This is a genomic window from Streptomyces fildesensis, from assembly GCF_016107395.1.
Classification (GTDB): Bacteria; Actinomycetota; Actinomycetes; order Streptomycetales; family Streptomycetaceae; genus Actinacidiphila; species Actinacidiphila fildesensis.
The window spans coordinates 57,672-115,253 of the sequence record NZ_JAAIKO010000024.1; the positions used below are offsets into that span (position 1 = coordinate 57,672).

A 57,582-nucleotide genomic window follows, 5' to 3' on the forward strand; every position below is an offset into this window, starting at 1 on the left:
CCGTGACGGTCGCGCCCGCGGTGAAGTGGCCGCCGGTGACGGCGACCGCGGTGCCCGGGTCGCCCTGGGACGAGCCCAGCGCCAGGGTGCGCGGGTTGGGGGTGGTCGCCGGGCTCGCGGTGACGGTCTCGGAGACCGGCGCGGGGCCGTTGGTGACCGTGCAGACGGTGTCCAGCTCCAGGATGTAGCTGGTGTGGATGGTGTAGTCACCGGGCGACAGGGTGATGGCGCCGGGAGCGGTGACCACGAAGGTGCCGGTCATGACCAGCGGCGGGAAGGAGCCCTTGCCCGGGATCGGCGGGTTGCTCTTGGGGCCGGTCACGGCGACGGCGCCGGTCTGGACACCGCCGAGCACGACGCTGGCGCGGGGCGTGACGACATCGGCGGGCAGCGCGATGTCGGTCGGGTTGCTCGCGGCCGCCTTGGTGAGGGTGTAGGTGACGGTGACCGTGTCACCGACCTTCGGGTTCGCGGGCGCGACCGACACGGTCGCGTTGGACACGCCGTCGATGGGCGGCAGCCCGGCCACGGCGGGCGGAATGCAGTGCGTCTGGAAGTCCACGGCCGTCGCCGCCTGGGCGGGCGCCGCGAGCACCGCGCCGCCCCCCACCATGAGTGCGGCGGCCCCGAGCACGGCGGCCAGTCTCCGTCCGCGCATGACGGATCTTCGCGCGTGAGCGATCATCTTGTCCCCTTGATCACGGTCCGGGCGCAGCGTCCCTTTTCCTCTGCGCCGACGCTGGACATTGAGACGGGACGGCCGAAAGAAGTCAATGGAGCCGGACGACCAGATTTGACTGCCCGTCAGATACAACGTCCTTACTGGTCAGGGCAGTTGCGACAGCGGACATGCCGGGCCGCGGCACCGACGCCCGAGTCGGTGCCACGGGCCCGGATCAGCGGGTGCCGGCAGCCCGGCGGGTGAGCCAGAGCACGCCGGCGACCCCGGCGAGCAGTACCGTGCCGCCGAAGGTGCCCAGTGCCACGGCGCTGTCGGCAGGACCGGTCTGCGGCAGCGTGGTGTCCGGCGGGGCCGTGGCACCGCTGTCGCCGCCACCACCCGCCGCCTTGACGTCCAGCGACAGCGAGGGCTTGGGGCTGTTGGTGGCGTTGCAGGTCGTGACCGTGCCGAGGGCCTTGATGGTGAGCACGCCGGCCGTGAAGGTGACCTTGCCCGACTTCTTGGGCGTGTAGGTGCCCGTCAGGTCATTGATCTTGATGGGGGTGTTGGCGGGGATCGCCGCGTCGTTCGCGGCGCCGACCACCGACACCGAACCGGGGTCCGCACCGCCGACCTTGATCGTCGCGCTCGGGTTCATCGCCCCCTTGCCGAGTTCGATCGGGCTGGAGGAGACACCCTTCTTGAAGCTCATCGTGAGTTTGTAGCCGGAGCCGGACGGGACGCTCGTGATGTCGATGGGCGACACCGCGTCCTTCTTCCCGATCGGCGACTGACAGCTGTAGGCGACGTCCACGGTTTCGGCGTGTGCGGCCGGGGCGACCAACAGCGCCGCACCCGCCGCGGTCGCCGTCGCGAGGGCCAGCACTCCACCGCGGGCGGCCGCTCTGCTGAGGACGCTGTTCATGACGTGTTTCATCGGCTCTTCTCCCTTCCGCCACAAGTTACTGACGGCACATCAGATTCGGCGGCCGACAGTACGCCCGTGATCTTGGAGAGGGAAGGGAGGTGCAGAGGGGGAAATCAGGCGGGAGCTGCGAGTTCGGCCCAGACCGTTTTGCCCGGCTGCCCGGCATGCCGGGCGACGCCCCAGTCCGTGCAGAGCCGCTGCACGATGAACATGCCGTGCCCGCCGGGCCGGCCCGCCCGGTGCGGAACGCGCGGCACCGGCTCACCGGCCCCGCTGTCGGCGACCTCGAGTCGCAGCACCTTGGGACTGTGGATCAGCCGCAGCTCATCGGGGCCGTCCGCGTGCAGACACGCGTTGGTGACCAGTTCCGAGACGACGAGGAGCACATCCTCGGCCGCGGCCCGGCGCTCCGGGGAGGAGGCGGGCAGCCAGCCCCAGGCCTGCAGCGCCTCGCGAGTGAAGTCGCGGGCGCGCGGGACGATGGCACTCTCACCCAGGAGCCGCAGAACCCGCGCGGATCCGGCCTCGGGCACGACAATGTCGCCCGGGTCCGAACCGCGGTCGTCCGCCGCGTGGGGCCGAGTGGTGCTCATCAGCGCCTCACCTCACCGATGTCCGACAGTTTCAGGAGTCTCCTGCCCGACGAATTCCCGGGGACACCTCGGGAGCTCTACCAAACAGGGTGGAGTGGGAGATCGCCACCGGCGATGCTTCCGTCACTCCTGCAATGCCTCGTCCAGGGTTGCGTGGACGGTGAACACGGCTTCGGCACCCGTGATCTCGAACACACGAGCGACCACCGGCAGCATACCCGCCAGATGGACCTTCCCACCGGCCGCCTCCGCCTTCAGCCGGGCGCCCAGCAGGACGTTCAATCCGGTGGAATCACAGAAATCCAGCTGGGAGCAGTCCACCACGAGCTTGGTGCAGCCCGCGGCGACACACGCTTCGAGCGGCTCGCTGAGCAGCTCCGCCGTGTGGTGGTCGAGCTCGCCCGCAGGCGTGACAACGGCGTACGTGCCGTGCTGTCGCACGTCCACGTGCAACCGGTCCCGGCCGGCCGTACCGACCATCCCGCGGTCCATGTGCGCTCCTCTGGAATCTTGGGTCATGCGCACTCCGAACCCTACGCGCATCCCGAATCACGTGGAAGCTACCCCTCAGCTGCCGGTGGACGCCCCTCGGATGCCTCCCGCCTGCCCCCTCCGCGGCCCGCTAATCGCCCGTGAGGACAGTCGGCCGGAAGTTGCGCCACCAGCGTGAAACGGGGTAGGGCTTGAACAACACCTATCGAAACCCGGCCGCCTCGGAGGCGCAGCACACCGTATTAGCGGCATGGCACCGGCAGCCTGATGCCGTAACCGAGGGAGGAGAGCATGACACCCCGGCCTGACGCGATCACCGCGACGACGACCAGCCCGTCCGTTGGCTCTGAGCAGGAAGACCTGGAAGAGCCGGAGGGGCTGGAGGGCCTCCCCGAGATACCCCCGTTCGAGACGGTGGGTCCGGTCGACGCACGCGCCCTGTCCAAGACACTGTTCCTGCGCCTCGAGACGCTGGACGAGGGCACGTACGCATACTCCTACGTGCGCAACACGCTCGTGGAACTCAATCTCGCCCTGGTGAAGTTCGCGGCTTCCCGGTTCCGCACCCGCAGCGAGCCGATGGAGGACATCATCCAGGTCGGCATGATCGGCCTGATCAAGGCGATCGACCGCTTCGAGCTCAGCCGCGGTGTGGAGTTCCCCACCTTCGCGATGCCGACGATCATCGGCGAGATCAAGCGCTTCTTCCGTGACACCAGCTGGTCGGTACGGGTCCCCCGCCGGCTGCAGGAGCTACGGCTCGACCTGGCCAAGGCCGGCGACGAGCTGGCCCAGCAGCTGGACCGCTCGCCGAACGTGGCCGAGCTGGCCGCCCGGCTGCGGATCACCGCGGAAGAGGTCATCGAGGGCATGGCCGCGAGCAACGCGTACACCGCGAGCTCGCTCGACGCCCAGCCCGACGAGGACGACTCCGAGGGCGCGCTGACCGACCGCATCGGCTACGAGGACCACGACCTCGAAGGCATCGAGTACATCGAGTCCCTGAAGCCGCTGATCGCCGAGCTCCCGGCGCGTGACCGCAAGATCCTCTCGCTGCGCTTCACCGGCAACCTCACCCAGTCGGAGATCGGCGAGGAGCTCGGCATCTCACAGATGCACGTCTCGCGCCTGCTCTCCCGGACACTGGCGCGCCTGCGGCGCGGGCTGCTCGTCGAGGAGTGACGGTGAGCGCCGCCCGGCCACGGGTCAGGCGGCGCGGACCCCGCCCTGCCACACCCGGCTGACCAGCGGCACACCGGGCCGGTAGGCCAGATGTACATGGCTGGGGGCGTCGAGCAGCATCAGATCAGCTCGCGCCCCCGCCGTGATCCTTCCGACGTCGTCCCTGCGCAGCGCCCGCGCGCCACCGAGCGTCGCGGCCGCGACCGCCTCGTCGGGCGTCATCCGCATGTCCCGTACGGCGACGGCGATGCAGAACGGCATCGAGCTGGTGAAGCTCGACCCCGGATTGCAGTCCGTGGACAGCGCCACCACCGCGCCCGCGTCGATCAGCCGGCGGGCGTCGGGGTAGGTGGCGCGGGTGGAGAACTCGGCGCCGGGCAGCAGCGTCGCGACGGTCACACCACCGCTGGACGCGAGCGCGTCGACGTCCGCGTCCGTCAGATGCGTGCAGTGGTCGGCGGACGCCGCCCCCAGCTCGACCGCCAGCTGCACGCCGGGCCCGTAGGTCAGCTGGTTCGCGTGCACCCGCGGGATCAGTCCGGCCCGGGCGCCCGCGGTGAGGACCGCCCGCGCCTGGTCGCCGTCGAACGCCCCCTTCTCGCAGAACACGTCCACCCAGCGGGCGTGCGGCGCGCAGGCCTCCAGCATCGGCCCGGTGACCAGGTCGACGTAGCCGGCCGGGTCGTCCGCGTACTCCGGCGCGACGATGTGCGCGCCCAGGTAGGTGGTCTCCGGGGTGTGCGCGGCGGCGATGCGCAGACTGCGGGCCTCGTCCTCCGGGGTCAGCCCGTAGCCGGACTTCGTCTCGATGGTCGTGGTGCCCTGCCGCCGCGCCTCGGCCACATAGCGGGCCACGTTGGCGTCCAGCTCGGCGTCACTGGCGGCGCGGGTCGCGGCGACCGTGGTCCTGATGCCGCCGGCGGTGTACAGCGTGCCGGACATCCGGGCGTTGAACTCCTGGGTGCGGTCACCGCCGAACACCAGATGCGAGTGCGAGTCGACGAATCCGGGCAGCGCCGCCCGGCCCCCCGCGTCGTACACCTCGTCGGCGCCGGGCGCCCGCTCCGCCGGGCCGACCCAGGCGATCAGGCCGTCGGCCATGACCACCGCCGCGTCCGCGACCAGCCCGAGCGGCCCGGTGCCGAGGGACGGGTCGTTGGTGACCAGGCTGCCGATGTTGGTGATGAGGGTCGTGGGCATCGCGCGATCTCCGTGGGTCTGGGGGCACCTCCCAGCGGTAGCTGGGGGAGAAATCAGGAACGGCGCAGACGGGCGACGGCCGCGCCCATCGCGGCCGGCACGTCCGGCACCAGCTGGTGGACACCGTCCCGGACGATGTGCCGCCCGCCCACCACGGTGTGCCGTACGTCCGTGGCCGTCGCGGCGTAAACGGCCGTCTCCGCGGCGAGGCGCGGCAGCGTGCCGGCGGTGCGGACCGAGTCCAGGGCGACGGTGGTGAAGTCGGCGAGCGCGCCCGTCTCCAGCTGACCGGCGTCCGCCCAGCCGAGCGAGGCATGGCCGTCCGCGGTGGCGGCCCGCAGCAGTTGGGCCGCGGTCCAGTGCCCGCGGGTGCGGGTGCGCAGCCGCTCGTCGAGTTCCATGGCGCGGGCTTCTTCGAGCAGGTCGATGACGGCGTGACTGTCGCTGCCGAGCGACAGCGGGCTGCCGGCGAGCTGGACCTCGCGCGCCGGGCCGATGCCGTCGGCGAGGTCGCGTTCGGTGGTGGGGCACATGCAGACGACCGTGCCGCTGTCGCCGAGCAGCCGGATGTCCGCACCGGTGAGGTGCGTGGCGTGCACGGCGGAGGTCCGGGGGCCCAGCGCCCCGTGGTCCGCGAGCAGCCGTGTCGGTGTGCGGCCGTGGGCCTTCAGACAGGCCTCGTTCTCGGCCGGCTGCTCCGACAGATGGACGTGCAGCGGGGCCTGCCGCGCCGCCGCCCACTCCGCCGCCCTGGCGATCCCGGCCGGCGGCACGGCGCGCACCGAGTGGATCGCCGCGCCGATCCGGACGTGGTCGCGGTCCTTGAGGGCGTCGGCGCGCTCCGCCCAGGCGTCGGGGCCCGCGTCGGCGAACCGCACCTGGTGCCGGTCGGGGGGCGCGCCGAATCCGGACGAGAAGTAAGCGGTGTCCAGCAGCGTGATCCGGATGCCCGCCTCGCCCGCGGCGGCGATCAGGGCCTCGCCCATGGCGTTGGGGTCGTCGTACGGTGTGCCGCCGGGACCGTGGTGCAGATAGTGGAACTCACCGACGCAGGTGATGCCGGCCAGCGCCATCTCCGCGTACACCGCCCGCGCGAGCGCGTAGTAGGTGTCGGGGTCGAGCTCCGCCGCGATCGAGTACATGATCTCGCGCCAGGTCCAGAAGGTGCCGGACCCGACCTGGACGGTGCCGCGCAGCGCCCGGTGGAAGGCGTGCGAGTGCGCGTTGGCCAGTCCCGGCAGGGTGAATCCGCGCAGCGCGACGGCACCGGGAGGTGGCGTGTCGACCCCGGTCCTGACGCCGGTGATGCGGCCACCGGCCGTGTCGATCGCCACGCCCGGCTCGACGACCCCGTTGAGCCAGGCGTGTTCCGTCCAGTACGTCAGCTGCACGCGAGACCTTCCAGTACGTCGGCGAGCGCGGTCACCCCGGCGAGGCAGTCGTCCTCGGCGGCGGTCTCGGCGGGTGAGTGCGAGACGCCGGTGGGGTTGCGTACGAACAGCATGGCGGTCGGGGCACTCGCCGACAGGATCCCGGCGTCGTGTCCCGCGCCGGTCGGCAGCACCGGGACGACGCCGCCGAGCAGCTTCGCGACCTCGTCGCGCAGCGCGTGCTCGAACTCGACGACCGAGGTGAACGACTCACGGGTGACGCGGACGTCGATGCCGTCGCGGGCCCCCCGCTCGGCCGCGGCGGCCTCGATCCCGGCCACCACCCGGTCCAGCGTCTCCTGGTCGGCGGCCCGGGAGTCGAGCCAACCGCGCACCAGCGAGGCGATGGCGTTGACGCCGTTGGGCTCGACGCTCACCTTGCCGAAGGTGGCCAGCGCCCCGGCGGCCTGGGCCTCCCGGCGGGCGGCCAGCACCGTGTCGGCGTAGTTGAGCATCGGGTCGCGGCGGTCCTCCAGGCGGGTGGTGCCCGCGTGGTTGGCCTCGCCGTGGAAGTCGAACCGCCAGCGGCCGTGCGGCCAGATCGCGGACGCGATGCCGACGGCGTCACCGCTCAGGTCCAGCGCCCGGCCCTGCTCGACGTGGAGTTCCACGAACGCGCCGATGCGGGCGAGCCGCTCCGGGTCCGGGCCGATGCCGGCCGGGTCGTAACCGGCCTGCTCCATGGCCTGCGGCAGGCTGACGCCGTCCGCGTCGCGCAGTGCGTACGCCTTGTCCTTGGTGAGCTGCCCGGCGGCCAGCCGCGATCCGACGCAGGCGAGCCCGAACCGGGCGCCCTCCTCGTCACCGAAGTTGACGATGGCCAGCGGCTTGCCGAACGCCGCACCGCGCTCGCGCAGTTCGTCGAGCGCCGCGAAGGACGAGACGACGCCCAGCGGCCCGTCGAAGGCGCCGCCGTCCGGTACGGAGTCCAGGTGCGAGCCGGTGACGACGGCGTCACCGGCGGCCGGGTCGCCCAGCCAGGCCCACTGGTTGCCGTTGCGGTCGACCTCGTACGTCAGGCCGCGGCCTTCCGCCTGCGCCCGGAACCACGCCCGGCAGTCCAGGTCGGCGCCGCTCCAGGCGTAGCGGCGGTATCCCCCGGAGACGGAGCTGCGGCCGATCGGCAGCAGCTCCGTCCACATGCTGTGGAAACTCACTCGGAGTCGCCCTCGCGCATCGGGATCCGCACACCGCGCTCGTCGGCGATCTCGTCGGCGCGGTCGTAGCCCGCGTCGACGTGCCGGATGACGCCCATGCCCGGGTCGTTCGTCAGCACCCGGCGGATCTTCTCGCCCGCGAGCTCGGTGCCGTCCGCGACCGTGACCTGTCCCGCGTGCAGGGAACGGCCCATGCCGACGCCGCCACCGTGGTGGATGGAGACCCAGGAGGCGCCGGAGGCGACGTTGACCATGGCGTTGAGGAGCGGCCAGTCGGCGATGGCGTCGGAGCCGTCGAGCATCGCCTCGGTCTCGCGGTACGGCGAGGCCACCGAGCCGCAGTCCAGGTGGTCGCGGCCGATGACGACAGGCGCGGCCAGCTCACCGCTGGCGACCATGTCGTTGAAGCGCTCGCCCGCCTTGTCGCGCTCGCCGTAGCCGAGCCAGCAGATCCGGGCGGGCAGGCCCTGGAAGTGGACCTTGTCCTGCGCCAGCTTGATCCAGCGGTGCAGCGACTCGTTCTCGGGGAACAGCTCGAGGATCGCCTTGTCCGTCTTGTGGATGTCGGACGCCTCGCCGGACAGTGCCGCCCAGCGGAACGGGCCCTTGCCCTCGCAGAACAGCGGCCGGATGTAGGCGGGCACGAACCCGGGGAAGTCGAACGCCCGGTCGTACCCGGCGAGCTGTGCCTCACCGCGGATCGAGTTGCCGTAGTCGAAGACCTCGGCGCCGGCGTCCATGAAGCCGACCATCGCCTCGACGTGCCGGGCCATCGACTCACGGGCCCGCAGCGTGAAGTCGGCGGGCTTCTCGGCCGCGTACGTGGCCATCTCGTCGAACGCGATGCCGACCGGCAGATAGGCCAGCGGGTCGTGCGCGGAGGTCTGGTCGGTGACGATGTCGATGGGCGCGCCCTCGGCGAGCATCTGCGGCAGCAGCTCGGCGGCGTTGCCCAGCAGCCCGATCGACAGCGGCTCGCGCTTGTCGCGGGCCTCGGTGGCGAGCTGCATCGCGTGCGCCAGGGAGTCGGCCCTGACGTCCAGGTAGCGGTGCTCGATACGGCGCGAGATCGCGCGCGGGTCCACGTCGATACAGATCACGACGCCACCGTTCATGGTGACGGCCAGCGGCTGCGCGCCGCCCATGCCGCCGAGCCCGGCGGTCAGCGTGATGGTCCCGGCCAGCGTGCCGCCGAACTTCTTGGCGGCGACCGCGGCGAACGTCTCGTAGGTGCCCTGCAGGATGCCCTGGGTACCGATGTAGATCCACGAGCCGGCCGTCATCTGGCCGTACATGGTCAGGCCCAGCGCCTCCAGGCGGCGGAACTCCTCCCAGTTGGCCCAGTCGCCGACCAGGTTGGAGTTGGCGATGAGCACCCGCGGCGCCCACTCGTGCGTCTGCATCACGCCGACGGGACGGCCGGACTGGACGAGCATCGTCTCGTCCTGCTTCAGCGTCTGCAGGGTGCGGATCATGGCGTCGAACGACCGCCAGTCGCGCGCGGCCTTCCCGGTGCCTCCGTAGACGACCAGCTTCTCGGGGTGCTCGGCGACCTCCGGGTCGAGGTTGTTCTGGAGCATCCGCAGCGCGGCTTCCTGCTGCCAACCCTGAGTGCTCAGTTCCGTACCGCGCGGCGCCCGCACGATCCTCGGTCCCGACATCGGCCCGGCCTCCCTCTGTACATCGATGGATCTATCCATTCACATCCTGTCCTGCTGAATACATCTAGTCAACAGGGTGGGGTGGCATTGCCCCATACCGGGTGATGGGATGGCCGGCATGACGCCGAACGCGACAGCACGACGGGGCCACGCGCTGCGCGCGGCAGTGGATCAGAATCTACTCACTCCGGACAACCCGGTCATCGGGCTCCTCGACGTCACCGGTATCCACGAAGCCGCGGCCGCCCTCCAGGAGGCCTTCGCCACCCCGGGCGTGACCGTCACCCACACCTTCGCCGTCAAGGCCGCCGCGCTCGTCCCGGTCCTGCGGCTGCTCAACGGCCTCGGCCTCGGCGCCGAGGTCGCCAGCCCCGGCGAACTCGCCATCGCCCGCGCCGCGGGCCTCCCGGCCGACCGCATCGTCCTGGACTCCCCCGCCAAGACCGTCGCCGAACTCCGCGAAGCACTCGCCCTCGGCATCGCCGTCAACGCCGACAACCCGCAGGAACTCGGCCGCCTCGACACGCTGGTCACCGCGGCCCCCACCACGTCCCCCATCGGCCTGCGGGTCAATCCGCAGATCGGCGGCGGCAGCATCGGCGCCATGAGCACCGCGACCGCCACCTCGAAGTTCGGCGTCGCGCTGCGCGACACCGGCACCGAGGAGTGGATCCTGCGCGCCTACGCCGACCGCCCCTGGCTCAACCGGCTGCACACCCACACCGGCTCCCAGGGCGTACCGCTCGACCTCATGGCGGCGGGCGTCCGGGCCGCCCACGACCTGGCCGAGCGCATCAACACGGCCGCCGGCCGCCGGCAGATCACCACCCTCGACATCGGCGGCGGCCTCCCCGTCAACTTCACCTCCGACGAGGTCACGCCCACCTTCCACGACTACGCGCGGCTGCTGCGCACCACCGTCCCCGGCCTCTTCGACGGCCGCTACACGATCGTCACCGAGTTCGGGCGCTCACTGCTCGCCAAGGCCGGCACGGTGCTGGCCCGCGTCGAATACGCCAAGTCGGCCGGCGGCCGGCCCATCGCGATCACCCACGCGGGCGCACAGCTCGCCACCCGTACGGTCTTCGTCCCCGACGCGTGGCCGCTGCGCGTCGAGGCCCTCGACGCCAAGGGCCGCCCCAAGGGCGGCGACCCCGTCGTCCAGGACGTGGCCGGCCCCTGCTGCTTCGCCGGCGACCTCCTCGCCCAGGCCCGCCCCCTCCCCCTCCTCGAAGCAGGCGACCTCGTCGCCCTCCTCGACACCGGCGCCTACTACTTCTCCAACCACTTCGCCTACAACTCCCTCCCCCGCCCGGCCATCCACGGCTACCACGCGTCCGCGGACGGCTCAGTGACGTTCGCGCGGGTGCGCGCGGCCCAGACCGTGGAGAGCCTCCTCACGGAGAGCGGCTCGAACGAGAGCGAGGCCCTGACCGGCCTCAGCAGGCCCTGAGCCCACGGGGCACCCCCGGCGCTGTTCCGCCACGCGCCTCCGGCAGGGGTACGGGTACACCAGCGCCGGCGGCACTGTTGCGCCTGCGGCGGGCTTTTCCCCACCCGCCCTTCCCGCCCACCGGCGGGACCCGATCCCACGGGAAGGTGGGCGACGGGGCCCGCGGGGCGGGGACCGAGACGCTGCCGCGATCGGCCGTCAGGTGTTCGGGGGCCGCGGGGGCGGGGGCTCAGGCTGCCACTGCCCGGCGCACTACGGCGCGTAGAAGGGTGGGACGGGGTCCGCAGGGCAGGGGCCCGAGCTGGCGCCGAACCCGCACGGGGCCACGCTCGGAGGGTCGGGTGGGGTTGGGGGGGTCGGGGCCGGAGGGGTGGGGTTGCGAAATGCTGCCGAGCTATGTGTGAGCCTCTGGGGGCACCCCCGGCCGAAGGCTGGGGGACCGTAAACAGTCGATTCCGAAGCCCCGCACCGCAGGACCCGGCCCCCGACCCGGCCCGTGAACTACCGCCCCGCCAAGAACCCCGTCGTCTCGTACGCCGCCGCCGACGACTCCGGCCGCACCCAATACCGCACGTCCCGCGACCGCTCCAGCCGCTCGAACCACAGCGACTTCACCCAGAGTCCCGCCCCGGCCCCCGCCAGCAGCATTCCCCCCGCGGAAGAAGCGACCAGCGTGGACGCCGCGGCAAGAGCGAACGCCGCGAGCAGCCACCACCGGTGGCCGCGGACCCAGATCCGCGCCGTCACCCGGCGGTCCTGCAGGAAGACGGACTTGCCGGCGCGCGTGGCGTCCGCGCCCAGCGCGACGTAGCGCCCGCGCCGTACCGCGAAAGCGAGGACCGCCGCGACGATGAAGAGGGCGGCGCCGCCGAGTATCCCGATCCGGCGGCCGGTCAGGCCGGGGACGAACACGCCTCCCACGGCGGCCAGCGCACCCAGCCAAAACAGCCAGCGCGCAGCGGCCCGCACCAGCACCCCCACCCGAGCCAGCGTGTAAGCCCCGCGTGCCACGACCGTCCTCCTCCGATGCACCGTGTCCAGTTGCACGGGAGGGTAGTCAGCGATCCTCAGAATTTCATGAGGAATGCGGTCGGAGGAACAACGGGACGGTTCGGTCCCGGTTCAGTCGGTGAACAGCCCCCGCGCCGCCGCCCGCGCGTCGAACTCCTCCAGGCTCGCCTGGGCGTCCGGCAGGTGGTCGCACATCGACTCCAGCAGGACGCGTCCGAGCAGCATCGGGGCGCACGCCGTGTCGAAGGCGAGCCCGGTACCCACCGCGGCAGGCAGCAGCAGGTCGGAGCAGGCGGCGACCGGGGCGAAGGCGCTGTCGGCGACCGTGACGACCGTCAGACCGGCGTGGCGCGCGTACGTCAGGGCCTCGACGACCTCGCGGGGATGCCGTGGCAGCGCGAAGCAGAGCAGCGCGCTCGCGCCCGCCCGTACCGCGCCGTCGACGCGGTCGGCGAACATCGTGCCGCCCTCGTCGAGCAGCCGGACGTCGGGGTGGACCTTCGCGGCGAAGTACGCGAAGCCGCGCGCCTGCGCGCCCGCCGCGCGCAGGCCGAGGACGGGCAGCGGCCGGGACGCGGCGAGCACCGCGCCGGCGCGGGCGACGGGCGCGGGGTCGGCGAGGAGGGCGGCGAGGTGCCGGAGGTTCTCGATCTCGGCGTGCACGGCCTGCTGGTACTCGTTGTACGGGGCGGCCTCGGGGCCGGGCCGTACCGGCGCGACCTCGCGCAGGTGGCGGCGGAGCGCCGGGTAGCCGTCGAAGCCGAGCGCGACGGCGAAGCGGGTGACGGACGGCTGGCTGACGCCGGCGAGCTCGGCGACCTCGACGCTGGACAGGAACGGCGCGTCGGCCGACCGGCGCACCAGGCAGTGGGCGATCCGGCGCTGCGTCGGGGTCAGCCGGTGCGACTCGAACAGCTTCAGCAGCCGCGCCGAAGCGCCCTCGGCCGCACCCTCACCGGCACCTGCTCCCAGGCCCGCACCCGGAACCGCGCCCAGGCCCGCACCGACGCCGGCGCCCGCCTCCTCGGCGTCGCCCCCGTCCTCCGTCGTACCCATCAACGTCCTCCTGGCCTATTCAGTCGTCGTTGACTCTGCATGAATCCATGCAGCATTGGCAAGGAGTGTCCACCGGACGCACCGGAACCGGCCGCCTGCGCGGCCACGCATGGCGCCTACACCGGAGGCAGCCGCCCCTTCTGCGGCTTGCCCATCGCGTTCCGCGGCAGCTCGTCCAGGAACCGGACCTTGCGCGGCCGCTTGTGCACCGACAGATGCCCGGCGACGAAGTCCATCAGTTCGGCCTCGGTCACCCCGTCCGCGACGACGAAGGCGACGATCTCCTGGCCCAGGTCCTCGTGCGGTGCGCCCACCACCGCCGCCTCCCGGACCGCGGGGTGGTCGAGCAGCGCGTTCTCCACCTCGCCCGCGCCGATGCGGTAGCCGCCGGACTTGATGAGGTCGGTCGAGGCGCGGCCGACGATCCGGTGCATGCCGTCCGGCTCCGCCATCGCCATGTCACCGGTGCGGAACCAGCCGTCGGCGGTGTACGAGGCGGCGGTGGCCTCCGTACGGCCGAGGTAGCCGTCGAAGAGCGTGCCGGAACGGATCTGCAGCTCGCCGACCGTGGACCCGTCGTACGGGACGGGCCCGCCGTCCTCGTCCACCAGCCGGGTCTCCACTCCCGGCAGCGGCAGCCCGACCGAGCCGGGGCGGCGTTCACCGGCCGCCCGCGTGCTGATCGTGATCAGCGTCTCCGTCATCCCGTACCGCTCCACGGGACGCTGCCCGGTGAGCGTCTCCAGGTCCCGGAAGACGGGCGCGGGGAGCGGGGCGCTGCCCGAGACGAGCAGCCGGGCGCCGGTCAGCGCCCGCGCGGCGGCGGGGTCGCGCACCACCCGCGACCAGACCGTCGGCACGCCGAAGTAGAGGCTGCCGCCGGCCGCCGCGTAGGCCTGCGGTGTCGGCCGTCCGGTGTGCACCAGCCGGCTGCCGGTGCGCAGCGCGCCGAGCACGCCCAGCACCAGGCCGTGCACATGGAACAGCGGCAGGCCGTGCACCAGGGTGTCCCCGGCGGTCCACTCCCAGGCCCCGGCGAGCGCGTCGAGGTCGGTGGCGATCGCGCCGCGCGAGACCACGACGCCCTTCGGCGAGCCCGTCGTTCCCGAGGTGTAGAGGATGAGCGCGGCTTCCTTCGGCCCCGGCTCCGGGCCGCTCCAGCCAGCGCGCTCGTCGAAGTCGACGGGGAGCAGCGCCGCGCCCGAATCCCCCAGGATGTGGTTCTGTTCGGACGGCCCGGAGTCCGGCGGCACCGGGACCACGGGCACTCCGGCCAGCAGCCCGCCCACCACGGCGGCCACCGTCTCCAGCGACGCCGTCGCCCGCACCGCGAACGCCGGCGCCCCCGTCACCCGCGCCGCGACCGCGCCCGCCGCGCCGAGCAGCTCCTCGTACGAGCAGGACCGCCCCGCGACGGTCACGGCATCGGGCCGGTCCGCGCCGTCGGACGCGGTGAGGGCCGTCAGCAAGGAGGGGACGGGTGACAGCGGCACGGGTGTGCTCCTCTGAATGTCTCTATCCGAGAGCCGAGAGCCGAGCCCGGCGGGCTCGACCGGGCTCGTCCGGGCTGGACCGGGCTCGACGGCGCTCGCAGCGCAGTAGCACCGCGACTCTACGCATCGCCCGCTGGGAGGGGGCACCCCCGAAAAGAATCGGGGGTTTCCCCCAGTGCCTGACGCCGCCGGGCTCCGTACGGTGGCGTCATGGACGCCCGCGACCCGGAACTCAAAAAAGAACTCGCCGCCACCCTTCAGGCCCGCAAGGACCTCGGTGCGGAGTACGAGTCGGAACTGGTCGACTCGTTCATGGAGAAAGTGGACCAGCGCCTCGACAGCCATGTCGAGCAGCGGGTCCGCCGCCAACTGGCCGAGCAGCAGACCTCCTTCGCCCGGGCCGGCCGCAGCCCCGGCACGCCGGAGCCCAACGCGCGCTTCGCCCGTTACGGCTTCGCCGGCTTCACGATGATCGCCGCGATCCCGCTCTCCGCGATCGGTGTGGTCAACGCGGGGACCGCCGGACTGTTCATCACCTGGGCCGGCATCGTGGGCGTGAACGTCGCCCAGTCCCTCGGCCACATCTTCACGGGCGAACGCGGCGAGCGCCGCCGGAAGTCCGACGGCGACTGGGAGTAATCGCCGGCCCGCGCCGGAAAGCCGGGCGGCAGGGCAGACGCGCAAACGGGAAGCCGGGCGGACGGCGCAGGGAACCCGGGAACCCGCGGAAGAAATGGGAGCGGGGACCGCCGCACCCCCGGTCACCCGGGGGGCGGGACGACGGCGGTCCCCGCATCGGACGTGGGCCGGGTCAGGACCAGACATCACGTCCAGGGAGGGTCACCTCAGAGGTCCGGGAGCCGCTCCGGAGTTCCTGGGTGCCACATCCTGTGTCGCCGGGCTTCTCTTCCCGGCGAACACCAATGTGCCCGACCCGTGTTAAGCGCGTGCTGCGGCCGCGTGACGCCGGTGTAGCACTTTCGAATCCCTGGATGAACAGCCGGAACGGCCCCCCTGCCCGGTCCGGGCAGGGGGGCCGCATCATGCCGGGCCGGACGGGCGCCGGGGCTCCGTCGGTTACTTGGCCAGGAAGGCGAGCAGGTCCTGGCGGCTCACGACGCCGGTCGGCTTACCCTCGACGAGGACGATCGCCGCGTCGGACTTGGTGCCCAGGACCTTCATCAGGTCGGAGACCGGCTCGCCGGAGCCGACCTGCGGCAGCGGGCCGCTCATGTGCTTCTCCAGCGGGTCGCCCAGCGTGGCGCGCTTGGCGAACAGCGCGTCCAGGAGGTCGCGTTCCATGACGGAGCCGATGACCTCGGCCGCCATCACGTCCGGGTGACCGGCGCCCGGCTTCACGATCGGCATCTGGGAGACGCCGTACTCGCGGAGCACGTCGATCGCCTCGCCGACGGTCTCCTCCGGGTGCATGTGCAGGAGCTGCGGGATGCCGCCGCCCTTGTGCTCCAGCACGTCGGCGACGCTGGCCTGGCCGGTGCCCTCGTCGAGGAAGCCGTGCGAGGCCATCCACTCGTCGCTGAAGATCTTCGACATGTAGCCGCGGCCGGAGTCCGGCAGCAGGACGACGACGACGTCGTCCGGGCCGAGCTTCTCCGCGACGCGCAGCGCCGCGACGACCGCCATGCCGCAGGAGCCGCCGACGAGCAGCCCCTCCTCCTTGGCGAGGCGGCGGGTCATCTGGAAGGAGTCCTTGTCGGACACGGCGACGATGCCGTCCGCGACCTCACGGTCGTAGGCGGTCGGCCAGAAGTCCTCACCGACGCCCTCGACCAGGTACGGACGCCCGGAGCCGCCGGAGTACACCGAACCCTCGGGGTCGGCGCCGATGACCTGGACGCGGCCCTCGCTGGCGTCCTTGAGGTAGCGGCCGGTGCCGGAGATGGTGCCGCCGGTGCCGACGCCCGCGACGAAGTGCGTGATCCGCCCCTCCGTCTGCTCCCACAGCTCGGGGCCGGTGGAGTGGTAGTGCGACAGCGGGTTGTTCGGGTTGCTGTACTGGTCCGGCTTCCACGCGTTGGGGGTCTCGCGCACCAGCCGGTCGGAGACGTTGTAGTACGACTCCGGGTGGTCGGGGTCGACGGCGGTCGGACAGACCACGACCTCCGCGCCGTACGCCCGCAGTACGTTGATCTTGTCGAGCGACACCTTGTCCGGGCAGACGAAGATGCAGTGGTAGCCCTTCTGCTGGGCGACGATCGCGAGGCCGACACCGGTGTTGCCGGAGGTCGGCTCGACGATCGTGCCGCCGGGCTTCAGCTCACCGCTCTGCTCCGCGGCCTCGATCATCCGGACCGCGATGCGGTCCTTGACCGAGCCTCCGGGGTTGAAGTACTCGACCTTGGCCAGGACGGTCGCCTGGATGCCCTCGGTCACGTTGTTGAGCCGCACCAGCGGGGTGTTGCCGACGAGGCTGATCATCGAGTCGTGGAACTGCACCATTGTCTCCGGGTTCTCCGTGAATGTGCGGCAAGCCTATGGCCTAACGCGCCGACTCTCAGCTCGTCCGTGCCTCGATCGCTTCTCCCCTCCTCCCCCCTAATGTCGATCGATCACCACTACGGCACGTTGCAGTGGGCGTGTCACGGGGCAACAAGGTGTTGTACGCACAAAAGCACGGGAGGTGAGCGGGCTCGATGTCGAGGGCGAGGGTGGCACGGCGGATCGCGACCGCGGCCGCATACGGCGGCGGCGGGATCAGTCTGCTCGGCGGGGCGGCCGTGGGGGTACTGCTGGCCGAGGTGAGCCTGGCCAAACGGACGGTCGGCGGCTCCGACGACGTACCGCCGCGCGCCGACGGAAGATACGGGTCGGCTTTTTCGCACCGTACGGGTGAAGTTCCGCTCCGGCTCGGCTTCCTCGGCGACTCGACGGCGGCGGGGCAGGGCGTGCACCGGGCGCGCGAGACCCCGGGCGCGCTGCTCGCCTCCGGGCTCGCGGCGGTCGCGGAGCGGCCCGTCACCCTGGTCAACGTGGCGAATCCCGGGGCGCAGTCCAGCGACCTGGCGCGCCAGGTCGCGCTGCTGCTCGACGTGGGCGCACCGCCCCCGGACGTCTGCGTGATCATGATCGGCGCGAACGACGTGACGCACCGGATGCCGCCCGCCAAGTCCGTCCGGCTGCTGTCGGACGCGGTCCGCCGGCTGCGCGAGGCGGGCAGCGAGGTGATCGTCGGTACCTGTCCCGACCTGGGCTCCGTGGAGCCGGTGTACCAGCCGCTGCGCTGGCTGGCGCGCCGGATGAGCCGCCAGCTGGCCGCCGCGCAGACCATAGGGGTGGTCGGGCTCGGCGGCCGTTCGGTCTCGCTGGGCGATCTGCTCGGACCGGAGTTCGAGGCCCATCCCCGGGAGATGTTCGGCCCGGACAACTACCACCCCTCCGCGGAGGGGTACGCGACGGCGGCCATGGCGATGCTCCCGACGCTGTGTGCCTCCCTGGGCGTGTGGCCCGAGGCGGACGAGCATCCGGACGCGCAGCGCGGCGAGAGCTTCCTGCCGGTGGCGCAGGCCGCCGTGGAGGCCGCGTCCGAGGGCGGCACCGAGGTCGTCGCGGCGATGCACACCGTGGCCGGGCCCCGCGGCCGCTGGGCGCTGCTCAAGCACCGCCGCCGCCAGCGGCTGCCGCACACGGCCGAACCGGCGTCCAGCCAGCCGTCGTCGGCCTGACGGAGCTGACGGAGCCGCTCCGGCCGGCGCCCACGCACCGGCCGGAGCGAGTACGGAGGGGGCTGGGCTAAGCGCGCGCTCAGAAAGAGTCCCGTGTCACAGCCCACAGCCCGTGACTCCTCGCGATACGTGCAGGTAACTTCCCAGAGAGTCCTGCCGCCTCGACGAGGAGTGTGTGTCGCGATGCCCGAAGCCGTGATCGTCTCAGCCGCCCGATCCCCCATCGGACGCGCCTTCAAGGGATCCCTCAAGGATCTGCGCCCGGACGACCTGACCGCCACGATCATCCAGGCCGCGCTCGCGAAGGTCCCGGAGCTGGACCCGCGGCAGATCGACGACCTGATGCTCGGCTGCGGTCTGCCCGGCGGCGAGCAGGGCTACAACCTCGGCCGCATCGTGGCCGTGCAGATGGGCATGGACCACCTGCCGGGCTGCACGGTCACCCGTTACTGTTCGTCGTCGCTCCAGACGACCCGGATGGCGATGCACGCCATCAAGGCCGGCGAGGGCGACATCTTCGTCTCGGCCGGTGTCGAGATGGTCTCGCGCAGCATCAAAGGCAGCTCCGACGGCCTGCCGGACACCAAGAACCCGCTCTTCGCCGACGCCGAGCTGCGCACGCTGGGCCGCGCCGAGAAGGGCGGCGGCGAGTGGCACGACCCGCGCGAGGACGGGCTGATCCCGGACGCGTACATCTCGATGGGCCAGACCGCCGAGAACCTCGCCGCGATCAAGGGTGTCACCCGCGCCGACCAGGACGAGTTCGGCGTACGGTCCCAGAACCTCGCCGAGGCCGCCATCAAGAACGGCTTCTGGGAGCGCGAGATCACCCCGGTCACGCTGCCGGACGGCACGGTCGTCTCCCAGGACGACGGCCCGCGCGCGGGCGTCACGCTGGAGGGCGTCCAGGGCCTCAAGCCGGTCTTCCGCCCCGACGGCACGGTCACCGCGGGCAACTGCTGCCCGCTCAACGACGGCGCCGCGGCCCTCGTGGTCATGTCCGACGTGAAGGCCCGCGAGCTGGGCATCACCCCGCTCGCCCGCGTCGTCTCCACCGGTGTCTCCGGCCTCTCCCCCGAGATCATGGGCTACGGCCCGGTCGAGGCGTCGAAGCAGGCGCTCAAGCGGGCCGGCCTGGGCATCGGCGACATCGACCTGGTCGAGATCAACGAGGCGTTCGCCGCGCAGGTCATCCCGTCCTACCGCGACCTCGGCGTGGACCTTGACCGGCTGAACATCAACGGCGGCGCGATCGCCGTGGGCCACCCGTTCGGCATGACCGGCGCCCGCATCACCGGCACGCTGATCAACTCGCTGCAGTTCCACGACAAGCAGTTCGGCCTGGAGACGATGTGCGTCGGCGGCGGCCAGGGCATGGCGATGGTCATCGAGCGCCTGAGCTGATCCACTCGTAACTCTTTCGCCGTCACGGCGTGTGATCTAAGTCGCAATCGAACCGCCCCCGGGTTGTTATACGAGCCCGGGGGCGGCTCGTTTTCGCAGGTCAGGGCGGCATCACCCGGATGGCCCAGGACCTCAGACCCGTCCATTTCGTGACGTTCCGCACTGCGAAGGGGAGAGGTTTACAGGCACAGTGATGTGTGGGGGATGTTTCGTCCACTCTCCAGTGGGCATCGCTCGGGATCACGTCAGTCGGGAGTACGTCTGTGAGCGCCCTGTTCTCCATCCTGCTGGTGGTCGCGGTCATCGCCGTGGCCCTAGGTTCCGCCGCCCTGCTGTCCGCCCGCGGCCTGCGCCGTGAGCTCGCCGCCCTGCGCGGGGATCTCGCGCTCGCCGGCACCGCCGCCGTACCGGCTGCCCGGCCGGTTCCCGCCGACGAGATACGCGCCGCCGTCGCGGACGCGCTCGCCGACGAGCGGGAGCGTGAGCTCGCCGAGGCGCGGGCCTTCTGGGCCGAGCAGGAAGCCCGCGAGTCCGCGGACACCTCGTTCTTCCGTGGCGGCATGCCCGCCGCGGGCACCGACTACGCCGAGTACGAGATCCCGACGGTGCTGCCGTTCCTGCCCCGGCAGTCCGATCTGGCCGGGCTGGAGTCCGAGCTCGCCCTCCCGGCGCCGGGCTTCTTCCCGCACCCCTCGGCGGCGCAGGACCACGCCGACTACCCGGACTTCCCGGATCTGCACAGCGCCCCCAGCCCCTCCGTCGTCGCCAACCCGGACCAGACCGCCGAGCGCCTCACCGACCTCGCCGAGGGCCGCATACCGCTCTCCGACGTCCGCCCGGGCCCGCTCGGCACGCTGGACGTGTACGTCTTCGCGGACGGCACCACGCTCTGCATGACCCCGGGCCACCGTGAGACCGCCCTCCAGCTCTCCGAGGCCCTGGAGCGCGGTGAGGTCCCCGTCCTCCTCGGCGGCTCCGCCGTGGGCGGCGCGTACGCCCTGACGTTCACCTACGGCGACGAGAGCATCTTCATCCTGGCCGACCGGGTCGTCGCCTCCCTCTGAGCGCACCCGCCCCGTCCGACCCCTCCGACCCGTCAGACCTGTCGGATCCGTCAGACCCCCGAACGCCGAGCGGCCCCGTCGATACGGACGAGGGCCGCTTCGAGCACCTCGCCGCGCTCCGGGCGCTGTTCGAGCGCCAGTGCCAGGTCGTTCCCGGCCACCGCGATCTGGTCGCCCACGGTGAAGGCACCGTCGTCCGGGATCAAGGCCGGTTCCCGGCCGGGGAATTCAAGCCGCTGTGCTTCCGCGGCCAGCCATCGTGCCAGCTCAAGGCCGGTTTCGGCGGCCCCGCCGCGCAGCCGGCTCTGGGGCAGGGCGCGAAATCGGCTCGCCAATCGGTCAACGGCGGAGCGCAAAGGAGTGCAGTCGAGCATGTCGGCGAGCGTACCGGGGGCGTGTGTTCCGGCCACGCACTCACATCCGCCTGCCATGGATGGTTGCCAACGCCCCAACAGTCAGGCACGGTGAGATGACCGGACACCGTATACCGGAGGCGCCGATGTCCCAGATCTTCTCCGAGGAAACCCACCGGAACCTGCTCTCCCGCATCCCCCATTGCACCGGCCGAGAGGTACGCGACTGGCTCCGCGCAGTCGATGACGGCCCAGCCTTCCTCCGCTTCGACGAGAAAGTCAGCTGGCTCCGCAGCGAACACGACCTGTCCTACGGACATGCCAAGGCGATCGTCCACGAATACGACTTGAGGCGGGCAGCCCGCAATCTCCGGTAGCCCCGGGCGTACGACGACGGGCCCCCAGGAGGCACTGCCTCCTGGGGGCCCGTCAGGTACGAGGTGCTCGTACGGAGTCCTACCGCCGGATCAATCCCTGAGGATCGAGATCAGCCGCAGCATCTCCAGGTAGATCCACACCAGCGAGAGCGTCAGGCCGAACGCGGCCAGCCACGACTCGTTCTGCGGTGCGCCGTAGCGGACGCCGTCCTCGATCTGCTTGAAGTCGAGCGACAGGAAGAACGCGCCCAGGCCGATGCCGATGATGCCGACGATGATGCCCAGCGGGCCGCTGCTGCGCAGACCGCCCTCGGGAGCGGCGCCGAACGCGACGAACAGCAGGTTCACCAGCATCAGCAGCACGAAGCCGATGGCGACCGCCATGCCGATGCGCTGGTACCGCGCGGTGACGCGGATCAGCCGGGTCTTGTAGGCGATGAGCATGCCGACGAAGACCGCCATGGTGCCCAGCACCGCCTGGACCGGAGCCCCGGACCAGTACTGGTTGTACATCTTGCTGATCACGCCGAGGAAGACGCCCTCGAAGATCGCGTAGCCGATGATCAGCGCGGGGACCGGCGTCCGCTTGAACGCCTGGACCATGGCGAGCACGAACGCCACGATCGCCGCGCCGAACGCCAGGCCGTAGCTGGTGGTACTCACCGGCAGCACGGACCAGGCGACGATCGCACCGACGATCACGGTGCCCAGCGTCATACCCGTGCGCATGACGACGTCGTCCATCGTCATGCGCCCGGTCTGCGCGGGTCCGGCCGGCGGGGCCTGGTACATCTGCTGGAGCTGCTCGGGGGTGAGTTGCTGCTGGTCCGCCGTGGCGTAAGGATTGCCGCCCTGCGCGTACGGGTTACCACCCTGCGGCGCGTTCGGGTTTCCCTGCTGCGCGTACGGATTTCCCGACCCCTGCGGGGCCGCGCCCTGCTGCTGCGTGCCGAAGCCCGCGTATCCGTCCCCGCGGCTGAAGCCTCGCCGCGAGAAGACCGGGTTGCTGCTCCTCATCTCACTCCTCCATGGCCGCGCGTTACGGCGTTGCCTCAAGGGTAATGGGTTAGCAAAAGAGACGGAGTACCGCCGGAGGAGGATCTTCTGACGGGCGCCCCACGGGAGTTTTTGAGGTGCCCGGAGCCGGACTCGAACCGGCACGGCCATGAGGCCAGCGAGGTTTAAGCTCGCCGTGTCTGCGTTCCACCATCCGGGCGGGGGCGGGGTCTCGACGCAGGACGAGCGTATCGGGGTTACTGGGCCGAACAGGGCACGATCCGCGTCATGTTGTCTGATTTTAGGGGTACCTGACGCAGCCTCAAGTGGGCCTTGAGGGGGTGGATCGCGAGCCCCCGGGCCTTCACATGGCGCACACACGTCATTCGCATATGACGCGAAATCGATCACGCCCGACAGCCTCCCGGACACCACCCGGAGTCCCGCCGCGCCGTCACCGGGACCACGCTGACGGCGGATGACACCGGGCCTCAGGGCCCGGTGTCATCCGCAAGTAGTACAGCGGACCCCCCGGGTCCCTCCCAGGACTGCCCTCGGAACAGCAGTCTGGGCTGATCCCCGGAGCGGATCCGGCCGTCACGATGGAGTAGTCGTCGTTCACCCCACTTCAGGAGCCGCCCCGTGACCCCCACCGGAACCACTTCCCGCACCTCGATGGTGGCGGCCCGTGCCACGGACCTCAGCAAGGTCTACGGCGAGGGAGAGACCCGGGTCGTCGCTCTGGACGGTGTCTCGGTCGAGTTCCGGCGCGCGGAGTACACGGCGATCATGGGTCCGTCGGGCTCCGGCAAGTCCACGCTGATGCACTGCATGGCGGGGCTCGACTCGGTCTCCGCCGGGTCGGCGCGGATCGGTGAGACGGAACTGGCGTCGCTCAAGGACAAGCAGCTCACCCAGTTGCGCCGGGACAAGATCGGCTTCATCTTCCAGGCGTTCAACCTGCTGCCGACGCTCACCGCCGCCGAGAACATCACCCTTCCGATGGACATCGCCGGTCGCAAGGCCGACCAGCAGTGGCTCGCCCAGGTGATCGCCACGGTGGGGCTGGCCGACCGGCTGTCGCACCGGCCGAACCAGCTGTCCGGCGGCCAGCAGCAGCGTGTGGCGGTCGCCCGCGCCCTGGCGAGCAAGCCGGAGATCATCTTCGCCGACGAGCCGACCGGCAACCTGGACTCGCGCTCCGGCGCCGAGATCCTCGGCTTCCTGCGGAACTCGGTGCGTGAGCTGGGCCAGACGATCGTGATGGTCACGCACGACCCGGTCGCCGCGTCCTACGCGGACCGGGTGATCTTCCTCGCCGACGGCCGCGTCGTCGACGAACTGCACGACCCGACCTCGGACGGCGTCCTGGAGCGCATGAAGCGTTTCGACGCCAAGGGCCGCACCAGCTGAGCCGGGCGCACCCCGCCGCCCCCTCCGCACCCCAACACGCCCCCGACTCCGGCCTCCGGTTCCCCCAGCCCCTCAGTGGCCGCCCGCGCCGCAGCCCTGCCGTGGTGCCGCTCCGCCGTGCCTCCGCGCTGCCGTCGTGCCCCTCACGCACGCCCGCCGCACCGCCGCCCGACCGAACGAACCAGGACTGATCCCCATGTTCCGCACCGCCTTGCGCAACGTCCTCGCGCACAAGGCCAGGCTGCTGATGACCGTGCTCGCCGTCATGCTCGGCGTCGCCTTCGTCTCCGGCACCCTGGTCTTCACCGACACCATCGGCGACGCCTTCAAGAAGAGCTCCGCCAAGAGCTACGAGAACGTCTCCATCGCCGTGAAGCCCGGCTTCGCGGCCCGGTCCACGGGCACGGCCGGCCAGGACGAGCGGCCGCAGCTGACCCAGCGTCAGCTGGACACCGTGCGGGCACTGCCCGGCGCGGCCTCGGCCACCGGCAGCGTCTCCGGGTTCACCGCCGTCGCCGACAAGGACGGCAAGCTGATCGGCAACGGCTGGTCCACGCGGGGCGGGAACTACTCGGCCGGCAAGGACGGCACCGACTCCCGTTACGCGCTGACGGACGGCCGCGCCCCGCAGAAGCCGGAAGAGGTCGCGGTCGACAGCAAGACCGCCGACCGCGCGGACCTCCAGGTCGGCGACACCGTACGGATGTCCGTCAACGGGCCGGTCATGCACCAGACCGTCACCGGCGTCTTCGACACCGACGACGGCAACGTCGCGGCGGGCGGCAGCCTCGTCCTCTTCGACACCGCCACCGCGCAGAAGCTCTTCGCCAAGCCCGGCCAGTACGACGAGATCGACGTCCGGGCGGCGCCCGGCACCAGCCAGGCCGTGCTCAAGGCCGAGGCCGAGAAGGCACTGCCCGAGGGCACCGAGATCGTCACCGGACAGAAGCTGGCGGACGAGGAGGCCGCGCAGATCTCCCAGGCGATGAGCGGTCTGAACACCGGGCTGCTGGTCTTCGCCGGTATCGCGCTGTTCGTCGGCATCTTCATCATCGCCAACACCTTCACCATGCTGGTCGCCCAGCGCACCAAGGAGCTGGCGCTGATGCGGGCGGTCGGCGCGAGCCGCCGCCAGGTGACGCGCTCGGTGCTGATCGAGGCGTTCGTGGTCGGCCTGACCGCCGCCGTCGTCGGCCTCGTGACGGGCATAGGGATCGCGGTCGGCATGCGGTCACTGCTCGGCACGACCGGCGCGACGATGCCGGACGGACCGCTGGTCGTCGCTCCCGGCACGATCATGGCGTCGCTGGTCGTCGGTGTCGCCGTCACCATGCTCGCCGCCTGGCTGCCCGCCCGCCGGGCGTCCAGGATCGCGCCGGTCGCCGCGATGAGCAGCGTGCACGCCCCGGCCACCACCAGGAGCCTGGTGCTGCGCAACACCCTCGGCGCACTGCTGACCGGTGCGGGCATCGCCCTGGTGCTGGCCGGCGTGGGCATGGGCATGGACAGCGGCAAGCTGCCGCTGGGCGCCGGCGGCGGGCTGCTGCTGATCGGGGTGTTCGTGCTGACGCCGCTGCTGTCGCGTCCGGTCATCGCCGCGGCGGGACCGCTGCTGCGCCCGTTCGGCGTCACCGGCAAGCTCGCCCGGCAGAACTCGGTGCGCAACCCGCGGCGTACCGCCGCCACCGCGTCGGCGCTGATGATCGGCCTGACGCTGATCACCGGTCTCACGGTGATCGCGACCTCGGTCCAGAAGGGCATCGACAGGATCGCCGCGGACTCCATCAAGGCCGACTACACGATCAGCATGGTCAACCGCGTCAACGGCCTCTCCCCCGAGGTGGCGAAGACGCTGAGCGGGCTCGGCGACGTGACCGCGTCCAGCCCGATGCGGGAGGCCTGGATCGAGCTCGGCGGCGGCGACCACCCGGTGACCGGCGTCAACACCCGCTCCATCGCACAGCTCGTCAACCTCGACTTCACCAGCGGCTCGATCGGCGGGCTCGGCGGCACGACCGTCGTCGTGGACGACAAGACCGCGAAGGACGGCGGCTGGAAGGTCGGCGACGCCCTGCCGACCGTCTATGACGACAAGGCCAGGGGCACGCTGACGGTCGGCGGCATCTACCAGGGCAACAACATCCTCAACGGCGTCCTCGTCGACACCGCGACCCTCGACCCGCACCTGTCGAAGATCTCCGACACGCAGGTCATGGTGAAGACCGCCGACGGCGCGAGCGCCGCCACCAAGGACGCCATCGAGAAGGCGCTGGGCGACAACCCGGCGATCAAGGTGCAGGACAAGGCCGATATCTCCAACGAGGCCGGCGGCATGATCAGCATGATGCTGAACATGCTCTACGGGCTGCTCGCGATGGCCGTGATCGTCGCGGTCCTCGGTGTCATCAACACCCTGGCCATGTCGGTCTTCGAACGCTCCCACGAGATCGGCATGCTGCGGGCGATCGGCCTCGACCGCCGGGACGTCAAGCGGATGGTCCGGTTCGAGTCGCTGCTGATCTCGCTGTTCGGCGCGGTGCTCGGGATCGGGCTCGGGGTCTTCCTCGGCTGGGCCGCGGGCCGGCTGATCGCCGGCGGCATGGACACCTACACGATGGTCCTGCCGTGGGACCGGATCGCGATCTTCCTCGGCGGCGCCGCCGTGGTCGGGGTGCTGGCCGCGCTGTGGCCGGCCCGGCGCGCGGCCCGGCTCAACATGCTCAGCGCCATCAAGGCGGAGTAGCGGGCTCCGTGCATCGCCGCCGTGGGCTCTCCCGGATCCGTCCGGGAGAGCCCACGGCGCTGTTCAGGCCTTCGGCTGGCTGCTGGGAATGTCGTCCAATGAGCGTCGTCCGCCCGGAGGGCGGGGCCGGCGGGGCTTGGTGCGTGCGATCGCAAGGCGGAGGAGGGAGTCCATGCGGTGGGGGCACCTCCCAGCGGTAGCTGGGGGGAGGGAATTTGACGACACGACCTAGGGCCACGGCCGGGCCGGCGGCATGCCCGCCGCCCCGGAGGGCCTGGTCCTGACGGCCAGGACCTGGTTGACGCCGATACGGTTCTGCTCGAAGGACAGCGCGCTGGCGGCCATGTACAGCCGCCACACCCGCGCCCGTCCGGCACCGGTGAGCCGCACCGCCTCCTGCCAGTGGTCCTCCAGATTGCGCACCCAGGCCCGCAGCGTCAGCGCGTAGTGCTCCCGCAGCGCCTCGACGTCCCGCACCTCGAATCCGGCCTCCTCCAGCCGGGAGACGGTCGAGCCGACCGGCGCGAGCTCGCCGTCCGGGAAGACGTACCGGTCGATGAACTCGTCGACGTGGTACGCCTCCTCGTCCGCCCAGGGGCGGCGGGCGATCTGGTGGTTGAGCAGCCGGCCGCCCGGCCGCAGCAGGCCGTAGAGGTGGGCGGCGTACTCGCGGTACAGGTCGCGGCCGACGTGCTCCGCCATGCCGATCGACGAGATCGCGTCGTACGGGCCGTCCGCGACCGCCCGGTAGTCCTGGACACGGATGTCGATGCGATCGGTGAGCCCGGCCTCCGCGACGCGCTTGCGGGCGTACGCGGCCTGCTCGGTGGAGAGCGTGATGCCGACGGCGCGCACCCCGTAGTGCTCGGCGGCATGCAGCACCATCGAGCCCCAGCCGCAGCCGACGTCCAGCAGCGTCTGGTCGGGCCGGAGCGCCAACTTGCGGCAGACCAGGTCGAGTTTGGCGTACTGGGCCTCTTCGAGGGTGGTCTCGGGGTGCTCCCAGTAGGCGCAGGAGTAGACCATCGACGGGCCGAGGACACGCTCGTAGAAGTCGTTGCCGACGTCGTAGTGGTGACTGATGGCCTGCTTGTCGCGGCCCGGGCTGTGCAGCGGGCCGAACCGGCGGCGGGCCTCCTCGGGCGGCGGCGACGGTGGCAGCCCCGGCCCGGCGAGCACGAGGGCCTCGCGGGCCAACCGATAGGTGTGCGGGTTGCGCAACAGGTCCACCGCGCGGCGGAAACCGCCGGGGTGCGGTGCGCCGTCCTCGTCGGTGTCCCAGACGATGCCGGCGATCAGGTCCAGCGCCTCGTACAGATCGCCTTCGATGTCCAGGTCGCCGGCGACCCAGGCGCGGGCCAGTCCCAGCTCACCGGGCTTCCACAGCAGCCGGCGCAGCGCCCGGCGCCGCCGCATGACGAGCATGGGGGCGTCCGGGGGTCCGGCCTCGCTTCCGTCCCAGGCGCGGATGCGCAGCGGGAACGGTTCTCGTAGGGCTTTTTCAGCAAGGTCGCGCATGCGACGGGCCGCATCTGCCATGCGTACGAGCGTACGACGGACGGCCGTCGACGCGAGTGATTTTCCGGCCCAACCACCCGGGCGTCCCCGGGGGGTACGCCGAAGGGGCGCCCGCACCACGGATGGCGGACGCCCCTTCGGCCTTACGTTCGTGCGACCGGACCTGCCGGACCGGTGTGACTCGTCGTCAGGAAGCCTTGGCCTTCTCGGCTGCCTCGGCGGTGGCCGCGTTCGCCGGGACGGCCGCCTTCGCGGGGGCCGGGGCCGGACGGGCCGCCTCGTAGAACTCCTCGCGGGGGTTCTCCATGGCGCCGAGCGAGACGACCTCGCGCTTGAGGAACATCGCGAGCGTCCAGTCGGCGAAGACCCGGATCTTGCGGTTCCAGGTCGGGACGGCCATGCCGTGGTAGCCACGGTGCATGTACCAGGCCAGCCGGCCCTTGAGCTTGATCTTGGTCTTGCCGACCACGATCATCGCCACGCCCTTGTGCAGACCGAGACCGGCGACCGCGCCCTTGTTGGCGTGGGCGTAGGTCTGCTGCGGGAAGCCGCGCATCCCCGAGACCACGTTGTCGCCGAGGACCTTGGCCTGGCGCAGCGCGTGCTGGGCGTTCGGCGGGCACCAGGCGTTCTCGACGCCGGCCTTGCGGGCGGCGATGTCCGGGACCTGGGCGTTGTCGCCCGCGGCCCAGATGTAGTCGGTGCCCTGCACCTGGAGCTTCTCCGAGGTGTCCACGTGGCCGCGCGGGCCGAGCGGGAGACCGAAGCGGGCGAGCGCCGGGTTCGGCTTGACGCCCGCGGTCCACACGATCGTGGAGGCGTCGACCTCCAGACCGTTGGCGAGCACCACGTGCTTGTCGACACAGGACTTCATCGACGTGCTGAGGTAGACCTCGATACCGCGCTCGCGCAGGTGCTCAAGGCCCCACTCGCCGAGCTGCGGGCCGACCTCGGGGAGGATCTTGTCGGCGGCGTCGACGAGGATGAAGCGCATGTCCTCGCGCTTGACGTTCGGGTAGTACTTGGCGGCGTCGCGGGCCATGTCCTCGACCTCGCCTATGGTCTCCGCGCCGGCGAAGCCACCGCCGACGAAGACGAAGGTCAGCGCCTTGCGGCGGACGTCCTCGTCCGTCGTGGAGTCGGCCTTGTCGAGCTGCTCGAGGACGTGGTTGCGCAGGCCGATGGCCTCCTCGACGCCCTTCATACCGATGCCGTTCTCGGCCAGGCCGGGGATCGGGAAGGTACGGGAGACCGCGCCGAGCGCGATGATCAGGTAGTCGAAGGGCAGCTCGTAGGTCTCACCCACGAGCGGCTGGATCGACGCGACCTTGCGGTCCTGATCGATGTTCATCACGCGGCCGGTGAGCACCTCCGCACCGGGCAGCACGCGTCGGAGCGGGACGACGACATGGCGCGGGGAGATGCTGCCGGCGGCAGCTTCGGGAAGGAAGGGCTGGTACGTCATGTACGAGCGCGGGTCAACGACAGTGACCGTCGCCTCGCCGTACCGCATCTTCTTCATGATGCGGCGCGCCGCGTACAGGCCGACGTATCCGCCGCCTACTACGAGGATCCGTGGACGCTCCGAAGTGCTCATGGTTCGAGTATCCAGCACCTGATGGGGGGGTGCTCGTGAGCCCCTTCACAAGGTCCTGGACACCCTCTGCTACACTGCCCGGCCGCGTGACCAGGCCCACAGCCCCTAGAGGGAACCTGAGACCCGGACGGGCCGTTGAGCGCACCATCTGATCAGCGAAGATCGGCGCCCTTTGGGCATGTGTCCAAGGGGCTGTAACACCGCGGAAACACCGCGCCACAAGGGTTCCGAGGGGTCCCGGGCCCCCCGGCCTTGGAAAACTGGGCCGTAGGACCGGAACTTCATGTGAAGAGTTTCACAAACTTCGTGCTACGCGATGCTCCAGGCGATGCCGTCGAGGATGTCGTGCTCGCTCACGACGACCTCCTGGGCCCCGATCCGCTCCATGATCTGGAGCAGCACGAGCGCTCCCGCGCCGATCACGTCGACCCGTCCCGGGTGCATCACGGGGATGGCCGCGCGCTCCGCGTGGGTGGCCGCGAGGAGCTGTCCGGTGATCTCCCTGACCTGCTCCAGGGAGATCCGTGAATGGTGGATCGCGGACGAGTCGTACTCCGTCAGACCCAGCGCGACGGCCGCGACCGTGGTGACGGAGCCGGCCAGTCCGACGAGGGTGCGGGCCTGCTCCAGCGGGACGGAGGCGGCCGCCTCGTCGAGCGCGGCGTTGATGTCGGCCTTGATGGCGGTGATCCGGCCGAGCGTCGGCGGGTCGATGATCGTGCCGTCGTCGGCGGTCAGGTGCCGTTCGGTCATCCGCACACAGCCGATGTCGACCGAGCGGGCCGCGAGCACGCTGTCGTCGCCGACCACGAACTCGGTCGAGCCGCCGCCGATGTCGACCACGAGGTAGGGCTTCGCGTGGCCGTCGTGACCCGTCAGCTCCTTGGTGGCGCCGGTGAAGGAGAACTCGGCCTCCTGGTCACCGCTGATCACCTCGGGCTCGACGCCCAGGATGTCCACCACACCGCGGACGAAGTCCGCGCGGTTCTCGGCGTCGCGCGAGGCGGACGTCGCCACGAAGCGCAGCCGCTCCGCCCCGAGTTCCTTGATGACGGCGGCGTACTCACGGCAGGCCGCGAAGGTCCGCTCCAGCGCCTCGGGCGCCAGCCGTCCGGTGCGGTCCACGCCCTGCCCGAGCCGGACGATCGTCATCCGCCGGTCGAGGTCCTCGATCTCACCCGTGACCGGGTCGGCGTCGGCGACGAGCAGCCGGATGGAGTTGGTACCGCAGTCGATGGCCGCAACGCGTGTCACTTCTGCACCTCGTCGGTGGTCGCGGTGGCGCAGCCGCCGCTGACACAGGGGCCCTTGCGCCACCAGTCGGGCAGCATCGCGATGGCCTCGTCGCCCAGCGGGTTGACCCCGGGGCCGGCGGCGAGCGAGTGACCGACCAGGACGTGCAGGCACTTCACCCGGTCGGGCATGCCGCCCGCGCTCGGGAAGCCCTCCAGCACCTCGATGGCGTCCCGGCGGGTGATGTAGTCGTCGTGCGCGGCCCGGTACGCGGCGGCCAGCTCCGGGTCCTCGGCGAGCCGGGCCGTCATCTCCTTCATGACGCCGTCGGCCTCCAGGGTCCCGATGGCGGACGCGGCGCGCGGGCACGTCAGGTAGTACAGCGTCGGGAACGGCGTACCGTCCTCCAGCCGCGGCTGGGTCTCGACCACGTCCGGCTGTCCGCACGGGCAGCGGTGGGCGATGGCCCGCAGGCCGCGCGGCGGGCGGCCCAGCTGCTCCTTGAACGCGGCGATGTCGGCCTCGGTCGGCGTGGTGCGGGGGGTGGGCGCGGGGTGATCTGTCATGAGCCGTTCTCGATCGTGGAAGGTCAGCGGCGGGCGGTGCCCGGCTACCGCCGGGGGGTCCCGGCGGCGTCGGCGTGGTCGACGCTGTCCCAGAAATTGTCGTACCAGGGGCGGTGCGCGGCGGCCTCGTCCGAGGACCGGCGGCCGGCGGGGTCGCTGTCGGGGGCGCCGCTCGGGGTCGGGCTCACCACCGTATAGCCGGTCTCACCGGGCAGCATGAAGTGCAGCCGCTTGCGGGCCTGGGTCTTCACGTACTCGTTGTCCTGCCAGCGGGCCTTCTCCTCGCGCAGCTGCTCGACGCGCTGCTTGGCCTGCTGGGCCTCCTTGCGCTGGTCGGCGATGTCCGAGCGCTGGGCGATGTACTGCCGCATCGGATAGGCGAGAGCGACGATCAGCGCACAGAGCACGAGCGCCAGCAGCGCGGCCCGCCCGGTGAGCTTGCTGCGCCGGGGGGCGGGGCGCCTGGTCGCCGCGCGGTAGACGCGGGCCTGCGCCTCCTGGCCGATCGCCTTCAGCCGCGCCGCGGTGGAGAACCGATCCGCCCCCACGCCGTCTCCCCTCGTCCGCACGTACCTACGTCCCCGGCCACGGTACGGGACCGGGCGCGGGGACGTAGGTCAGACGTGCGGGCGGTGCCGCCGATCAGCCGTCGGACCGGCCGGGTCAGCCCTTGAAGCGGGGGAACGCGGAACGGCCGGCGTAGACCGCCGCGTCGTCCAGGATCTCCTCGATGCGCAGGAGCTGGTTGTACTTGGCGACGCGCTCGGAGCGGGCCGGGGCGCCGGTCTTGATCTGACCGCAGTTGGTGGCGACGGCGAGGTCGGCGATGGTGACGTCCTCGGTCTCACCGGAGCGGTGCGACATCATGCACTTGAAGCCGTTGCGCTGGGCCAGCTCGACCGCGTCGAGGGTCTCGGTGAGCGACCCGATCTGGTTGACCTTGACGAGCAGCGCGTTGGCCGAGCCCTCGTCGATACCGCGCTGCAGGCGCTCCGGGTTGGTGACGAAGAGGTCGTCGCCGACGATCTGGACCTTGTCGCCGAGCTTGGCGGTGAGAGCCTTCCAGCCCTCCCAGTCCTCCTCGTTCAGCGGGTCCTCGATGGAGACCAGCGGGTACGCGGCGACCAGCTCGGCGTAGTAGTCCGAGAGCTCGCCGGCGGAGATCTTCTTGCCCTCGAAGTCGTACGAACCGTCCTCGTTGTGGAACTCGGAGGCGGCGACGTCGAGCGCGAGCGCGATGTCCTGGCCCGGCTGGTAGCCGGCCTTCTTGATGGCCTCGACGATGAGGTCGAGCGCCTCGCGGTTGGAGTCGAGGTTCGGCGCGAAGCCGCCCTCGTCGCCCAGGCCGGTGGACAGCCCGCGCTCCTTCAGCACGCCCTTCAGCGTGTGGTAGACCTCGGCGCCCCAGCGCAGGGCCTCGGAGAAGGACTCGGCACCGATCGGCGCGATCATGAACTCCTGGATGTCCACGTTCGAGTCGGCGTGCGACCCGCCGTTCAGGATGTTCATCATCGGGACCGGCAGCACGTGCGCGTTCGGGCCGCCGAGGTAGCGGAAGAGCGGCAGGTCGGACGCCTCGGAGGCGGCGTGCGCGACGGCGAGCGAGACGCCGAGGATGGCGTTGGCGCCGAGCGAGGACTTGTCCGGGGTGGCGTCCAGGTCGAACATCGCCTGGTCGATCAGCCGCTGCTCGGTGGCGTCGTAGCCGACCAGCTCCGGGCCGATCTGCTCGATGACGGCGAGAACGGCCTTCTCGACGCCCTTGCCCATGTAGCGGCTCTTGTCACCGTCGCGAAGCTCCAGGGCCTCGAAGGCTCCGGTCGAGGCACCGGACGGCACGGCCGCACGGCCGGTGCTGCCGTCGTCGAGGCCGACCTCGACCTCGACGGTGGGGTTGCCTCGTGAGTCGAGGATTTCCCGGGCTACGACGACGTCGATGGACGGCACGAGTGTCTCCTTCAGGCTGTGTACAGCTGATGCGTGTCTCTCTGCTCTTGCGGCACGAGCCTAACCGCCCGGGGAGGGTAGACCAGTCGATCGGCCGACTCATGAGACGAAAAAGGGCCCAAAGGCTGACAACAGGTGACCAACGGCGCCTTACGCCGTGGTGGCCGACGCCAAAACCCCGGCCCGGCACGCTCGGGGGGAGTGCGTGCCTGGCCGGGGAGTCTTGGGGTAGGGCTATCGGTCTCAGCTGAGGTGCAGCTGCTGGCCCGGGTAGATCAGGTCGGCGTCGCTGACGATGCTCTTGTTCAGCTCGAACAGCTTCTCCCAGCCGCCGGCGACGTGGTGCGCCTGGGCGATCCCGGAAAGGCTGTCGCCGGTGACGACCTTGTACTCGCCGTTGCCCTGCTGGACCGGGGCGGCCTTCTTGGTCTCGGCCGGCTTGGCGGCGGGCTTGGTCTTCTTGACCGGGGCGCGGTTCTCGGACTTGCCGCGGCTGGCGGTGTCCGAGGTGTCGCGCGAGGTGGTGCTCTTCGACGGGGTGCTCTTCGTCGAGGAACCGGTGTTCACGTCGGCGGCCGGGCCACCGGCGGTCAGGTTGCCGGCGCCGGCGCAGGCCCAGGCACCCGGGCCCTGCAGGGCGAGCAGCTTCTCGGCTACCGCGATCTGCTGGTCCTTGGTGGCGAGGTCGGCACGGGCGGCGTACGCGGTGCCGCCGGCGGCTTCCCAGCTGGACTGCGAGAACTGCAGGCCGCCGTAGTAGCCGTTACCGGTGTTGATCGACCAGTTGCCGCCGGACTCGCACTGGGCGACAGCGTCCCAGGTGGCGACCGAAGCGGCGGAGGCGCCGGTGGCACCCAGCAGCGGAACGGCGATCGCGGCGGTGGTGACACCGGCAATCGCGGCAATTCGGGTGAACTTGGACGGGCGACGGTGCTTAGCCATGGTTGTTCATCCTCACCGACGCCTACGAGGTCAGCTGTCGGGTTCGGGCGTGAGTTGCCCGGCTGCGCGGCTCTCGCCGTGCTGCTTCACCCCAAGCCGGTCCGTCCCCCACGAGTTCGGGGCCGGGCCGGCGGAAGACCTTGGGTCCCCCGCTCCTGCCTACGGCGCTTTCGCGTCGACTGTTCCCGTCGGTCGGCGGCAGGACTCGGCGATCCTGACCGGCGGGGCCCGCTGTGGCGAGCAGTACGACGTTAAACACACGATCCCGGCGAGGACAAACATCCCGGGGTCGTACAGCAACTCCCCCATCCGGCTGAGCGGACCCACAGAACCGCAGGTCGGAAGGGAGAAAAGCGGCGCAGTGCGAGCGAGCCGTCACAGCCGCCACGGAGACCCTTGTCACAAGGTCCGGGGTGCCGGGATCGTGTTGAGCGGTCTCAGAAGCTCAAGTCCAGGTGCTGCCCAGGGAGAATCAGGTCGGGATTGTCCCCAACAATCTGGTCATTTGCCCCATAAAGCGCCTTCCATCCACCCTGCAGATGATGGTCGGCGGCGATGTCGCAGAGGTTGTCGCCCGGCACGACGACGTAGTCGCCGTTGGCCGCCACGTCGCCCTGACCGGTGTTCTGATCACCGTTCAGACCGTCGGCGGTACCCGCGGACCGGTCGGCGTCGCGCGAGGCGCGGTCGGTGCTCTGCCCGTCGGAGGAGTCCGGCGATCCGGGCTTCGCGTGCTTGCCCGGGCTCTTGCCCGCGGCTCCCGGCGTGGTGTCCGCCAGGTCCGAGGAGGGGCTCGGGGCGGTCGGCGTGGTGGCCGGCGTGGTGCCGTCCGAAGGATCGGCCGTCGGGTCGGTCGTCGGAGTGCCGGTCGGCGTCGACGGAGTCGTCGGCGTGGTGGACGCCGGAGGAGTCGTCGGCGTCGTGGGCGCCGCGGGTGTCGTCGGCGTCGTGGTGGGCGCCGTCGGCTTCGTGGTGACCAGCGGGGGCAGGATCGAGCCCGGGTCGATCTTCGGCGGCGCTCCGCCGGTCACGAGTCCCGCGGGTCCCGAGCAACCGGGCCAGGCGTCCGGCCCGAGTTCCTTGAGCAGCGTCTCGGCCACGGCTATCTGCTGCGAGCGGCTCGCCAGGTCGGGGCGCTCGGCGTAGACCGTGCCGCCGTACTGCTCCCAGGTGTCCTCGGTGATGGACAGACCACCGTAGAAGCCGTTGCCGGGGTTGGCACTCCACATGCCGCCGCTCTCACATACCGCCACCTTGTCCCAGACCGTGGCATCGGCCGCCTGCGCGGCGCCTGCACCGAGCAACGGGAGTGCGATCCCCGCTCCGGTCGCCGCGACCACCACGATGGCGGTCGGGGCCTGGCGCGGTCGGCGGTGTCTGCCGTTCCCGGACTTCAGCATGCGGTCACCCTTCTCCAAAAAACATCGACTACGGTCCTGCGTCATCTTCGAGAAGCCTGCGATGACCGCAGAACGTAGCGGTGTTGACCATCGCATCACAAGTCGGTGTAGCGGGCATCACGTTGAGGTCACGGTCGATTTCAGCCCTTACCTCTTGTACGGGACATTTTTGACGTCCCGTCAGGGATTAACGGTGTGAAAGGCTGGACTCAGGACGTCGATTCGAGGATTCCGGTTTCGGGGGTGAAACCCACCGGCAGCGTCCGCAGCCCGCGCATGATGAGGCCGCCGCGCCACCGCAGATCGTCCGGCTCGGCCGCCAGCCGCAGGTCCGGGAGCCGGGTCAGCAGCGTCGCGAGCGCGGACTGCGCCTCCAGGCGGGCCAGCGGGGCGCCCAGGCAGTAGTGGATGCCGTGCCCGTAGCCGACGTGCTGGTTGTCGCGGCGCGCCAGGTCCAACGTGTCGGGTCCGTCGAACCGGTCGGGGTCGCGGTCGGCCGCCGCCAGCACCACCAGCACCGGCTCGCCCTCCCCGATCCGCTGCCCGCCGATCGTCAGCGACTGCGTCGCGAACCGCCACGTCGCCAGCTCGACCGGCCCGTCGTACCGCAGCAGTTCCTCCACCGCGGTCTCCAGGAGGTCCGTCTCACCACGGGCGATGGACGCCTGGAGCTGGGCGCGTTGCTCGGGATGGCGCAGCAGCGTGTAGACGCCGTTGCCGATGAGGTTGACGGTGGTCTCGAAACCGGCGAAGAGCAGGATGAAGGCCATCGCGGCGGCCTCGTTCTCCGACAGGTGCTCACCGTGGTCGCTCGCCTTGATGAGCCCGGAGATCAGATCGTCGCCGGGGTCCGCGCGCTTGCGGTGGATCAGCTCCAGCAGATACGCCCGCATCTTCTTCACCGACCGGGCGACGCCGCCGCGCGGGCCGCCGCCGTGGCGGATCATCATGCCCGCCCAGTCCCGGAAGTCGTCCTGGTCCTCGGGCGGGACGCCCAGCAGATCGCAGATCGTGTAGATGGGGAGCGGGAACGCGAACTCGTGGATGAGGTCCGCCTCCGACTTCACCGCGCCCGCCTCGTCCACCTGCAGACCGTCGATGAGCCGGTCGGTCAGCTCCTGCACCCGCGGTGCGAACTCCGCGATCCGGCGCGGGGTGAACGCCTTGGAGACGAGCCGCCGCAGCCGGGTGTGGTCCGGCGGATCGATGTTCAGCAGGTGCGTCATCAGATCCGCGCCGCGCTCGCCGGGGATGCCCACCTTGTTCTTGGCGTTGGCGCCCTCGCTGTGATGACCCCGGTTCTTGCTGAGCCGCGCGTCCGCCAGCGCCTGCCGCGCGTCCGCGTACCGCGTCACCAGCCAGGCGTCCACGCCGCTGGGGAGCGTGGTCCTGTGCACCGGCGAGTGCTCGCGCAGCCAGGCGTACGCCGGGTACGGATCGGCGGCGAACTCCCAGGTGAAGAGGGTGGGGGCGGGAGGGGCGGCGGGGGTGGGCGCGGGGGTTGCGGCAGTCTCGTCAGGCACCCCCTGACGCTAGCGCGTCCCGGCAGAGCCGATCGGCGAGCCGGGTCGTCTGCGGCAGCCGGTACTCCGGCGCCAGCGCGAGGACGTGCCGGCACGCGGTGTCCAGGTCGATGCGGTGCCCTGTCGACACATAGACCGGTTTGACGCCCCGCTGGGTGCGCAGCACGCGGCCCACGGTCTCCCCGTCGTCGACGAGCGGTACGAACGCCCCGCGTTCCGGGCCCAGCGCGGCCGGGTCGTGGCGTCCGGTGAACGGTGTCTTCGCGACCCCGGCGGTCGGAATGCCGGTGATCACCCCGAGGTGGCAGGCGAGGCCGAACCGCCGGGGGTGCGCCAGCCCGTGACCGTCGCAGACCAGCAGATCCGGGACGGTGCTCAGCTTGCGCAGCGCCTCGACCAGGGCGGGCAGCTCGCGGAACGCGAACAGCCCCGGGACATAAGGGAACGAGGTCTCGGCGACGGCTGTCGCCTGCTCCACCGGCGCGAGCGTCCGCGCGTCCAGTACGACGACGGCCGCGGCCACCCGGTCGCCCGTGCCGTTCCCGTCGCCCGCGTACGCGACGTCCAGCCCGGCGACGAAGCGCGGCTCGCGCGGGCCTGGCCCGCGATGGTCCGCCCGCGCCCGCAGCCGGTCCTGGATCTCCAGCGCCTGCGCCTCACCGGCGGGCCACTCGTGCGGCACATCAATCTGCATGGCAGAACGCTACGTTGCGGCCCGGAGCCCGGTCGCCCCGGATTCCGCGCCGGACATCCCCTGCCTGCTCCGTCGGTCTATTCGGCTGCGCGCAGGGTGTCGCGGTAGCGGCGGGCGGCGGCCCGCAGCGCGGATTCCGGGTCGAGCCCGGCGGCGGTGGCCGCGGAGGCCAGTGCCAGCAGCAGGTCGCCGAGCGCCGTCTGGTCCGACGGCACCTCGACGCCGGCGGCGTCCGGCACCGGCAGCCCGGCCCTGCGCGCCCGGCCGCTGAGCTGCGCGGCCAGCGCGAGCGCCGGCTGCCCGACGGGCACCCCGTCCGTCACCGAGTCGCGCTGCTTCTCCACGGCCTTGAGCCGGACCCAGTTCGCCTGGACGGCCTCGGGGGTCTCGGCGACCTCGTCCCCGAAGATGTGCGGGTGCCGGTGGATCAGCTTGTCGACGATCGTGCCGGCGACGTCGTCGACCGAGAACGGCTCCTCCGCGTCCTCCTCGGCGATCCGGGAGTGGAAGACGACCTGCAGCAGTACGTCCCCGAGCTCCTCGCGCAGCGACTCCCGGTCGCCCTCCTCGATCGCCTCGACCAGTTCGTACATCTCCTCGATGCCGTACTTGGCGAGGTCCGTGTGGGTCTGCTCACGGGTCCACGGGCACTCCGCGCGGATCCGGTCCATGACCTGCACGAGATCGAGCAGCCGCGCGCCCGGCAGGTCGTACGAGCCGGGCAGCAGTTCCAGGTCCGGCATCGCGACCCGCCCCGACCCGCCGAGGCGGGCCAGTTCGTCGGTGACCGCGGGGTCGTTGTCAGCGGCCGGCAGATAGACGACGGTCCGCTCACCGGCGGTGGCGTCCACCAGTTCCCGCCCGGTCGGCGCCGCGTGCACGACGCGTACGCCCGCCTCCCGCAGATACGGAAGCTGCGGATGCCCGGGGTCGGCGCAGATGACCTGGTCGGCACCGCGCAGCAGTTCCCACGCGGGCCACGACAGCAGACCGGGTGCCACACGGTGGCTGGTGGTGAGCAGTACGAGGCGGCCTGGCGCGGGGGTCATCAAGTCATCCACCGCTCGAACCTACCCCGCCCCGCGCCCCTGCTCCGCCCCGTCCCGGGAGCGGACCCCCGGGGTCCGGCCCCGGGCGGCCGGGGTGGGCCGGCCGCCCGGTCGGGGTCAGGCGCCCTGGACGGGGGCGGTCGCCACGGGGACGAGCCACGGTTCGTGGGTGGCGCCCAGGCGGGCGTTCTGGACGTCCCAGGTGCCGTAGCGGGGGTTCACGTCGATCTTCATGTCCTTGCCGGTCTTGGCGAGCAGCTGGTTCAGGGCCGCGCTTCCGCCGTCGCTGCCGGGCTCGACGCCGAGACTGGAGATGATCTTGCCCGCCTCGACCTGCAGCCGGCAGAAGGCGTCGATGTCGGAGGGCGCGACGTTGTACTTCTCCAGCAGCGCGGGCGCCAGCGCGTCCGGCCCGCCGGACTGGGCCTCCAGTGCCGTCCGCATCTGCCCGACGTCGGAGCGGGTGACCGTGACCCCCGCGTCCTTGGCGACGCGGTCCAGCAGCCGGGTCACCACCATCGTGCCGAGCGTCTGGCTGGTCAGGTCGCTGCTGCCCTCGATGAGGGCCGCCGCCTGGGGCGACTTCTCCTGCGCGGTGCGGACCGCGTTGACCTTCGACTGGAGGTCCGAGACGGAGATCGTCTCGTTCTCCACCACTGCGGCGGCCCCCGCGTGCGGGGTGCCGCACGCGCTGATCACAGGGGTCATCGCCACGAGTGCGGCGGCGGCGAGCGAGACGGCGGTGCGTCGGCGGACCATGGTGCCTCCCGGCATGGGATCGAGCGGCGGTGCTTCGACCTTGCGAAGATCGAGGATATGGAGCGGACCGCTTCGATATCCAGCACTCCGCCGAACTGGGCCGTGTCCGGCCGAACCCGAACGGCTCAGCTGGTGGGCAGCTTCTCGTTCGGGCAGGTGTTCAGCTGCTTGCGCATCGCGTCCTTCTCGGCGGCGGTGACCCACACCCCGTACTTCTTCTTCACCGCGACCTGCCGCGCCACGTACGCGCACCGGTAGCCCTTGTTCGGCGGCAGCCATGTCGCGGTGTCGCCGTCGCCCTTGGAGCGGTTGGCGGACGCGTCGGCGGCGATGAGGTTCATCGGGTCGTTGGCGAACTGCACCCGCTTGTCGGTCGTCCACTGCCCGGCGCCCTTCTGCCAGGCGTCGGAGAGCGCGACCGCGTGGTCGATGTCGATCGTGCTCTTGCCCCGGGTGTAGGTGAGCTGCTGCCCGGTGTACGGGTCGTCCAGCTTCCCCGAGGTGACGACGCAGTCGCCGCCCTTCTCCGCGCGGAACGTTTCCGCGGTGAGGTCGCGCTTCAGTATGTCGTCGCGCGTCCCGCAGCCGTTGTGGTCGGTGTCGACCCAGGACTTGCCGAACTTCTCCCGCGTGTAACCGGTCTTCGGCGCCCGCCCCTTGACGGTCAGGGAGTCGACGGCGGCCAGCGCGCTGCCGCCGGGAGCCGACTTCCCCGGTCCGTTGCCGTTGCCGTTCCCGGCACCGCCCGCGGTGTCGGCCTTGCAGCCCGCCGCGCCGAGCAGTCCGGCGACCGCCAGCCCGCAGAGGAGTATGTGTGGTGCCCGTGCCCCGCGTTTGACCATGCTCGCACCTTATGGCGTTGACAGCCCGGCGTCCGGAGCGGCCCGGTCGGACCACCCATCTGCTCGCCTCATGCCCGAACTTGGCCCAGCCATGCCAGGGTGCGGCGCAACTCGACGCAGAACGGATGGTGCGGTCCGTGCACGCGGTCGGCGTCGTAGAGGAGCCGTGCGAGCACCTCCCGGGCGGTGGCGCGGTCGCCGACGGAGAGCAGGAGGTTGCCGATCCGGCGGCGGATCTCCAGCGGGACGACCGGGTCGGTGGCCGCGTACCGCTCGAAGTACGGCAGCAGGGTGCGGTATTCGCCGAGGGCGGCGCCGGCCTCGCCGAGCTGTTCGAGGCACTGCGCCGCCTCGTAGCGGAACTGCAGGACCTGCCGGTCGGCCGGACCGCTCTGGGTGGCGAACTCGTCCGCCAGCCGCCGCAGTTCGGGGAACGCGCGGCGGAACTGGCCGTCCTCCATGAGCGTGGCGGCGTACTGCTTGCGCAGCATGCGCACGATCGGTGAGTGCTCGCCGTGCTTCGCGGCGGCGGCGGGCAGCACGCCCCCGAGGATGTCGACGGCCTGCGTGATGCGGCCCGCGTCGAGCAGCCGTCTGACCTCGTCGACCGCGGCGGCGATGTCCGGCCCCGCCGGCGGCGTCGGCGTGGTGGAAGGCGGCGTCGACGGCATGGCCGGCACCTGGACACCTTCCTGGCCGGTACCGGGCCGGTCCGGCCAGGGGGCGTGCGGGCGCAGGAACGGGCGGGTGGGGTCCATCGGCCCGGGCGGGCGCTGCGCGTGCGCGGTCCCGGCGGACGGGAGCATTGACGCGAGTTCACCGTAGACGCGCTGGGCGTCGGCGGGCCGGTGCTGCGGGTCCTTGGCGAGCAGCCGCAGGACGAGGGACTCCAGCGGCGCGGGCACCTCGGGCCGCAGCTGGCGCAGCGCGACCGGGGCCTCGTAGAGATGGCGGTGCAGGACGCCGAGCGCGGTGGAGCCGTGGAACGGGACGTTGCCGCTGAGTAGTTCGTGCAGGACCACCCCGAGCGCGTACAGGTCGGTGCGCGGTCCGACGGCGCCGCCCATCGCCTGTTCCGGCGCCATGTACGCGGGGCTGCCGATCGGGGTGCCGGTGTGGGTGAGGCGGGTGGTGTCGGTGTCCATGACGGACGCGACGCCGAGGTCGAGCACGACGACGGTGCCGTCGGGGCGCACCATCACATTGCTCGGCTTCAGGTCGCGGTGCACGATCGGCACCGCGTGGACGGCGGAGAGCGCCGCGCACAACTGGGCGGCGACCGCCACCGCCCAGGGCCACGGGTAGGGGTCGTGCTCGGCGAGGTGGTCCGCCAGGTCCTGGCCCTCGACGTGCTGCATGACGAGGTACAGCTCGTCGCCGTCGGTGCCCGCGTCATGGACGGTGACCAGGCCGGGGTGGTCGACCTGGGCGGTGACCCGGCACTCGCGGTCGAACCGCTGGCGCAGCTCGGCGACGTTCTCGCCGCCAGCGACCTTGTCGGGGCGCAGCAGCTTCACCGCGACCCGGCGGTCCAGTCGGCGGTCGTACGCCGTCCAGACCTGGCCCATGCCGCCCTGGCCGAGAACGGTGGCCAGCTCGTACCGCCCCGCGACGAGCCGGCCGTTCACCGGCCTTCTTCCTTGCGGAGGTAGTCACTCAGCTCGTCCAGCTCGGCGCGGACCTGGTCGATGCGCGGCGCGGGCGTGCCGGCCGGTCCCGGGGTCGGCGTCGCGGCCGGGTCCGGGGCCACCGGAGCGGTGGGAGCCGGGGTGGAGGTGGGGGTGTCCCGGTACGGGTTGTAGTCGGCGCGCGGGGTCGGCAGCTGCGTCTGGTGCACCTGCTGGCGCGGCGGCTGCGGGGCGGCGTAGGGGAACTGCTGCTGCCCGTACGCCCTGGACGCGTTCTGCGCGTCCACCTCCCGGAAGTGCCGGATGTCGGAGACCAGGTAGTACACCGCCACCGCGATGGCCTGGATCACCAGGATGGAGACCACCGCGTTGTCCCGCGGGCTGTTCCTGTTGCCGCTCTCGCCGCTGTCGCCGCCGTTGCCGAGGAGCGCCACCAGTACGACGGTCAGGACGAAGCTGGCGCCGCAGAGCACCCAGTCCACGGCGTTGCGCCGGCGCAGCAGGGCGACGCGCAGCAGCGGTGTCCAGGCGAGCATTCCGCACGACAGCACCGCGAGCAGCACGAACAGGACTCGCAGCCCGGAACGTGTGCCGTCACTCGGCTGGGGCGGCACGATGCCTGGGCCGTTCATGGCTGCTCCTGAACAAAAGTCTCGGCTGGAAGAGCGAGCGTATCGGCAGGGGCGGACGAGCGGTCTGGCGATGCCACAACAATTCGGACCGGACCACACCCCGCACGAACACCGTGCACCCCCGCCACCGTCCGGCCGACGGTCCGGCCGCTGTCACCAAGAGCGACGCAGACTGCGATACGGGTGGTTGCGGTGACCGGAGAACGGCCGGCCGAACCACATACCCGCGCCACTCACGTATCTTTTCGTGGCGGGCGTGCACCGGCCGAGGGTGCCGCGCGTCTTCCCGTGCGAAAGGAACGCAGCATGGACATGGCTACCGCGGCCATCCCCGCCCAGCACGGGAACAGCTCCTCTCCCGGCAGCCGCTTGCAGCGGCTCTTCCGCCCCCGGCTCGACCCGTACTGGCTGGCCGGCGCGCTCTTCGTCGCGTACGCCACCCTGTCGGTGTGCCGGTTCCGGCGGATGGCGACGATGTCCTGGGACCTCGGGATCTTCGAGCAGGCGATCAAGTCCTATGCGCACTTCCAGGCGCCGGTCGCCGATCTCAAGGGCCCCGGGACCAATATCCTCGGCGATCACTTCAGCCCCATCACGGCCCTCGTCGCCCCCTTCTACCGGGTCTTTCCCACCCCGGTCACCCTCCTCGTGGTGCAGGCCGTCCTCTTCGCGCTCTCCGTCGTCCCGGTCACCCGGGTCGCTGCGCACTTCCTCGGCCGCGGCCGGGGGCTGGCCGTCGGTGTCGCCTACGGCCTGTCGTGGGGGGTGCAGCGGGCGATCGAGTTCGACTTCCACGAGATCGCCTTCGCCATGCCGATGCTCGCCTTCTCCCTGGAGGCCGTGCTGCGCAAGCGGTGGAAGACCGCCATGTGGTGGGCGCTGCCGCTGATCCTCGTCAAGGAGGACATGGGCGCGACCGTCGCCGCCATCGGTGTCGTCGTGCTGCTGCGGACCCGGCGCGAGGATCCGCGGACCGCGTCGTACGCGATCTGGCTCATCGGTTTCGGTATCGCCTTCGCCGCCATCGCCTTCGGCGTCCTCATCCCCGCCTTCAACAACAGCGGCGGCTACGACTACTGGAACAAGCTCGGCGGCAGCGGCGCGCCCGTCGCCGGCACCATTCCGCCGGACACCGCGCTGCGCACCCTGTTGTGGATCCTGCTGCCGACCAGCGGGCTGCTCGCGCTGCGCTCCCCGCTGCTGATCGCCGCGCTGCCCACCATCGGCTGGCGCTTCATCTCCCACGACGACCACTACTGGGGCCTGGACTGGCACTACAGCGCCGTGCTGATGCCCGTCGTCCTCCTCGCCCTCGTCGACGCCGTCAACGAGTCGCGCAACAGCCCGCGGGGCTGGCTGCGCTCCTACGCCTCGCAGGTGCCGGCCGCCGTGGCGGCCGCGGCCCTGGCGCTGAGCACCACCCTCCCGCTGGCGGATCTCACGCACACCGCCACGTACCAGCCCGGGGAACACGTCAAGGCCGTCGAGAAGCTGCTGCGGCAGATCCCGGACGGTGCGAGCGTCGAGGCCAACGTCGGGCCGATCAGCAGGCTCGTCAACCGCTGCACCGTCTACTGGGTCGGCGGGGCCAAGAACGTCGTCCCCGACTACATCGCGATCGACAACGGGGACGGCTGGGTCCCCGACCCGGTCGAGTACGCCCACCAGCTCCATCCGTCGGCGGCCTACACCCAGATCGCCAACAGCGAGGGCTACGTCATCCTGCGTCGCGCGTAGCCGGGGTGAGGGCGGGCTCCTGGGCGGGGGCCGGCTGCTCGCGGGTCAGCAGGATCCGCCGGGAGAGCAGGAACGTCACGGGGATCGCGGCGGCCGCCGCGATCAGCGGGGCGGGCTTCTCCCCCACCCCGCACCACTCCACCAGGACGTACATGCCGACCGAGGTGACGGTGAAGTTCGTCAGGTTGGTCAGCGGGAAGAACAGGAACTTCCGCCAGGTCGGCCGGGTCCGGTAGGTGAAGTACGTGTTGAGGAAGAACGAGCCGATCATGCTCAGCACGAACGCCACGACATACGCCGGGTAGTAGGGCATCCAGCGGTGCAGGAGCAGGTAGCAGCCGTAGAAGGTGCCGGTGTTCACCACACCCACCAGGCCGAAGCGCACCACCTGGAGGAGACGTACGGGCATCAGCGCCGGCCCTCCGACGCGGGCGCCGGGCGCTCCGCCAGCAGCGCCGCACCGCTGGCGGGGGCGCTGTCCGGGCCGCCGAAGGTGGCGGGCGGCACGTTGGTCTCCTTCACGAGGAAGTGCGGCCGCCGCTTGGACTCGTAGTAGATACGGCCGATGTACTCGCCCATCAGCCCCAGCATCATCATCTGCAGCCCGCCGAGTCCGACGATGGCGACGATCAGTGTCACATAACCGGGCGCGGTCACCCCGCCGACCACCGCGGCGACCGTGACCCAGGCGGCGTACAGCCCGGCGAGGCCCGCCAGCGCGAGGCCGAGGTGGATCCCCATCCGCAGCGGGCGGTTGTTGAAGGAGATCAGCCCGTCGATCCCGTAGTTGAGCAGCGCCCCGAACCGCCACTTGGTCTCCCCCGCGGCGCGGGCGGCGTTGCGGTAGTCGAAGGTGACGGTGTCGAAGCCGATCCAGGAGAACAGCCCCTTGGAGAAGCGGTTGTACTCCGGCATCGACAGCAGCGCGTCGACCGCGCGGCGGGAGAGCAGCCGGAAGTCACCGACCCCGTCGGCCAGTTCGACGTCGACCCACTTGTTGACCATCCGGTAGTACAGCCGGCTCACGGTGCTGCGGACGAACTTGTCGCCCTCCCTGGTGCGGCGGGCTATCACCTGGTCGTGGCCGCGGCTGAACAGCTCCAGCATCCGCACGATCAGCTCCGGCGGGTGCTGCAGATCGGCGTCCATCAGCACGACGGCGTCGCCGGTGGCCTCGCGGAGCCCCGCGAGCATGCCGGCCTCCTTGCCGAAGTTCCGGCTGAACGAGACGTACCGGGTGCTGCCCACATGCTGCTCGGCCAGGCCACGCAGGCGTTCCAGCGTCGCGTCCGAGCTGCCGTCGTCCACATAGCAGAGCTCGTACTCGACGGGGAGGAGGTCCAGGGTCTCCCGGATCTTCGCGTCGAAAAGCTCTACACCGGATTCCTCGTTGTAACAGGGAACGACAACGGACAGGCGCATGGATTCACTTTCCGTGGGATACACGGAAATGCTGCCCGCGGTACACGACCCCCGCGCGGCCGCCGCGCAAGGGCCACATGACGGCGATCTGAACGCCACGTGACTCACGGCGCGGCGGCGCCGGTTGTGTATCGGTTACCCCTCGGAAACCCGTCGGTCGGGTCTCAGTTGTCGAGAATCGTGGTCAGGAACTCCGACGTCCAGAGCAGGAGTTCCCGTCCGATGACCGGTGTGCCGCCGATCTTGGCGGTGGTCGGGCGCGGTACGAGGACCTGACGGGCCGCGTTCTTCATGACCGTGCGCGGGTAGAGCCGGTTGAGCCGCAGTTCCTGCGACTCGCGCAGCTCGACCGGGCCGAACCGGACGTTGCTGCCCGCCAGGGTGATGTCGCTGACCCCGACCTTGCGGGCGAGCAGCCGCAGCCCGGCCACCAGCAGCAGGTTCTCCACCGGCTCCGGCAGCTTGCCGTACCGGTCGGTCAGCTCCTCGCGGACCGCGGTGATGTCCTCGTGACTGTTGGCGGCGGCGATGGCGCGGTACGCCTGCAGGCGCAGCCGCTCCCCCGGTGCGTAGTCGTGCGGGACATGCGCGTCCACCGGCAGTTCGATCTTGACGTCGAGCAGTGTCTCGTCGGGCTCGCCGCCGTCCTCCAGGGCCGAGCGGTAGTCCGCGACCGCCTCGCCGACCATCCGGATGTAGAGGTCGAAGCCGACGCCCGCGATGTGCCCGGACTGCTCGCCGCCGAGCAGGTTGCCCGCCCCGCGGATCTCCAGGTCCTTCATCGCCACGTACATGCCCGCGCCCATCTCGGTGTGCTGCGCGATGGTCGCCAGCCGCTCGTGCGCGGTCTCGGTGAGCGGCTTCTCCGGCGGGTACAGGAAGTAGGCGTAGCCGCGCTCGCGTGACCGGCCGACGCGGCCGCGCAGCTGGTGCAGCTGCGAGAGACCGAAGTTGTCGCCGCGCTCCACGATGAGGGTGTTCGCGTTGGAGATGTCGATGCCGGACTCGACGATCGTCGTGGAGACCAGCACGTCGAAGCGTTTCTCCCAGAAGTCGACGACGACCTGCTCCAGCGCGCTCTCGCCCATCTGCCCGTGCGCGGTGGCGATCCGCGCCTCCGGCACGATCTCGCGCAGCCGCGCCGCCGCCCGGTCGATCGACTCGACCCGGTTGTGGATGTAGAAGACCTGGCCCTCGCGCAGCAGTTCACGCCGGACCGCGGCGCCGATCTGCTTCTCCTCGTACGGTCCGACGAAGGTCAGCACCGGGTGCCGCTCCTCCGGCGGGGTGGTGATCGTCGACATCTCGCGGATGCCGGTGACCGCCATCTCCAGCGTGCGGGGAATGGGGGTGGCGGACATCGTCAGCACGTCCACGTTGGCCCGCAGCTTCTTCAGCTGCTCCTTGTGCTCGACGCCGAACCGCTGCTCCTCGTCGACGATGACCAGGCCCAGGTCCTTGAACTTCGTCTCGGACGAGAACAGCCGGTGGGTGCCGATGACGACGTCGACCGTGCCGTCGCGCAGCCCCTCCAGGACGGCCTTGGCCTCGCTGTCGGACTGGAAGCGCGACAGCGCCTTCACCGTCACGGGGAACTGGGCGTAGCGCTCGGAGAAGGTCGTGAAGTGCTGCTGCACCAGCAGCGTGGTCGGGACCAGCACCGCGACCTGCTTGCTGTCCTGGACCGCCTTGAAGGCGGCGCGGACCGCGATCTCGGTCTTGCCGTAGCCGACGTCGCCGCAGATCAGCCGGTCCATCGGGACCGACTTCTCCATGTCCTCCTTGACCTCGGCGATGGTGGTCAGCTGGTCGGGCGTCTCCACGTACGGGAAGGCGTCCTCCAGCTCGCGCTGCCACGGGGTGTCGGGCCCGAAGGTGTAGCCGGGGGCCGCCATCCGCGCCGAGTAGAGCTTGATGAGGTCGGCGGCGATCTCCTTGACCGCCTTCTTGGCGCGCGCCTTGGTCTTCGTCCAGTCGGCGCCGCCGAGCCGGTGCAGCGTCGGGGCCTCGCCGCCGACGTACTTGGTGATCTGCTCCAGCTGGTCGGTCGGCACGAAGAGCCGGTCGCCGGGCTGTCCCTTCTTCGCCGGCGCGTACTCGACGAGCAGGTACTCGCGGGTGGCGCCCTGGACGGTGCGCTGCACCATCTCGACGTAGCGGCCCACGCCGTGCTGCTCGTGCACGATGTAGTCGCCGGGCTGCAGGGTCAGCGGGTCGATGGTCTTGCGGCGCCGCGACGGCATCCGCCCCATGTCCTTGGTGGAGGACTTCTGCCCGGTGAGGTCGGACTCCGTCAGCACGGCCAGCTTGAGCCCCGCGTCGATGAAGCCGTGCTCGATCGAACCGGTCGAGACATGGACGACGGACGGCTCCAGATCGGCCAGGTCCATGTCCAGACGGGCCGCGATGCCCTCGCCGCCCAGCACCTCCACGATGCGGGCGGCCGGGCCGTGGCCCTCGGTGACATAGACCGTGCGCCAGCCGTCGGCCAGCCAGCCCTTGGTGTCGGCGAGCGCGCGGGCGGTGTCCCCCCGGTACAGCTCGGGCGCGCGCATGCCCAGCTGCAGGGTGTCCTCGTCCAGCTCGGCATCCGCGGCGAACTGGCTGATCGACCACCAGGGCGTGCCCAGCTGCCGGGCGTGGTCACGCACATCGGCGATCGACCACAGCGAGGCCGCGCCCAGGTCCACCGGCGCCACCCCGCCACCGGCGGAGGCCGCCCAGGACGCCTCAAGGAACTCCTGCGACGTGGCGACCAGGTCGGAGGCGCGTGTCCTGACCCGCTCCGGGTCGCAAACGACCGTCATGCTCCCGGACGGCAGCACGTCCAGCAGCAGCTCCATATCGTCCACCAGGACCGGAGCCAGCGATTCCATGCCCTCGACGGCGATTCCCTCGGCGATCTTGTCGAGCAGTTCGTTCAGCTCGGGGTGCCGGATCGCCAGCTCGGCCGCGCGCGCCCGCACCTCGTCGGTGAGCAGCAGCTCCCGGCACGGCGGTGCCCACAGGCCGTGCTCGGCGATCTCCAGCGAGCGCTGGTCGGCGACCTTGAAGTACCGGATCTCCTCGACGTCGTCGCCCCAGAACTCCACCCGCAGCGGGTGTTCCTCGGTCGGCGGGAAGACATCGAGGATCCCGCCGCGCACCGCGAACTCGCCACGCTTCTCGACCAGCTCCACCCGGGCGTACGCGGCGGCCGCCAGGCCGTCCACGACCTCGCCGAGATCCGCGCTCTGCCCGCTGCGCAGGGACACCGGCTCCAGCTCGCCCAGCCCCTTGACCTGCGGCTGCAACACGGAACGGATCGGCGCGACGACGATCTTCACGGGCCCGGCCGTCGGGTCGTCCGCCCGCGGGTGTGCGAGCCTGCGCAGCACGGCGAGCCGGCGGCCGACCGTGTCGGAGCGCGGCGACAGCCGCTCGTGCGGCAGCGTCTCCCACGCCGGGTACTCCACGACGGAGTCCGGCGGCAGCAGCGAGCGCAGCGCCGCGACCAGGTCCTCGCTCTCCCGGCCGGTGGCCGTCACGGCCAGGACCGTACGGCCGGTGCGGGCGGCGAGGGCCGCCAGCACGAGCGGCCGGGCGGCGGCCGGCCCCACCAGGTCGACGTACGGGCGATTGCCGTCGGTACCGGCCTTGACCGCTTCGGCGAGGGCCGGATCGTTCACGACGACGTCGAGCAGACCGTTCAGACTCATGAAGGGGTTTCCGTCCCAGGGCTGGACAACGCGAACGCCCGACACGTCAAACGGGCCGGGGTTCTTCCAGCGTACGACGCCCCACCGACAGTCGCTGCCGCTCGATCACATGTGACGCACCGAGCGGCGACAAACGGCGGCCCCGGAACGCGGGGGGTTGCGTTCCGGGGCCGCCTGGTAGGCAGTGGGGAGACTGCCTAGTCGGAGGCGATGGCGTTGAGCACGTTCATCCGGCCCGCCCGGAAGGCGGGGACCAGCGCGGCCACCAGGCCGACGAGGGCCGATCCGAAGAAGACGATGATGATCGTCCCCCACGGGATCTCCAGGACTCCGAAGCCCACGGTGGCCATCAGCCGCTGCGCCGAGATGCCCCAGCCCATGCCCAGGCCGAGGCCGACCAGGGCGCCGAAGAGGGCGATGACCACGGACTCCAGCCGGACCATCCGCCGCAGCTGGCGTCGCGACATTCCGATCGCCCGCATCAGGCCGATCTCACGGGTCCGCTCGACGACCGACAGGGCCAGCGTGTTCACGACGCCGAGGATGGCGACGACGATCGCGAGGCCGAGCAGCCCGTAGATCATGTAGAGCAGCTGGTTGACCTGGCTCTTGATGAGGTCCTTGTAGTCGGTCTGGTCCCGGACGGTGAGCTGCGGGTAGTCCTTGACCGCTTCCTTGAGGGACGCGGCCGCCTCCTTCGCCTGGCCGTCGACGGCCTTGGCGAACATGATCTGGTTGGGCGGGAACTTGTCGGCCGGCAGGAACCGCTTCGCCGTGGCGATGTTCGTGTACATCGCGCCCTTGTCGAACGTGGTGTCGTCCGACGTGATCGCGGCGACCTTCAGCTTCGCGGTCTCGCCGCCGACGAAGGCGACGGTCAGCTCGCTGCCGATCTTGATGCCGTGATCCGTGGCGAAGCCTTCGTTGACCGACATCGAGTTGTCGCCGTAGGCGTCGGACAGCTTGCCCTGGACTGCCTCGACGCGCAGGTCCCGCGCGTAGGTGGGGCTGGCGGCCGTCAGCTGCTTGGTGGAGACCTTGCCGTCCGGGGTGGTCAGCTTGGCGTTGGTGCCCGTGTAGTCGGTGACGTGCTCCAGGTGACCGGCCGAGTGGATGGCCTTGGCCAGCGAGGGGCTCAGCGGCTGCTGGTTGTCGGTCTGCAGGATGAAGTCCGCGCCGACCGACTTGTCGAGCTGGTCGGTGGCCGAGGCCACCATCGAGGTGCCGACCACGGACAGTCCGGCGACCAGCGCGAGGCCGATCATCAGCGCCGAGGCGGTGGCGCCGGTACGCCGCGGGTTGCGCAGCGCGTTGCGCTCCGCGAGGCGGCCGACCGGTCCGAAGAACCGCAGCGAGACGGTGCTGAGGGCGCGGACGAGCACTCCGGCCAGCAGCGGGCCGACGATCACGAAGCCGATCAGCGTGAGGAGCACGCCGAAGCCGAGGAACGAGGAGCCCTGGGACGCCTTGTCCGCCTTGCCCGCCGCGACCAGGGCGGCGCCGCCGGCCAGGGCCACCAGCACACCGATGGTGGCGCGGACCTTGCCGGCCTTGCCGTCCGCCGGAGTTCCGGCGTCCCGCATGGCGGCCATCGGCGAGATCTTGCCTGCCCGCCGGGCGGGCAGCATGGCGGCCACCACCGTGACGATGACACCGATCGCGAGGCCGATCACCGGGGTGGTGGCCTTGATGGTCAGCTCGGAGGTGTCCAGGTGCATGCCGAGCTTGCCCATGAGCTTCATCAGCAGGATGGCGAGTCCGATGCCGCCGCCGATGCCGAGCACCGAGCCGAGGACGCCGAGCATCAGCGCCTCGAAGAGCACGGACCGGTTGATCTGCTTGCGGCTGGAGCCGATGGCCCGCATCAGGCCGATCTCGCGGGTCCGCTGGGCGACCAGCATCGAGAAGGTGTTGATGATGAGGAAGATGCCGACGATCACCGAGATGAAGGCGAAGCCGAGCATGACGTACTTCATCGGGTTCAGGAACGAACCGATGTCGTCCTTGGCCTCGGCGTTGGCCTCGGCGGCCGTCTGGATCTTGTAGTCGGTGCCGACCGCGGCCGTGACGTCCTTCTTCAGCTGCGCGTCGCTGACGCCGCTCTTGGCGGTCAGGCCGAAGTTCGTGTACGCGTCCGTGGTGCCGAGCAGCTTGCTCTGCGCGGTCGGGGTGTCGAGGTAGATGAGCGCGGCACCGGGGTTGGTGGTCTTGAAGGTCGCGATGCCGACGATCCGGGTGCTGAAGTCACCGGGGGTGGCGATGACCCGGAGCGAGTCGCCGATCTTCAGGTCCTTCTTGGCGGCGGTGTCGGCGTCGATCAGCGATTCGGTCGGACCGCGCGGCGCGTGGCCGGAGGTGAGCTCCACCGACTTCTTGCTGTCGCGCTCGTCCCAGTTGATGGCGATGGTGGGCGCACCGGTCTTGGAGCCGACGTTCTCGTTCTTGCTGTTGACGACGGTGATCTTGTCGCTGACCACCTGCGTCTCGACCTGCTGCACCCCGGCGGTCTGCTGCAGCTTCGCCAGCAGCGAGGCCGGAACGGTCTCCGGCTTGCCGGTCTCCTGGGCGTCGTCGACCTTCTTGGCGCTGACCGAGACGTCCGACGCCGTGGAGGCGAAGAGCTTGTCGAAGGTCGCGGTCATGGTGTCGGTGAAGACGAGGGTGCCGCAGACGAACGCCACCGAAAGGAGCACGGCGACGGCGCTGAGCACCATCCGGCCCTTGTGCGCGACAAAGTTGCGCATCGATGTCTTGAAGACGGTCACGACACCCTCCCACGGGCGTCGAAGGACTTCATGCGCTCGAGAACGGAGTCGGCCGTCGGGTTCGCCATGTCGTCGACGATGCGGCCGTCGGCCAGGTAGATGACGCGGTCCGCGTAGGAGGCGGCGACCGGGTCGTGGGTCACGATGACGATGGTCTGGCCGAGCTCGTCGACCGAGCGGCGCAGGAAGCCCAACACCTCGGCGCCGGCGCGCGAGTCCAGGTTTCCGGTCGGCTCGTCACCGAAGATGATCTCGGGGCGGGCGGCGAGGGCGCGGGCGACCGCGACACGCTGCTGCTGGCCACCGGAGAGCTGGTTCGGGCGGTGCTTGAGACGCCCGGCCAGGCCGACGGTCTCGATGACGCGGTCCAGCCACTCGCGGTCGGGCTTGCGGCCCGCGATGTCCATCGGCAGCGTGATGTTCTCCAGCGCGTTGAGCGTCGGGAGCAGGTTGAACGCCTGGAAGATGAAGCCGATCTGGTCCCGGCGGAGCTGGGTGAGCTTCTTGTCCTTCAGCTTGGTGATCTCCGTGTCACCGACCCAGATCTGTCCGCTGGTGACCGAGTCCAGGCCCGCCAGGCAGTGCATCAGGGTCGACTTGCCGGAACCGGACGGGCCCATGATGGCGGTGAAACCGCTACGGGCGATGTCCACGTCCACCGCGTCCAGCGCGACCACGCGCGTGTCCTCGGTGGTGCCGTACGACTTGGTGACCTGACGTGCACGGGCGGCAACAGCCGAACGCTCTCCGCTGCCCCCGGACTTGGGAATCGTTACAGCCGTTGTCACTGCTATCTCCTGAAATCTCGTGTGTTTCGTCGGGCTCCTGCGGAACCTGGTGGACCCTGTCGCGCGTTATCAGAGTGCTGGTAAGCCTGGGGTCGCGGCGATGGGGCAGGTCTCCGTCTTGCTGGTGGGGTTAGCCCCACCACGTCCCACTGATGACCCTAAGGAGCACCAGGCCTCCCGAACGTCCTCCGCCAGTACGAACATCGAGTAGGCGGAAGTGAGTACTTTCCCCTAAGGGTCGCCGACATCCAACCGTCCGCGACCTCGGGGTCGATGATCTGCCCTCACGCCACGTGAGGTGCAAGAACCTTGTTCCACCTGCGACGATGCCGCCGATACCGGCTGTCGCGACCCCGGTCCCGCATGGAATGGTGCGGTGTACACACACTGCTGTGCACGCCAGGGGAGGGAGCCGCCGTGAGCGGTCCTGTGGAACGTACGGCCCGGTCATCGGCCGCGGCGGAGCCCGCGCGCCCACCCCGGCGCGGCCGGATCGTGGCCGCGCTGATGCTCGCCATGGCGCTCGCCGCGATGGACTCCACGATCATCTCGACGGCCGTCCCGCAGATCGTCGGCGACCTCGGCGGCCTCTCGGTGTTCTCCTGGCTCTTCTCCGGCTATCTGCTGGCCGTGACGGTGACGCTGCCGGTGTACGGCAAGCTCGCCGACACCTTCGGCCGCAAACCGGTGCTGCTGGCCGGCATCGCGCTCTTCCTGCTCGGCTCGCTGCTGTGCGCGGGCGCCTGGAACATGGCGAGCCTGATCGCCTTCCGGATCGTCCAGGGGCTGGGCGGCGGCGCGATCCAGGGCACTGTGCAGACCGTGGCCGCCGATCTGTACGGGCTGAAGGAACGCGGCCGCATACAGGCGGCGCTCTCCACCGTGTGGGCGGTCTCCGCCATCGCGGGACCGCTGGCCGGCGGCTTCCTCGCCGGATACGGCGACTGGCGCTGGATCTTCCTGATCAACCTGCCGGTCGGCGCGGCCGCCCTCGTCCTCATCCTCCGCCACCTGCACGAGAACATCACCCGCACCCGCCACCGCATCGACTGGCCCGGCGCGGTCGCACTCTTCCTCGCCGGCGGGCTGCTGCTCCTCGCCCTCGTCCAGGGCGGCATCGCGTGGTCCTGGCTGTCCTGGCAGTCCCTCACCCTGTTCGCCGCCAGCGCCGTCTGCACCGCCGGCACGGTGGTGATCGAACGGCGCGCCGCCGAGCCGATCATCCCGGGCTGGGTGTGGCGGCGGCGGGTCATCGTCTCCGTGAACCTGGCGCTCGGCGCGCTCGGGCTGCTCATGATCGCGCCGACGGTCTTCCTGCCGACCTACGCCCAGACGGTCCTGGGGCTCGGGCCGGTCGCCGCCGGGTTCGTGCTGTCCGTCATGACGCTGAGCTGGCCGCTGTCGGCGGCCCTGAGCAGCCGCGTCTATCTGCGGATCGGCTTCCGCAACAGCGCCGTCATCGGCATGAGCTGCGCCACCGCGATCCTCGCCGCGTTCCCGCTGCTGCCCTACGGCGGGCCGGCCTGGCAGCCCGCGTTGCTGATGCTGCTGCTCGGCGGCGCGCTGGGGCTCTTCCAACTGCCGCTGATCGTCGGTGTGCAGTCCACTGTCGGGTGGGCGGAGCGGGCGACGACGACCTCGTCGGTGCTCTTCTGCCGCCAGGTCGGGCAGAGCGTGGGCGCGGCGGTCTTCGGCGCCGTCGCCAACCACACGCTGGTGGCCCGGCTGGGCGCGGCGCCGGCTTCGCTGACGCCGCCGGGCGGGGCGGCCGAGCCGGTGCGCCGGGCGGTGGCGGCCGCGGTCGACCACGTCTACGTGGGCGCCGCGGCGGCGGCCGGGGCGGCCGTGCTGGTGCTGCTGTTCGTCGCCCCGCGCCGCTTCCCCGTCCTGACGGACGGGGACTGACGGACGGGGACCGACGGACGGGGACCGACGGCCGCCCGTTCCGCTACTCCGGGGCCGGGCCAGGTTCCGGGACCGAGGGATCGTCGTCGGGCAGCGGGCGGCCGGTGAGGGCCGCGAGGCTGCTGCGGACGTGGGCGAGGTGGGCGCGGATCTCCTCGCGGCGCTCCTCGTGCTCGCGCAGTTCCCGCTCGCTCTCGCGCCGGATGCGCTCCTCCCGCATGCGGGCCTCCGCGAGCAGGGCGGCCGCCCGGGCTTCGGCGTCCTCCTGCCCGTGCCGCGCGAACTCCTCGGCCTCGGCGCGCGCCGTCCTGGCGTCCTCGAAGCGGCGCTCCGCGTAGCCGGTCAGCTCGCCGATCCGGCTGTCGACGCCGGCCTCGCGCTCGGCCATCTCGTGCTCGAAGGCGTCCAGCCGCTCGCGCTGTTCCTTGTCGAGATCGGTGAGGGTGCGCGTGGTGTCCTGCCGGGTGGCCTCCAGGGCCTGCTCGGCCTCGCCGCGTACCAGGCCGGCCTCGGTCTGCGCTTCCGTGAGGATCTCGCCGGCGCGGCCGCGTGCCACGTCGAGCACCCGTCCTGCCTGGTCCTCCGCGACCGCGCGCCGCTCGGCGGCGGCGGCCCTGGCCTCGTCCTGGAGGGCGCGGCGGGCGGTCTCCGCGGCGTCGTGGGAGTACTGGATCTCGTTCTCGGCGCGCTCCCTGACCGCCGCGGCCTCTTCCTGCACGAGGCGCAGCAGTTCCTGCGCGCTCGCGCTCAGCGTCTCGTAACTCGCCGGGCCGAGCGCGTCGACGGATTCCCGCAGCGCCTTGGCCTCGGTGTCCATCTCGTTCGCGAGAACAGTGAGCCGGGCGGCCCGCTCCCAGGCCGCGTCGCGGTCCTCGGACAGTTCCTCGAGGAAGCGTTCGACCTGTTCCACCCGGTAGCCGCGCCCGCGAACGGTGTCGAAGCCGTGAGGTGTTGCCGTGCTGCTCATGCGCTGCCCCTCGCCGTCCTTCCGAACCGTACTCTGTAATCCATTTTTGCCGATATGTCTGAATTGTGTATACCGCGACACTCCGACCTACCCCTACCCAACCCATCGCCCGTACATAGCGCGGCGGCCCGGGTCCGGATAATCCGGACCCGGGCCGCCCGGGGATCAGGACACAGCGGGGAGCGTCAGAGCAGGCCGTCCCACATCTGCTCGATCAGTACGGCCCACCAGTTGTCCGGCGAGGCGATCGCGGCCGGGTCCTGCGCCGCGAGCTGCGCCTGGAAGTCGACCGTCCAGCGGCCGGCCTGGTCGGGCGTGAGCCCGATCCGCAGCCGCCACATCCGCCCGAGCAGGGCGAGGCAGCGGGCGAACTCCGGCAGGCTGGAGTTCACGAACTGCGGCGGCACCGGCTGCCCGCCGGGGCCCGCTTCGAGCGGCACCGCGACGATGTGCGCGGTGCCGTACTGCACACACAGCTGGCGCCCGAAGTCATTGCCCATGACCAGGTACGAGCCCGCGTCCGAGGCCGGCTGCACCCCGCGCTCCTGCGCCAGTTCGGCGAGCGTCGGCACCGGGCGGCCCGGCTGGGCCTGCGCCCAGAAGAACGGCCCGAAGTCCACCGGCAGCCCGGCCCACATCAGGGTCTGCGCGACGATGTCCGGCACCCCCTGGCGGGAGACCGCACGCTGGTCGAACCGGAACAGGCCCTGCGGCCCGAACGCCTGCGCCAGCTCGTGGCCGATCCCCTCGAGCGGGATCGGCGGTACCCGCTGGACCTGGTTCGGGTCCGGCATCGGCACCCGCTGCGGCTGCGGCCGCGCCGGCGCCGACGCGACCTGGTGCAACTCGCCCTGGTGCGTCAGCAGATGCTGGACACCCTGCTGGCGCGAGGCGTGCTCGCGGCCGTACGGGGCCGTGTGGCTGATCCGCACCTGGGGCCAGGTCTCGCGGATCATCCGGGCGCAGTAGCCGCCCGGCAGATCGCACGCCTCCAGCTCCGTGTGCAGCTCCAGCACCTGCTGCGGCGGCACGTTGAGCGCGCGCAGCTCGTGCAGGATCTGCCACTCGGGGTGCGGAGTGCCCGGCGCCGAGCGGCGGATCAGCTGCTGCTGCGAACCGTCGTGCGCGCGGTAGCTCAGGACGGCCATGTAGCCGGGGCCGACCGTCGGCACACCGGCCGGCGGCTGCGGGTATCCGTAACCGCCGGGGGGCGGCGGGGCCGCGGCTCCGGACGGCGGTGGTGGCGGCATGCCGGGACCGCCTGGACCACCAGGGCCACCGGGGTTCGGGCCGGCCAGCATCGTCGCTGCGTACGGGGCACCGGCACCGGGGCCGCCGGGGCCCGGCGGGGTCGGCGGAGCGCCGCGGCCACCGCCGGGGACACCGGGCGGGGGCGGCGGACCACCCGGGCCCGAACCACCGATCACACCGGGAGGAGGCGGCGGACCACCAGGACCACCGGGAGCACCCGGACCACCGACACCGGGACCCGCGAGCATCGTCGCCGCGTAGTTCACACCGCCGGAGGAGCCCTGGGCGGGCGGAGCGCCACGGCCACCACCGATGACACCGGGCGGGGGCGGCGGACCACCCGGGCCCGAACCACCGATCACACCGGGA

Annotated in this window: 47 protein-coding genes, 1 tRNA gene and 1 riboswitch (1 of these 49 cut by a window edge); of the genes, 11 read left to right on the forward strand and 37 right to left on the reverse strand. The window is 71.1% G+C overall.

Annotated elements, in window-relative coordinates:
• From C6N31_RS26600 to C6N31_RS26615, 4 genes are all read right to left on the reverse strand, one after another.
• A protein-coding gene (locus C6N31_RS26600; protein WP_232485697.1) for a WxL domain-containing protein crosses the window boundary here: on the reverse strand, positions 1-658 show its 5' portion. 650 nt of this gene lie to the left of the window's left edge; only the first 658 of its 1,308 coding nucleotides appear in the window; the start codon lies at positions 656-658; the stop codon falls past the left edge of the window.
• A 238-nt stretch (positions 659-896) separates the two neighbouring features.
• Positions 897-1,598, reverse strand: coding sequence for an LPXTG cell wall anchor domain-containing protein (locus C6N31_RS26605; RefSeq protein WP_232485698.1), 702 nt, complete (start codon positions 1,596-1,598; stop codon positions 897-899).
• A gap of 104 nt (positions 1,599-1,702) precedes the next feature.
• Entirely contained in the window at positions 1,703-2,182 is a 480-nt protein-coding gene (locus C6N31_RS26610) for an ATP-binding protein (RefSeq protein ID WP_138356117.1), read from the reverse strand.
• A gap of 123 nt (positions 2,183-2,305) precedes the next feature.
• Positions 2,306-2,674, reverse strand: a complete 369-nt coding sequence (locus C6N31_RS26615; RefSeq protein WP_138356116.1) for an STAS domain-containing protein — start codon at positions 2,672-2,674, stop codon at positions 2,306-2,308.
• 291 nt (positions 2,675-2,965) lie between these two features.
• On the opposite strand from C6N31_RS26615, the gene C6N31_RS26620 reads away from it, so the two are divergent.
• Entirely contained in the window at positions 2,966-3,856 is an 891-nt protein-coding gene (locus C6N31_RS26620) for an RNA polymerase sigma factor SigF (protein ID WP_138356115.1), read from the forward strand.
• Positions 3,857-3,880: 24 nt separating this feature from the next.
• On the opposite strand, the gene hutI is transcribed toward C6N31_RS26620, so the two are convergent.
• From hutI to hutU, 4 genes are read right to left on the reverse strand one after another with little or no spacing between them, the layout of a single operon-like run.
• A complete protein-coding gene (gene hutI / locus C6N31_RS26625; protein ID WP_198358428.1) occupies positions 3,881-5,056 on the reverse strand; it encodes an imidazolonepropionase in 1,176 nt (391 codons plus the stop codon).
• Between the two features lie 53 nt (positions 5,057-5,109).
• Positions 5,110-6,447, reverse strand: coding sequence for a formimidoylglutamate deiminase (locus C6N31_RS26630; protein ID WP_138356113.1), 1,338 nt, complete (start codon positions 6,445-6,447; stop codon positions 5,110-5,112).
• On the reverse strand, positions 6,438-7,628 hold the full coding sequence (locus C6N31_RS26635; RefSeq protein WP_138356142.1) for an allantoate amidohydrolase: 1,191 nt from the start codon (positions 7,626-7,628) through the stop codon (positions 6,438-6,440). The genes C6N31_RS26630 and C6N31_RS26635 overlap by 10 nt, the downstream gene beginning before the upstream one ends.
• An 11-nt stretch (positions 7,629-7,639) precedes the next feature.
• Positions 7,640-9,304: a urocanate hydratase gene (gene hutU / locus C6N31_RS26640; RefSeq protein WP_138356112.1), complete on the reverse strand. Its 1,665-nt coding sequence runs from the start codon at positions 9,302-9,304 to the stop codon at positions 7,640-7,642.
• A 118-nt stretch (positions 9,305-9,422) separates the two neighbouring features.
• Between hutU and C6N31_RS26645 the strand changes: the two genes are divergently transcribed.
• A complete protein-coding gene (locus tag C6N31_RS26645) occupies positions 9,423-10,757 on the forward strand; it encodes a type III PLP-dependent enzyme domain-containing protein (RefSeq protein ID WP_232485699.1) in 1,335 nt (444 codons plus the stop codon).
• 501 nt (positions 10,758-11,258) lie between these two features.
• Here the strand turns inward: C6N31_RS26645 and C6N31_RS26650 are convergent.
• The 3 genes from C6N31_RS26650 to C6N31_RS26660 form a co-directional block, all read right to left on the reverse strand.
• Positions 11,259-11,768, reverse strand: coding sequence for a hypothetical protein (locus tag C6N31_RS26650; protein ID WP_138356110.1), 510 nt, complete (start codon positions 11,766-11,768; stop codon positions 11,259-11,261).
• Between the two features lie 111 nt (positions 11,769-11,879).
• On the reverse strand, positions 11,880-12,824 hold the full coding sequence (locus C6N31_RS26655; RefSeq protein WP_138356109.1) for a MurR/RpiR family transcriptional regulator: 945 nt from the start codon (positions 12,822-12,824) through the stop codon (positions 11,880-11,882).
• Positions 12,825-12,940: 116 nt separating this feature from the next.
• Complete coding sequence (locus C6N31_RS26660; RefSeq protein WP_244809203.1) at positions 12,941-14,317, reverse strand: acyl-CoA synthetase; 1,377 nt, start codon at positions 14,315-14,317, stop codon at positions 12,941-12,943.
• Between the two features lie 210 nt (positions 14,318-14,527).
• On the opposite strand from C6N31_RS26660, the gene C6N31_RS26665 reads away from it, so the two are divergent.
• Positions 14,528-14,956: a hypothetical protein gene (locus tag C6N31_RS26665; protein WP_138356108.1), complete on the forward strand. Its 429-nt coding sequence runs from the start codon at positions 14,528-14,530 to the stop codon at positions 14,954-14,956.
• Between the two features lie 438 nt (positions 14,957-15,394).
• Here C6N31_RS26665 and C6N31_RS26670 read toward each other — a convergent pair whose 3' ends face one another.
• Complete coding sequence (locus C6N31_RS26670) at positions 15,395-16,774, reverse strand: cystathionine beta-synthase (protein ID WP_138356140.1); 1,380 nt, start codon at positions 16,772-16,774, stop codon at positions 15,395-15,397.
• Between the two features lie 197 nt (positions 16,775-16,971).
• On the opposite strand from C6N31_RS26670, the gene C6N31_RS26675 reads away from it, so the two are divergent.
• The 3 genes from C6N31_RS26675 (at position 16,972) to C6N31_RS26685 (ending at position 20,468) form a co-directional block, all read left to right on the forward strand.
• On the forward strand, positions 16,972-18,000 hold the full coding sequence (locus tag C6N31_RS26675) for an SGNH/GDSL hydrolase family protein (RefSeq protein WP_138356107.1): 1,029 nt from the start codon (positions 16,972-16,974) through the stop codon (positions 17,998-18,000).
• A 183-nt stretch (positions 18,001-18,183) separates the two neighbouring features.
• On the forward strand, positions 18,184-19,404 hold the full coding sequence (locus C6N31_RS26680; protein WP_138356106.1) for an acetyl-CoA C-acetyltransferase: 1,221 nt from the start codon (positions 18,184-18,186) through the stop codon (positions 19,402-19,404).
• 263 nt (positions 19,405-19,667) lie between these two features.
• Positions 19,668-20,468: a hypothetical protein gene (locus tag C6N31_RS26685; RefSeq protein ID WP_138356105.1), complete on the forward strand. Its 801-nt coding sequence runs from the start codon at positions 19,668-19,670 to the stop codon at positions 20,466-20,468.
• Positions 20,469-20,518: 50 nt separating this feature from the next.
• Here the strand turns inward: C6N31_RS26685 and C6N31_RS26690 are convergent, their stop codons facing one another.
• Positions 20,519-20,878 carry a hypothetical protein gene (locus C6N31_RS26690; RefSeq protein ID WP_381584789.1) on the reverse strand — a complete coding sequence of 120 codons (360 nt, stop codon included), beginning with the start codon at positions 20,876-20,878 and terminating at the stop codon, positions 20,519-20,521.
• Positions 20,879-20,967: 89 nt separating this feature from the next.
• On the opposite strand from C6N31_RS26690, the gene C6N31_RS26695 reads away from it, so the two are divergent.
• Complete coding sequence (locus C6N31_RS26695) at positions 20,968-21,198, forward strand: DUF4287 domain-containing protein (RefSeq protein WP_138356104.1); 231 nt, start codon at positions 20,968-20,970, stop codon at positions 21,196-21,198.
• 90 nt (positions 21,199-21,288) lie between these two features.
• Here the strand turns inward: C6N31_RS26695 and C6N31_RS26700 are convergent, their stop codons facing one another.
• Together C6N31_RS26700 and C6N31_RS26705 are read right to left on the reverse strand one after the other, a co-directional pair.
• Entirely contained in the window at positions 21,289-22,215 is a 927-nt protein-coding gene (locus tag C6N31_RS26700; RefSeq protein WP_138356103.1) for a Bax inhibitor-1/YccA family protein, read from the reverse strand.
• Positions 22,216-22,332: 117 nt separating this feature from the next.
• A tRNA-Leu gene (locus C6N31_RS26705) sits at positions 22,333-22,414 on the reverse strand.
• A gap of 455 nt (positions 22,415-22,869) precedes the next feature.
• Here C6N31_RS26705 and C6N31_RS26710 point away from each other — a divergent pair.
• A complete protein-coding gene (locus C6N31_RS26710; protein WP_138356138.1) occupies positions 22,870-23,607 on the forward strand; it encodes an ABC transporter ATP-binding protein in 738 nt (245 codons plus the stop codon).
• A gap of 196 nt (positions 23,608-23,803) precedes the next feature.
• Positions 23,804-26,350 carry an ABC transporter permease gene (locus C6N31_RS26715; RefSeq protein ID WP_138356102.1) on the forward strand — a complete coding sequence of 849 codons (2,547 nt, stop codon included), beginning with the start codon at positions 23,804-23,806 and terminating at the stop codon, positions 26,348-26,350.
• Positions 26,351-26,578: 228 nt separating this feature from the next.
• Here the strand turns inward: C6N31_RS26715 and C6N31_RS26720 are convergent, their stop codons facing one another.
• The 15 genes from C6N31_RS26720 to C6N31_RS26790 form a co-directional block, all read right to left on the reverse strand.
• Positions 26,579-27,889 carry an SAM-dependent methyltransferase gene (locus C6N31_RS26720; RefSeq protein WP_138356101.1) on the reverse strand — a complete coding sequence of 437 codons (1,311 nt, stop codon included), beginning with the start codon at positions 27,887-27,889 and terminating at the stop codon, positions 26,579-26,581.
• A 166-nt stretch (positions 27,890-28,055) separates the two neighbouring features.
• Positions 28,056-29,465 (reverse strand): NAD(P)/FAD-dependent oxidoreductase, encoded by a 1,410-nt coding sequence (locus C6N31_RS26725; RefSeq protein WP_138356100.1) that lies wholly within the window; start codon positions 29,463-29,465, stop codon positions 28,056-28,058.
• Between the two features lie 309 nt (positions 29,466-29,774).
• Positions 29,775-30,719 carry a Ppx/GppA phosphatase family protein gene (locus C6N31_RS26730; protein ID WP_138356099.1) on the reverse strand — a complete coding sequence of 315 codons (945 nt, stop codon included), beginning with the start codon at positions 30,717-30,719 and terminating at the stop codon, positions 29,775-29,777.
• A complete protein-coding gene (locus C6N31_RS26735; RefSeq protein ID WP_138356098.1) occupies positions 30,716-31,264 on the reverse strand; it encodes a DUF501 domain-containing protein in 549 nt (182 codons plus the stop codon). The genes C6N31_RS26730 and C6N31_RS26735 overlap by 4 nt, the downstream gene beginning before the upstream one ends.
• Positions 31,265-31,308: 44 nt before the next feature.
• Complete coding sequence (locus tag C6N31_RS26740; RefSeq protein ID WP_138356097.1) at positions 31,309-31,812, reverse strand: FtsB family cell division protein; 504 nt, start codon at positions 31,810-31,812, stop codon at positions 31,309-31,311.
• Between the two features lie 115 nt (positions 31,813-31,927).
• A complete protein-coding gene (gene eno, locus C6N31_RS26745; protein WP_138356096.1) occupies positions 31,928-33,211 on the reverse strand; it encodes a phosphopyruvate hydratase in 1,284 nt (427 codons plus the stop codon).
• 243 nt (positions 33,212-33,454) lie between these two features.
• Positions 33,455-34,153: a LysM peptidoglycan-binding domain-containing protein gene (locus tag C6N31_RS26750; protein ID WP_138356095.1), complete on the reverse strand. Its 699-nt coding sequence runs from the start codon at positions 34,151-34,153 to the stop codon at positions 33,455-33,457.
• A 4-nt stretch (positions 34,154-34,157) separates the two neighbouring features.
• A riboswitch (cyclic di-AMP (ydaO/yuaA leader) is annotated at positions 34,158-34,330 on the reverse strand.
• Between the two features lie 260 nt (positions 34,331-34,590).
• A complete protein-coding gene (locus C6N31_RS26755; protein WP_187144899.1) occupies positions 34,591-35,553 on the reverse strand; it encodes a LysM peptidoglycan-binding domain-containing protein in 963 nt (320 codons plus the stop codon).
• Between the two features lie 209 nt (positions 35,554-35,762).
• Positions 35,763-37,076 carry a cytochrome P450 family protein gene (locus C6N31_RS26760; protein WP_138356094.1) on the reverse strand — a complete coding sequence of 438 codons (1,314 nt, stop codon included), beginning with the start codon at positions 37,074-37,076 and terminating at the stop codon, positions 35,763-35,765.
• Complete coding sequence (locus tag C6N31_RS26765; RefSeq protein ID WP_138356093.1) at positions 37,069-37,770, reverse strand: endonuclease V; 702 nt, start codon at positions 37,768-37,770, stop codon at positions 37,069-37,071. Before C6N31_RS26765 ends, C6N31_RS26760 begins: the two co-directional genes overlap by 8 nt.
• A gap of 77 nt (positions 37,771-37,847) precedes the next feature.
• Positions 37,848-38,819 (reverse strand): nucleoside triphosphate pyrophosphohydrolase, encoded by a 972-nt coding sequence (locus tag C6N31_RS26770; protein ID WP_138356092.1) that lies wholly within the window; start codon positions 38,817-38,819, stop codon positions 37,848-37,850.
• A gap of 117 nt (positions 38,820-38,936) precedes the next feature.
• Positions 38,937-39,578, reverse strand: a complete 642-nt coding sequence (locus C6N31_RS26775; RefSeq protein WP_187144900.1) for a SurA N-terminal domain-containing protein — start codon at positions 39,576-39,578, stop codon at positions 38,937-38,939.
• 125 nt (positions 39,579-39,703) lie between these two features.
• Positions 39,704-40,420 carry an HNH endonuclease family protein gene (locus C6N31_RS26780; RefSeq protein WP_138356090.1) on the reverse strand — a complete coding sequence of 239 codons (717 nt, stop codon included), beginning with the start codon at positions 40,418-40,420 and terminating at the stop codon, positions 39,704-39,706.
• A 68-nt stretch (positions 40,421-40,488) separates the two neighbouring features.
• Positions 40,489-42,048, reverse strand: a complete 1,560-nt coding sequence (locus C6N31_RS26785; RefSeq protein WP_138356089.1) for a serine/threonine-protein kinase — start codon at positions 42,046-42,048, stop codon at positions 40,489-40,491.
• A complete protein-coding gene (locus C6N31_RS26790) occupies positions 42,045-42,680 on the reverse strand; it encodes a hypothetical protein (RefSeq protein WP_138356088.1) in 636 nt (211 codons plus the stop codon). Before C6N31_RS26790 ends, C6N31_RS26785 begins: the two co-directional genes overlap by 4 nt.
• A gap of 306 nt (positions 42,681-42,986) precedes the next feature.
• Between C6N31_RS26790 and C6N31_RS26795 the strand changes: the two genes are divergently transcribed.
• Positions 42,987-44,417 carry a DUF2079 domain-containing protein gene (locus tag C6N31_RS26795; protein ID WP_198358429.1) on the forward strand — a complete coding sequence of 477 codons (1,431 nt, stop codon included), beginning with the start codon at positions 42,987-42,989 and terminating at the stop codon, positions 44,415-44,417.
• On the opposite strand, the gene C6N31_RS26800 is transcribed toward C6N31_RS26795, so the two are convergent.
• From C6N31_RS26800 to C6N31_RS26820, 5 genes are all read right to left on the reverse strand, one after another.
• Positions 44,398-44,826, reverse strand: coding sequence for a GtrA family protein (locus tag C6N31_RS26800; protein ID WP_164296803.1), 429 nt, complete (start codon positions 44,824-44,826; stop codon positions 44,398-44,400). The two genes, C6N31_RS26795 and C6N31_RS26800, sit on opposite strands and share 20 nt — an antisense overlap.
• Positions 44,826-45,839: a glycosyltransferase family 2 protein gene (locus C6N31_RS26805; RefSeq protein WP_198358430.1), complete on the reverse strand. Its 1,014-nt coding sequence runs from the start codon at positions 45,837-45,839 to the stop codon at positions 44,826-44,828. Before C6N31_RS26805 ends, C6N31_RS26800 begins: the two co-directional genes overlap by 1 nt.
• 164 nt (positions 45,840-46,003) lie before the next feature.
• Complete coding sequence (mfd, locus tag C6N31_RS26810; RefSeq protein ID WP_198358431.1) at positions 46,004-49,537, reverse strand: transcription-repair coupling factor; 3,534 nt, start codon at positions 49,535-49,537, stop codon at positions 46,004-46,006.
• A 197-nt stretch (positions 49,538-49,734) separates the two neighbouring features.
• Positions 49,735-52,302, reverse strand: a complete 2,568-nt coding sequence (locus C6N31_RS26815; protein WP_138356084.1) for an ABC transporter permease — start codon at positions 52,300-52,302, stop codon at positions 49,735-49,737.
• Positions 52,299-53,090, reverse strand: coding sequence for an ABC transporter ATP-binding protein (locus C6N31_RS26820; RefSeq protein ID WP_138356083.1), 792 nt, complete (start codon positions 53,088-53,090; stop codon positions 52,299-52,301). The genes C6N31_RS26815 and C6N31_RS26820 overlap by 4 nt, the downstream gene beginning before the upstream one ends.
• Positions 53,091-53,453: 363 nt before the next feature.
• Between C6N31_RS26820 and C6N31_RS26825 the strand changes: the two genes are divergently transcribed.
• Positions 53,454-54,995 (forward strand): MFS transporter, encoded by a 1,542-nt coding sequence (locus C6N31_RS26825; RefSeq protein ID WP_138356082.1) that lies wholly within the window; start codon positions 53,454-53,456, stop codon positions 54,993-54,995.
• A 43-nt stretch (positions 54,996-55,038) separates the two neighbouring features.
• Here C6N31_RS26825 and C6N31_RS26830 read toward each other — a convergent pair whose 3' ends face one another.
• Both C6N31_RS26830 and C6N31_RS26835 read right to left on the reverse strand, forming a co-directional pair.
• Positions 55,039-55,962 (reverse strand): coiled-coil domain-containing protein, encoded by a 924-nt coding sequence (locus C6N31_RS26830; protein ID WP_198358432.1) that lies wholly within the window; start codon positions 55,960-55,962, stop codon positions 55,039-55,041.
• 185 nt (positions 55,963-56,147) lie between these two features.
• Positions 56,148-57,582 (reverse strand): SUKH-4 family immunity protein (locus tag C6N31_RS26835; RefSeq protein WP_198358433.1); only part of this gene is annotated, 1,435 nt, incomplete at its 5' end.

Excerpts from the sequence above, each read along its gene's own strand:
- C6N31_RS26605 (WP_232485698.1), bottom strand. The coding sequence starts at position 1,598 with ATGAAACACGTCATGAACAGCGTCCTCAGCAGAGCGGCCGCCCGCGGT.
- C6N31_RS26610 (WP_138356117.1), bottom strand. The coding sequence starts at position 2,182 with ATGAGCACCACTCGGCCCCACGCGGCGGACGACCGCGGTTCGGACCCG.
- C6N31_RS26615 (WP_138356116.1), bottom strand. The coding sequence starts at position 2,674 with ATGGACCGCGGGATGGTCGGTACGGCCGGCCGGGACCGGTTGCACGTG.
- C6N31_RS26620 (WP_138356115.1), top strand. The coding sequence starts at position 2,966 with ATGACACCCCGGCCTGACGCGATCACCGCGACGACGACCAGCCCGTCC.
- hutI (WP_198358428.1), bottom strand. The coding sequence starts at position 5,056 with ATGCCCACGACCCTCATCACCAACATCGGCAGCCTGGTCACCAACGAC.
- C6N31_RS26635 (WP_138356142.1), bottom strand. The coding sequence starts at position 7,628 with ATGTGGACGGAGCTGCTGCCGATCGGCCGCAGCTCCGTCTCCGGGGGA.
- hutU (WP_138356112.1), bottom strand. The coding sequence starts at position 9,304 with ATGTCGGGACCGAGGATCGTGCGGGCGCCGCGCGGTACGGAACTGAGC.
- C6N31_RS26645 (WP_232485699.1), top strand. The coding sequence starts at position 9,423 with ATGACGCCGAACGCGACAGCACGACGGGGCCACGCGCTGCGCGCGGCA.
- C6N31_RS26655 (WP_138356109.1), bottom strand. The coding sequence starts at position 12,824 with ATGGGTACGACGGAGGACGGGGGCGACGCCGAGGAGGCGGGCGCCGGC.
- C6N31_RS26665 (WP_138356108.1), top strand. The coding sequence starts at position 14,528 with ATGGACGCCCGCGACCCGGAACTCAAAAAAGAACTCGCCGCCACCCTT.
- C6N31_RS26675 (WP_138356107.1), top strand. The coding sequence starts at position 16,972 with ATGTCGAGGGCGAGGGTGGCACGGCGGATCGCGACCGCGGCCGCATAC.
- C6N31_RS26680 (WP_138356106.1), top strand. The coding sequence starts at position 18,184 with ATGCCCGAAGCCGTGATCGTCTCAGCCGCCCGATCCCCCATCGGACGC.
- C6N31_RS26695 (WP_138356104.1), top strand. The coding sequence starts at position 20,968 with ATGTCCCAGATCTTCTCCGAGGAAACCCACCGGAACCTGCTCTCCCGC.
- C6N31_RS26700 (WP_138356103.1), bottom strand. The coding sequence starts at position 22,215 with ATGAGGAGCAGCAACCCGGTCTTCTCGCGGCGAGGCTTCAGCCGCGGG.
- C6N31_RS26710 (WP_138356138.1), top strand. The coding sequence starts at position 22,870 with ATGGTGGCGGCCCGTGCCACGGACCTCAGCAAGGTCTACGGCGAGGGA.
- C6N31_RS26715 (WP_138356102.1), top strand. The coding sequence starts at position 23,804 with ATGTTCCGCACCGCCTTGCGCAACGTCCTCGCGCACAAGGCCAGGCTG.
- C6N31_RS26720 (WP_138356101.1), bottom strand. The coding sequence starts at position 27,889 with ATGGCAGATGCGGCCCGTCGCATGCGCGACCTTGCTGAAAAAGCCCTA.
- C6N31_RS26725 (WP_138356100.1), bottom strand. The coding sequence starts at position 29,465 with ATGAGCACTTCGGAGCGTCCACGGATCCTCGTAGTAGGCGGCGGATAC.
- C6N31_RS26735 (WP_138356098.1), bottom strand. The coding sequence starts at position 31,264 with ATGACAGATCACCCCGCGCCCACCCCCCGCACCACGCCGACCGAGGCC.
- C6N31_RS26750 (WP_138356095.1), bottom strand. The coding sequence starts at position 34,153 with ATGGCTAAGCACCGTCGCCCGTCCAAGTTCACCCGAATTGCCGCGATT.
- C6N31_RS26755 (WP_187144899.1), bottom strand. The coding sequence starts at position 35,553 with ATGCTGAAGTCCGGGAACGGCAGACACCGCCGACCGCGCCAGGCCCCG.
- C6N31_RS26765 (WP_138356093.1), bottom strand. The coding sequence starts at position 37,770 with ATGCAGATTGATGTGCCGCACGAGTGGCCCGCCGGTGAGGCGCAGGCG.
- C6N31_RS26770 (WP_138356092.1), bottom strand. The coding sequence starts at position 38,819 with ATGACCCCCGCGCCAGGCCGCCTCGTACTGCTCACCACCAGCCACCGT.
- C6N31_RS26775 (WP_187144900.1), bottom strand. The coding sequence starts at position 39,578 with ATGGTCCGCCGACGCACCGCCGTCTCGCTCGCCGCCGCCGCACTCGTG.
- C6N31_RS26780 (WP_138356090.1), bottom strand. The coding sequence starts at position 40,420 with ATGGTCAAACGCGGGGCACGGGCACCACACATACTCCTCTGCGGGCTG.
- C6N31_RS26790 (WP_138356088.1), bottom strand. The coding sequence starts at position 42,680 with ATGAACGGCCCAGGCATCGTGCCGCCCCAGCCGAGTGACGGCACACGT.
- C6N31_RS26795 (WP_198358429.1), top strand. The coding sequence starts at position 42,987 with ATGGACATGGCTACCGCGGCCATCCCCGCCCAGCACGGGAACAGCTCC.
- C6N31_RS26800 (WP_164296803.1), bottom strand. The coding sequence starts at position 44,826 with ATGCCCGTACGTCTCCTCCAGGTGGTGCGCTTCGGCCTGGTGGGTGTG.
- C6N31_RS26805 (WP_198358430.1), bottom strand. The coding sequence starts at position 45,839 with ATGCGCCTGTCCGTTGTCGTTCCCTGTTACAACGAGGAATCCGGTGTA.
- mfd (WP_198358431.1), bottom strand. The coding sequence starts at position 49,537 with ATGAGTCTGAACGGTCTGCTCGACGTCGTCGTGAACGATCCGGCCCTC.
- C6N31_RS26825 (WP_138356082.1), top strand. The coding sequence starts at position 53,454 with ATGGAATGGTGCGGTGTACACACACTGCTGTGCACGCCAGGGGAGGGA.
- C6N31_RS26830 (WP_198358432.1), bottom strand. The coding sequence starts at position 55,962 with ATGAGCAGCACGGCAACACCTCACGGCTTCGACACCGTTCGCGGGCGC.